Origin of the sequence: Exiguobacterium flavidum (assembly GCF_003344535.1) — a bacterium.
In the GTDB taxonomy this organism is placed as follows: Bacteria; Bacillota; Bacilli; order Exiguobacteriales; family Exiguobacteriaceae; genus Exiguobacterium_A; species Exiguobacterium_A flavidum.
Genome location: NZ_QPKS01000010.1, coordinates 57,672 through 114,804, shown reverse-complemented (window position 1 = coordinate 114,804; position 57,133 = coordinate 57,672). Strand labels below are relative to the sequence as shown.

General features: G+C 57.6%; 53 protein-coding genes, 1 pseudogene and 1 riboswitch (2 of these 55 only partly in view). Of the genes and pseudogenes, 23 read left to right on the top strand and 31 right to left on the bottom strand.

Annotated elements, in window-relative coordinates; translation table 11 throughout:
• Together DFG60_RS10755 and DFG60_RS10750 are read right to left on the bottom strand one after the other, a co-directional pair.
• Positions 1-821: the 5' portion of an ABC transporter ATP-binding protein gene (locus tag DFG60_RS10755; protein WP_198661587.1), read on the bottom strand. The gene continues 292 nt to the left of window position 1, outside the view; only the first 821 of its 1,113 coding nucleotides appear in the window; the start codon lies at positions 819-821; its stop codon lies beyond the left edge, outside the window.
• On the bottom strand, positions 818-1,360 hold the full coding sequence (locus tag DFG60_RS10750) for a helix-turn-helix domain-containing protein (RefSeq protein WP_114571774.1): 543 nt from the start codon (positions 1,358-1,360) through the stop codon (positions 818-820). The genes DFG60_RS10755 and DFG60_RS10750 overlap by 4 nt, the downstream gene beginning before the upstream one ends.
• Before the next feature lie 187 nt (positions 1,361-1,547).
• On the opposite strand from DFG60_RS10750, the gene DFG60_RS10745 reads away from it, so the two are divergent.
• Genes DFG60_RS10745 through DFG60_RS10735 form a run of 3 tightly spaced genes read left to right on the top strand, consistent with a single transcriptional unit; the run spans position 1,548 to position 3,595 of the window.
• Positions 1,548-2,399: a DegV family protein gene (locus DFG60_RS10745; RefSeq protein ID WP_114571773.1), complete on the top strand. Its 852-nt coding sequence runs from the start codon at positions 1,548-1,550 to the stop codon at positions 2,397-2,399.
• A gap of 45 nt (positions 2,400-2,444) precedes the next feature.
• A complete protein-coding gene (locus DFG60_RS10740; RefSeq protein ID WP_232818697.1) occupies positions 2,445-3,200 on the top strand; it encodes a tryptophan-rich sensory protein in 756 nt (251 codons plus the stop codon).
• Positions 3,201-3,247: 47 nt separating this feature from the next.
• On the top strand, positions 3,248-3,595 hold the full coding sequence (locus DFG60_RS10735) for an iron-sulfur cluster biosynthesis family protein (RefSeq protein WP_114571772.1): 348 nt from the start codon (positions 3,248-3,250) through the stop codon (positions 3,593-3,595).
• A gap of 109 nt (positions 3,596-3,704) precedes the next feature.
• On the opposite strand, the gene DFG60_RS10730 is transcribed toward DFG60_RS10735, so the two are convergent.
• On the bottom strand, positions 3,705-5,747 hold the full coding sequence (locus tag DFG60_RS10730) for a putative bifunctional diguanylate cyclase/phosphodiesterase (protein WP_114571771.1): 2,043 nt from the start codon (positions 5,745-5,747) through the stop codon (positions 3,705-3,707).
• 202 nt (positions 5,748-5,949) lie between these two features.
• Between DFG60_RS10730 and DFG60_RS10725 the strand changes: the two genes are divergently transcribed.
• Positions 5,950-6,213, top strand: coding sequence for a metal-sensitive transcriptional regulator (locus DFG60_RS10725; RefSeq protein WP_114571770.1), 264 nt, complete (start codon positions 5,950-5,952; stop codon positions 6,211-6,213).
• Positions 6,214-6,271: 58 nt separating this feature from the next.
• Here DFG60_RS10725 and DFG60_RS10720 read toward each other — a convergent pair whose 3' ends face one another.
• Entirely contained in the window at positions 6,272-8,449 is a 2,178-nt protein-coding gene (locus tag DFG60_RS10720; protein WP_114571769.1) for a phosphodiester glycosidase family protein, read from the bottom strand.
• Between the two features lie 139 nt (positions 8,450-8,588).
• Between DFG60_RS10720 and DFG60_RS10715 the strand changes: the two genes are divergently transcribed.
• The 3 genes from DFG60_RS10715 to DFG60_RS10705 all read left to right on the top strand — a co-directional run bounded on the left by DFG60_RS10715 (position 8,589) and on the right by DFG60_RS10705 (position 10,845).
• On the top strand, positions 8,589-9,119 hold the full coding sequence (locus DFG60_RS10715) for a YceI family protein (protein WP_114571768.1): 531 nt from the start codon (positions 8,589-8,591) through the stop codon (positions 9,117-9,119).
• Between the two features lie 44 nt (positions 9,120-9,163).
• Positions 9,164-9,973: an SMP-30/gluconolactonase/LRE family protein gene (locus DFG60_RS10710; RefSeq protein ID WP_114571767.1), complete on the top strand. Its 810-nt coding sequence runs from the start codon at positions 9,164-9,166 to the stop codon at positions 9,971-9,973.
• A gap of 143 nt (positions 9,974-10,116) precedes the next feature.
• Entirely contained in the window at positions 10,117-10,845 is a 729-nt protein-coding gene (locus tag DFG60_RS10705) for an MBL fold metallo-hydrolase (RefSeq protein WP_114571766.1), read from the top strand.
• Positions 10,846-10,888: 43 nt separating this feature from the next.
• Here DFG60_RS10705 and DFG60_RS10700 read toward each other — a convergent pair whose 3' ends face one another.
• Positions 10,889-12,475 (bottom strand): glycoside hydrolase family 13 protein, encoded by a 1,587-nt coding sequence (locus DFG60_RS10700; protein ID WP_114571765.1) that lies wholly within the window; start codon positions 12,473-12,475, stop codon positions 10,889-10,891.
• 158 nt (positions 12,476-12,633) lie between these two features.
• Between DFG60_RS10700 and DFG60_RS10695 the strand changes: the two genes are divergently transcribed.
• The 6 genes and pseudogenes from DFG60_RS10695 to DFG60_RS10675 all read left to right on the top strand — a co-directional run bounded on the left by DFG60_RS10695 (position 12,634) and on the right by DFG60_RS10675 (position 17,070).
• Complete coding sequence (locus DFG60_RS10695; RefSeq protein WP_114571764.1) at positions 12,634-13,827, top strand: aminotransferase class I/II-fold pyridoxal phosphate-dependent enzyme; 1,194 nt, start codon at positions 12,634-12,636, stop codon at positions 13,825-13,827.
• A 56-nt stretch (positions 13,828-13,883) separates the two neighbouring features.
• Positions 13,884-13,988: riboswitch (SAM riboswitch) on the top strand.
• A gap of 94 nt (positions 13,989-14,082) precedes the next feature.
• Positions 14,083-14,577: pseudogene (locus DFG60_RS13865) on the top strand (methionine ABC transporter ATP-binding protein); the annotation flags it as partial.
• A gap of 144 nt (positions 14,578-14,721) precedes the next feature.
• On the top strand, positions 14,722-15,096 hold the full coding sequence (locus DFG60_RS13860) for an NIL domain-containing protein (protein WP_408608665.1): 375 nt from the start codon (positions 14,722-14,724) through the stop codon (positions 15,094-15,096).
• Positions 15,086-15,751 (top strand): methionine ABC transporter permease, encoded by a 666-nt coding sequence (locus DFG60_RS10685; protein ID WP_114571762.1) that lies wholly within the window; start codon positions 15,086-15,088, stop codon positions 15,749-15,751. The genes DFG60_RS13860 and DFG60_RS10685 overlap by 11 nt, the downstream gene beginning before the upstream one ends.
• A 30-nt stretch (positions 15,752-15,781) precedes the next feature.
• Positions 15,782-16,591 carry a MetQ/NlpA family ABC transporter substrate-binding protein gene (locus tag DFG60_RS10680; protein ID WP_114571761.1) on the top strand — a complete coding sequence of 270 codons (810 nt, stop codon included), beginning with the start codon at positions 15,782-15,784 and terminating at the stop codon, positions 16,589-16,591.
• Between the two features lie 80 nt (positions 16,592-16,671).
• The gene (locus DFG60_RS10675; protein ID WP_157964534.1) at positions 16,672-17,070 is read left to right on the top strand and encodes a VOC family protein; all 399 of its coding nucleotides are present in this window, start codon (positions 16,672-16,674) and stop codon (positions 17,068-17,070) included.
• Positions 17,071-17,138: 68 nt separating this feature from the next.
• Here the strand turns inward: DFG60_RS10675 and DFG60_RS10670 are convergent, their stop codons facing one another.
• A complete protein-coding gene (locus DFG60_RS10670) occupies positions 17,139-18,017 on the bottom strand; it encodes a CAP domain-containing protein (RefSeq protein ID WP_114571759.1) in 879 nt (292 codons plus the stop codon).
• Between the two features lie 426 nt (positions 18,018-18,443).
• On the opposite strand from DFG60_RS10670, the gene DFG60_RS10665 reads away from it, so the two are divergent.
• Positions 18,444-18,800: a hypothetical protein gene (locus tag DFG60_RS10665; RefSeq protein ID WP_114571758.1), complete on the top strand. Its 357-nt coding sequence runs from the start codon at positions 18,444-18,446 to the stop codon at positions 18,798-18,800.
• A 33-nt stretch (positions 18,801-18,833) separates the two neighbouring features.
• Here DFG60_RS10665 and DFG60_RS10660 read toward each other — a convergent pair whose 3' ends face one another.
• The 3 genes from DFG60_RS10660 to DFG60_RS10650 form a co-directional block, all read right to left on the bottom strand.
• Complete coding sequence (locus DFG60_RS10660; protein ID WP_114571757.1) at positions 18,834-21,581, bottom strand: chitobiase/beta-hexosaminidase C-terminal domain-containing protein; 2,748 nt, start codon at positions 21,579-21,581, stop codon at positions 18,834-18,836.
• Between the two features lie 132 nt (positions 21,582-21,713).
• Entirely contained in the window at positions 21,714-21,902 is a 189-nt protein-coding gene (locus tag DFG60_RS10655; protein WP_114571756.1) for a DUF2188 domain-containing protein, read from the bottom strand.
• A 504-nt stretch (positions 21,903-22,406) separates the two neighbouring features.
• Complete coding sequence (locus DFG60_RS10650; protein ID WP_157964533.1) at positions 22,407-23,108, bottom strand: polysaccharide deacetylase family protein; 702 nt, start codon at positions 23,106-23,108, stop codon at positions 22,407-22,409.
• A gap of 138 nt (positions 23,109-23,246) precedes the next feature.
• On the opposite strand from DFG60_RS10650, the gene DFG60_RS10645 reads away from it, so the two are divergent.
• Together DFG60_RS10645 and DFG60_RS10640 are read left to right on the top strand one after the other, a co-directional pair.
• Positions 23,247-25,289, top strand: coding sequence for a thioredoxin domain-containing protein (locus DFG60_RS10645; protein WP_114571755.1), 2,043 nt, complete (start codon positions 23,247-23,249; stop codon positions 25,287-25,289).
• A gap of 196 nt (positions 25,290-25,485) precedes the next feature.
• Positions 25,486-28,392 carry an SH3 domain-containing protein gene (locus tag DFG60_RS10640; protein ID WP_114571754.1) on the top strand — a complete coding sequence of 969 codons (2,907 nt, stop codon included), beginning with the start codon at positions 25,486-25,488 and terminating at the stop codon, positions 28,390-28,392.
• Positions 28,393-28,715: 323 nt separating this feature from the next.
• Here DFG60_RS10640 and DFG60_RS10635 read toward each other — a convergent pair whose 3' ends face one another.
• The 4 genes from DFG60_RS10635 to DFG60_RS10620 form a co-directional block, all read right to left on the bottom strand.
• Positions 28,716-28,901, bottom strand: a complete 186-nt coding sequence (locus tag DFG60_RS10635; RefSeq protein WP_114571753.1) for a hypothetical protein — start codon at positions 28,899-28,901, stop codon at positions 28,716-28,718.
• A gap of 95 nt (positions 28,902-28,996) precedes the next feature.
• Positions 28,997-29,560 carry a hypothetical protein gene (locus DFG60_RS10630; RefSeq protein WP_114571752.1) on the bottom strand — a complete coding sequence of 188 codons (564 nt, stop codon included), beginning with the start codon at positions 29,558-29,560 and terminating at the stop codon, positions 28,997-28,999.
• A gap of 34 nt (positions 29,561-29,594) precedes the next feature.
• The gene (locus tag DFG60_RS10625) at positions 29,595-30,839 is read right to left on the bottom strand and encodes a hypothetical protein (protein WP_114571751.1); all 1,245 of its coding nucleotides are present in this window, start codon (positions 30,837-30,839) and stop codon (positions 29,595-29,597) included.
• The gene (locus DFG60_RS10620) at positions 30,839-31,891 is read right to left on the bottom strand and encodes a glycerate kinase family protein (RefSeq protein WP_114571750.1); all 1,053 of its coding nucleotides are present in this window, start codon (positions 31,889-31,891) and stop codon (positions 30,839-30,841) included. The genes DFG60_RS10625 and DFG60_RS10620 overlap by 1 nt, the downstream gene beginning before the upstream one ends.
• A gap of 203 nt (positions 31,892-32,094) precedes the next feature.
• Here DFG60_RS10620 and DFG60_RS10615 point away from each other — a divergent pair, with 203 nt between their 5' ends.
• Entirely contained in the window at positions 32,095-32,769 is a 675-nt protein-coding gene (locus DFG60_RS10615) for a zinc ribbon domain-containing protein (protein ID WP_114571749.1), read from the top strand.
• Positions 32,769-33,413, top strand: a complete 645-nt coding sequence (locus DFG60_RS10610) for a hypothetical protein (protein ID WP_114571748.1) — start codon at positions 32,769-32,771, stop codon at positions 33,411-33,413. Before DFG60_RS10615 ends, DFG60_RS10610 begins: the two co-directional genes overlap by 1 nt.
• 34 nt (positions 33,414-33,447) lie before the next feature.
• Here the strand turns inward: DFG60_RS10610 and DFG60_RS10605 are convergent, their stop codons facing one another.
• Positions 33,448-34,359, bottom strand: coding sequence for a Gfo/Idh/MocA family protein (locus DFG60_RS10605; protein ID WP_114571747.1), 912 nt, complete (start codon positions 34,357-34,359; stop codon positions 33,448-33,450).
• Between the two features lie 170 nt (positions 34,360-34,529).
• Here DFG60_RS10605 and DFG60_RS10600 point away from each other — a divergent pair, with 170 nt between their 5' ends.
• From DFG60_RS10600 to DFG60_RS10590, 3 genes are all read left to right on the top strand, one after another.
• The gene (locus DFG60_RS10600) at positions 34,530-35,081 is read left to right on the top strand and encodes a hypothetical protein (RefSeq protein ID WP_114571746.1); all 552 of its coding nucleotides are present in this window, start codon (positions 34,530-34,532) and stop codon (positions 35,079-35,081) included.
• Positions 35,082-35,186: 105 nt separating this feature from the next.
• Positions 35,187-36,200 (top strand): serine hydrolase, encoded by a 1,014-nt coding sequence (locus tag DFG60_RS10595; protein WP_232818696.1) that lies wholly within the window; start codon positions 35,187-35,189, stop codon positions 36,198-36,200.
• A 143-nt stretch (positions 36,201-36,343) separates the two neighbouring features.
• Positions 36,344-36,934 (top strand): AmiS/UreI family transporter, encoded by a 591-nt coding sequence (locus DFG60_RS10590; protein ID WP_114571744.1) that lies wholly within the window; start codon positions 36,344-36,346, stop codon positions 36,932-36,934.
• 37 nt (positions 36,935-36,971) lie between these two features.
• On the opposite strand, the gene DFG60_RS10585 is transcribed toward DFG60_RS10590, so the two are convergent.
• Genes DFG60_RS10585 through DFG60_RS10525 form a run of 13 tightly spaced genes read right to left on the bottom strand, consistent with a single transcriptional unit; the run spans position 36,972 to position 51,517 of the window.
• Positions 36,972-37,856 carry an LCP family glycopolymer transferase gene (locus tag DFG60_RS10585; protein ID WP_114571743.1) on the bottom strand — a complete coding sequence of 295 codons (885 nt, stop codon included), beginning with the start codon at positions 37,854-37,856 and terminating at the stop codon, positions 36,972-36,974.
• Positions 37,857-37,902: 46 nt separating this feature from the next.
• The gene (locus DFG60_RS10580) at positions 37,903-38,649 is read right to left on the bottom strand and encodes a hypothetical protein (RefSeq protein ID WP_114571742.1); all 747 of its coding nucleotides are present in this window, start codon (positions 38,647-38,649) and stop codon (positions 37,903-37,905) included.
• Positions 38,650-38,666: 17 nt separating this feature from the next.
• A complete protein-coding gene (locus DFG60_RS10575) occupies positions 38,667-39,776 on the bottom strand; it encodes an aminotransferase class I/II-fold pyridoxal phosphate-dependent enzyme (RefSeq protein ID WP_269801300.1) in 1,110 nt (369 codons plus the stop codon).
• A gap of 47 nt (positions 39,777-39,823) precedes the next feature.
• Positions 39,824-40,900: a lipid II:glycine glycyltransferase FemX gene (locus DFG60_RS10570; protein WP_114571740.1), complete on the bottom strand. Its 1,077-nt coding sequence runs from the start codon at positions 40,898-40,900 to the stop codon at positions 39,824-39,826.
• Positions 40,881-41,501: a sugar transferase gene (locus tag DFG60_RS10565; protein WP_114571739.1), complete on the bottom strand. Its 621-nt coding sequence runs from the start codon at positions 41,499-41,501 to the stop codon at positions 40,881-40,883. The genes DFG60_RS10570 and DFG60_RS10565 overlap by 20 nt, the downstream gene beginning before the upstream one ends.
• A 14-nt stretch (positions 41,502-41,515) precedes the next feature.
• Positions 41,516-42,625 (bottom strand): glycosyltransferase family 4 protein, encoded by a 1,110-nt coding sequence (locus tag DFG60_RS10560; protein ID WP_114571738.1) that lies wholly within the window; start codon positions 42,623-42,625, stop codon positions 41,516-41,518.
• On the bottom strand, positions 42,613-43,959 hold the full coding sequence (locus DFG60_RS10555; protein ID WP_114571737.1) for a nucleotide sugar dehydrogenase: 1,347 nt from the start codon (positions 43,957-43,959) through the stop codon (positions 42,613-42,615). Before DFG60_RS10555 ends, DFG60_RS10560 begins: the two co-directional genes overlap by 13 nt.
• A 13-nt stretch (positions 43,960-43,972) precedes the next feature.
• Positions 43,973-45,322, bottom strand: a complete 1,350-nt coding sequence (locus tag DFG60_RS10550; protein WP_114571736.1) for a phenylacetate--CoA ligase family protein — start codon at positions 45,320-45,322, stop codon at positions 43,973-43,975.
• The gene (locus DFG60_RS10545; protein ID WP_114571735.1) at positions 45,312-46,358 is read right to left on the bottom strand and encodes an NAD-dependent epimerase; all 1,047 of its coding nucleotides are present in this window, start codon (positions 46,356-46,358) and stop codon (positions 45,312-45,314) included. Before DFG60_RS10545 ends, DFG60_RS10550 begins: the two co-directional genes overlap by 11 nt.
• A complete protein-coding gene (locus DFG60_RS10540; protein ID WP_114571734.1) occupies positions 46,348-47,637 on the bottom strand; it encodes a hypothetical protein in 1,290 nt (429 codons plus the stop codon). Before DFG60_RS10540 ends, DFG60_RS10545 begins: the two co-directional genes overlap by 11 nt.
• Positions 47,638-47,662: 25 nt before the next feature.
• Positions 47,663-48,925, bottom strand: coding sequence for an oligosaccharide flippase family protein (locus DFG60_RS10535; RefSeq protein ID WP_114571733.1), 1,263 nt, complete (start codon positions 48,923-48,925; stop codon positions 47,663-47,665).
• Positions 48,926-48,937: 12 nt separating this feature from the next.
• Complete coding sequence (locus tag DFG60_RS10530) at positions 48,938-50,833, bottom strand: polysaccharide biosynthesis protein (protein WP_114571732.1); 1,896 nt, start codon at positions 50,831-50,833, stop codon at positions 48,938-48,940.
• Between the two features lie 18 nt (positions 50,834-50,851).
• Positions 50,852-51,517, bottom strand: a complete 666-nt coding sequence (locus DFG60_RS10525; RefSeq protein ID WP_114571731.1) for a YveK family protein — start codon at positions 51,515-51,517, stop codon at positions 50,852-50,854.
• A 399-nt stretch (positions 51,518-51,916) separates the two neighbouring features.
• Here DFG60_RS10525 and DFG60_RS10520 point away from each other — a divergent pair, with 399 nt between their 5' ends.
• Together DFG60_RS10520 and DFG60_RS10515 are read left to right on the top strand one after the other, a co-directional pair.
• The gene (locus DFG60_RS10520) at positions 51,917-53,197 is read left to right on the top strand and encodes an O-antigen ligase family protein (protein WP_157964532.1); all 1,281 of its coding nucleotides are present in this window, start codon (positions 51,917-51,919) and stop codon (positions 53,195-53,197) included.
• 1 nt (position 53,198) lies between these two features.
• The gene (locus tag DFG60_RS10515; RefSeq protein ID WP_114571729.1) at positions 53,199-53,957 is read left to right on the top strand and encodes a hypothetical protein; all 759 of its coding nucleotides are present in this window, start codon (positions 53,199-53,201) and stop codon (positions 53,955-53,957) included.
• 50 nt (positions 53,958-54,007) lie between these two features.
• Here the strand turns inward: DFG60_RS10515 and DFG60_RS10510 are convergent, their stop codons facing one another.
• The 4 genes from DFG60_RS10510 to DFG60_RS10495 form a co-directional block, all read right to left on the bottom strand.
• Positions 54,008-55,006, bottom strand: a complete 999-nt coding sequence (locus tag DFG60_RS10510) for an ATP-grasp domain-containing protein (protein ID WP_114571728.1) — start codon at positions 55,004-55,006, stop codon at positions 54,008-54,010.
• 109 nt (positions 55,007-55,115) lie between these two features.
• On the bottom strand, positions 55,116-55,613 hold the full coding sequence (locus DFG60_RS10505; RefSeq protein WP_232818695.1) for a VanZ family protein: 498 nt from the start codon (positions 55,611-55,613) through the stop codon (positions 55,116-55,118).
• 31 nt (positions 55,614-55,644) lie between these two features.
• Entirely contained in the window at positions 55,645-56,280 is a 636-nt protein-coding gene (locus tag DFG60_RS10500; protein ID WP_114571726.1) for an excalibur calcium-binding domain-containing protein, read from the bottom strand.
• Between the two features lie 104 nt (positions 56,281-56,384).
• A protein-coding gene (locus DFG60_RS10495) for an N-acetylglucosaminidase (RefSeq protein WP_157964531.1) crosses the window boundary here: on the bottom strand, positions 56,385-57,133 show its 3' portion. Its footprint extends 85 nt past the window's final position; 749 of the gene's 834 nt are visible here — the last part of the coding sequence; the start codon falls outside the window, past its right edge — the gene reads right to left on this strand; its stop codon occupies positions 56,385-56,387.

Genomic DNA, 57,133 nt, shown 5'->3' with positions numbered 1-57,133 from the left:
TCGAGTCCCTTGTCGACGCACTCGAACTCCTTGCCGGCGAACGCGACGCGGTAGTCGGCGGCCATCCGTCCGGGGACGATGTTCGACTCCCCGATGAAATCGGCGACGAACCGGTTGATCGGCTCGTCATAGATGTCGGTCGGCGTGCCGGACTGTTCGATCTTCCCGTGGTTCATGACGAAGATCTCGTCCGACATCGCGAGCGCCTCCTCCTGGTCATGCGTGACGAAGATGAACGTGATGCCGAGCCGGCGTTGCAGGTCGCGCAGCTCGTACTGCATCTCGGTCCGCAGCTTCAGATCGAGTGCCGAGAGCGGCTCGTCGAGCAGGATGACTTCAGGCTCGTTGACGATCGCGCGGGCGATCGCGACGCGCTGGCGCTGACCGCCTGACATCTCCGTGATCTCACGCGACTCGTAACCTGTCAGGTTGACGAAATTCAAGGCGTCGGCGACGCGCTGCTTGATGTCCGCCTCCTTCATCTTCTTGATCCGTAGGCCGAAGGCGATGTTCTCGAAGACGTTCAGATGAGGGAACAGCGCATAGTCCTGGAAGACCGTGTTGACCTGACGCTTGTTCGCAGGCACGTCGTTGATCCGCTTTCCGTGGAAGAGGATGTCCCCTTCCGTCGCCTCGGCGAAACCTGCGATCAGGCGGAGTACCGTCGTCTTCCCGCAGCCTGAAGGCCCGAGCAACGTATAGAATTTCCCCCGTTCGATTTCGAAGCTGACCCGGTCGAGTACTGTCATGTCGTCGTAACGTTTCGTCACGCCGTTGAATTGGATGATTGGCTGGTCTGTCAAAAGTGTTTCCTCCTTCATAGATAGGAATCGGTCGCGATCACGAGCATCCGCACCGGCCGTTCCGTCAAGTTTTTCAATTGATGCGGTTCCGTCGCGAGATAGTAGAGGGCTTCCCCTGTCTTCGCCTCGAACGTATGCGCACCGAACATGAGGGTGACAGTCCCCTCGAGCACGTAGACGAACGTCTCGGCTGCAGAAGGCTCATACTGCTTGAACGCCCCGTTCGGCTCAAGCATGAGCAGGACCGGCTCCATCTTTTTCTCGTTCGATTCCGGGATCAGCCAGGAGACGTGGTAGCCCCGCTCCATGTCGACGGACACCGTCGCTTCCTCTTGCGTGTAAACGATTTTCTGAGGCACCCCTTCCGCGAAGAACTCATGCGGCGAGATGCCGAGCACCTCGAGCAGGTCGAACAGCGTCTCGATCGATGGCGAGCTGAGGTCACGCTCGAGTTGCGAGATATAGCCCTTGCTGAGATCGGTACGTTCTCCGAGTTCCTCCTGCGTCAGTCCTTTTTGAAGCCTAAGATTTTTGATCTTCTGTCCGATTTTACGCATCGCGTCCCTCCTGTTCCGATTCGGTCGAGTTTAGTGAGACATTACTTTGAGTTTAGTATTATGAACCCGATTATAGCGCATCCAGCTGATTCTGCAACCGTTTGCGAAAAAATAGGGAAGTGGTTTGACACTCCAGCGTATTCCACCTACAATTAATACTAGGTACTAATATATAGGAGGATTTCTCATGAAAATCGCGTGGATCACTGACAGTACGACCATCTTGCCAGACACTATCGCCAACCACCCTGACCTGACCGTCGTGCCGCTCCAGGTGCTGCGCGACGGAGAGTCTTTCATCGACGGCGTCGACGTCCAGGCGGAAACGGTCTATCAATGGATCGAAGATGGACATAAGGTCACGACAAGCCAGCCGTCAATCGGTTCATTCGCGGAAGCTTATGAACGACTGAAGGAAGAATATGACCTCGGGATCGCCGTCCATCTGTCGAGCGAGCTGAGCGGCACGTACAATGCCTCCGTCCAGGGCGCGGACATCGCCGGCTTCCGGCTGATCGCCGTCGACTCACGGTGTGGCATCTATCCGGCAGGCCAACTGCTCGCGGAAGCAGTCGAGATGGGTGAAGCGGGCAAAACGCCGGAAGAGATTGAGGCGCACCTCCTTGCGCGACGGCTTGATCATCACATCGAGTTCACGGTCGGCAACCTCGACCAGCTCCAGGCGGGCGGGCGAATCTCCTCGACGAAGGCGTTCGTCGGCAACATGCTCCAACTTCGCCCGCTCTTCCACTTCGAGGACGGCAAGATCGTCCCGTATCAGACGGTCCGGACGACGAAGAAGGCACAGCGGACGATCCTCGACCACCTGATCGCGATCCTAGAGAAGGGCGAGGTGACGGATGTCTCGCTCTTCCATGCCGGCGCATATGAGCTCGCGCTCGAGTGGAAGAAGGAGCTTGAAGGCCGCTTCGATGCGACTATCCGCATCGATGACCTGACACCGGTGCTCGGCTCCCATACCGGAAACCACTCGATCGGGATGTCTTTCCTCGATCCGACGAAGCTTCGAGACGCATGACGACCGCTTCGAGCGGGTAAACCTCCTACAAAGGGGGTTTTCTTTTTGACATCCATTACCGCGAAAAAAGAACGATCGGTAAGCAAGTCCTGGGTCTGGCTGAACTGGGCGGGCTTCGTCATCATGGTGACGGCGAACATTCTCGATGGCGGACGGACGGGACGCATCTCGGACACGATCGATACGCTGTTCAAGCCGGCCGGTTACGTCTTCTCGATTTGGGGACTCATCTACGCGCTGCTCCTCGTCTGGCTCATCCTGCAGACGATCCCGAAGTTCAAGGAGAACGAAATCAGCAGAAAAATCGGTCCCTGGTTCTTCGTCAGCTGTCTCGCGAACGGCGCCTGGCTCGCCATGTTCTCGATGAAATGGTTTCCGGCCTCGCTCATCGTCATGTTCGTCCTCTTGCTGTCGCTCGTCGTCATCTACTGGAAGATCGACAGCACGACGAAGAACCTGCGCTTCAAGGCCCCGTTCTCGATCTACATCGGCTGGGTCAGCGTCGCGACGATCGCGAACGTCTTCCTGCTGATGGAGACGTCCGGCAACGACGTCCTTCTCGGATTCGGCGATGCTGAGTGGACGATGATCATGCTCGGCGTCGGCGTCGCGCTCGCCCTGCTGTTCATGCTCGGCAACAATGACCCGATCTATCCGCTCGTCTTCGTCTGGGCCTATATCGGCATCAATGCCGCGTCAGACAACGGTCTCGTCAGCACCGTCGCGCTCGTCTCCGTCATCGTCCTGATCGCCGGATACCTGCTCCTGCTGCTCCGCCTGCGCAAGAAGCAGACCGCTTGAAGTGACGGCTCATAAGGCGTACGCTAAAAGAAAAAGGGGTGTTCCTGATGGAATTGACATTCACACCATCAGCCATCGAGCGGATCGATGCGTTGAAGCAGGATACGGAAGGCAAGCTTCATCTCTTCTACGACACGGAAGGATGCGGATGCGGCAATTCAGGCATCTTCAGCATCCGCTTCGTCAAGGAGGCGACGCCTGAGGACATCACGATCGAGTCGAACCTCGGTCCTGTCCTCGTCAAACGCTGGTCAAGCCACTTCCTCGACGAGAAGATGACGCTCGACTACAACGCCGAAAAACTGTCGCTCGTCCTCAAGAGCGACGGCCAATATTTCAACAACAACGTGCTCGTCACCGACCATACCGGTTGCCAGTTGACGGCTCGCTCATAAGTAAAGACAGAGGGACCACCTGCCACGGGTGGTCCCTCTGTCTCGTTTAGGAAACGAAAAAAGCAGCCGCCCTATTGAATGGCGGCTGCTTTCAAACATCCGGACGATTTCACTCCCCGGACGCCTGTCGTTCGATATAGTGTTGGTTCAAGTCGTGCGCATTGACGGGACGGCTGTAGAAGTAGCCTTGCCCGTAATCACAGCCGAGCTTCTTCAGGAAGTCATGCTGCTCCTGTGTCTCGACCCCCTCTGCGACGACCTCGATCCCGAGGTTCTTCGCAAGCTGGATGATCAATTCGGTGATCGCACTTCCCTGCTGGTCATGCGGCACCTCGTCGATGAACGATTTGTCGATCTTGAGCGTGTCGATCGGCAGATGCTTCAGATGGGTCAGAGAGGACAGCCCTGTCCCGAAGTCGTCGAGCGCGATGCTGAAGCTGAGCTGTTTCAGCTCGCCAAGCATCAAGAGCGCCCGGTCGAGATTCTCCATGACGGACGTCTCCGTGATCTCGAGCTGGAAGTGGAGCGACTCCTCCTCGCCTTGATAGCGCTCGATGACGTTCCGGATCATCAGGTTGTGCGATTCCGAACGGAAGTGGGTCGCCGACAGGTTGACCGCGACGTTCCGGATGAAGTGGCTCTCCTTCCGCCAGGCGATGAGCTGCTCTGCTGTCTGTTCGAGCACCCATTCGGTCAAGCGGTGGATCAAGCCGTACTTCTCCGCGAGCGGGATGAACTCGGCAGGCGAGATGAACCCGAGCTTCGGATGATTCCAGCGAATCAGCACCTCAGCCTGTTCGACCTTCCCTGTCGCAAGCGCCACCTTCGGCTGGTAGAGAAGACGGAACTCCGCGAAGTCACGCATCGCACGCCGGAGCGACCCGACGATCTGCTGCTCGCGCTGTTCCGAATGCTTCGCTTCTTCGTAGATGACGTAGCGGTCACGTCCTTCGAGCTTTCCTGCGCGGAGGGCGCTCTCGAGTCGGCTGATCCGTGTCTCGAGCGCTTCTTTTTTTGAAGCGGTGATGACACCGATCGTCGCCGTCAGGTAGATTTCCTGTCCGGCAAGAGAGATCGGCTTGCGGATGACGTCGAGGAGGGACTTCAGGATTTCTTCACGTTTTGCGTCCTGTTCGATACGTTTGATCAGGAAGAACTGTGTCCCGTTGTATCGGATGCAAGCCTCATGAAGGCCGAGCGTTCCGTTCAGACGATTCGCCATCTCCTGGACGACGATGTCTCCCTGATCGAATCCGAACGCGTCGTTCACCCATTTGTATCCATCGAGGTCGACGAGATACATGTCGAGCTGATGGCCGCTCCGGGCGTATGTACTGTCGTATCGTTCCATGTTGTGATCGAGCCATCTCCGGTTGTGCAGACCTGTCAAATGATCGGTGAACGCCATGATCTGCAGCGCCCGGCGTTCGAACCGCACGTAGAGCACGGTGATGACGAGAAACGTCAAGAAGGCAGGGACCGCGACGTTCCCGAGGATGTTCGAGACGACCGGACCGTCGCCGATCCGGGCCGCCGCTTCGTCAGGAATGCAGAAGAAGGAGCCGTACATCCCCGTATAGTGCATCAGGGAGATCGACAGGCCCATCAGGCCGGCGACCGGCATGAGGACGACCTTTCGCCGGACGTTCCGCAGAATATGGAACAGCATGAGCGCGACATAGGAGACGCTTACGGCGATCAGGACCGACAGCGCAAAGTATGTCCTGTCGTAACGGATCTCGCCCCCGAAATCCATCGCGCTCATCCCCATGTAATGCATGAGCGCGATCCCGCTTCCCATCAGCGTCCCGGCAAATGCGATCTTCAGGCGGTTCCGTTCCGAATGGTGCAGGACGTAGAAGGCGATCCATGCCGCGACGATGGCCGGCAGGAGCGACAGCAGCATCAGCGTCCAGTCATAATGGATCATGACCGGCAGGCGGAATGCGCCCATTCCGAGGAAATGCATACCCCAGATCGCGATTCCCATGGTCAGTGACGAGACGAGCAGGGCGCGCTTACGCATACCGACCGTCTGTGCCAGCCTGCGGTTCAATTCGAGCGAGGCGTAGGATCCGATGATGGCGACGATAATGGACAAGAGCACGAGTTTCGGCTCATAATATTTTGTTAGGACGATCCAGTGTTCCATATGATTGCCTCATTTCAGATTCAAGGAATTCATTCATCTATCGGCCATTATCGCCTTTTTTTCAGTATTTCGATAAAAAAACATCACATTGCCACAATTCGTTCCCCTTTTTCCGGCCGAGTCGGCAGGATTGACATCATACCCAAGTGGGCATAGCATAAGTATAAAGATATTGTCGCTCTCGAACGAACGGAGGAACATCATGGATTATGATCAGAAAATGAAGAACCGCGTCAGCCGCATCGAAGGGCAGTTGCGGGGAATTTTACGTATGATGGAAGAAGGACAGGATTGCCGCGACGTCATCACCCAGCTGTCGGCTGCCCGGTCCGCGATCGACCGTACGATCGGTGTCGTCGTCAGCTCGAACCTCATCTCATGCGTGCGTGAATCCGAGGAGAACGGGGACAACCAGACGGAAGAGATGGTGAAGGAAGCCGTCAACCTGCTCGTCAAGAGTCGCTGAACGATATACGAAGAGGGGATGTGCCGCGGCACATCCCCTTTTGGCGTCATTCTGCTTTTCAGTACTGTACGCTCAAGCGGTCGAGATAGACACGGCTCTCGCCCGACTTCCCGCGTTTTTTGGCGTCCGTCTCGACGAAGTAGACCGACTCGACGCGAAGCGGCGCCTTCCATGCCGGATCGAGCTTTCCGCTGACCGTCCGCCAGCCGCTCCAATCGACGCGGCGCGCGAGGTCTACGGTGTGCGCCTTCCCTGCCGCGTCGCGGACGACCGTACGCAACCAAGGCGCCTTCTTGTCGCCGTACACATCGAGCGAGATGGAACGGGCCGGGTACTTGATGACCCAGCCGGGCGACTTGATATACATCGCTCCGTTGGCCGACTTCCACCCTGAATAGGAGTAGATGAAGGCCATGCTCTTCATGCCGCTCTTCTTGACCTTGTCCGACAATTCGACGCGATAACTTGAGACGTAAGGTGAGACTGCGCTGTACTTCCCTTTCTCGAAGCTGTCGATCACCTCATTCGTCTTTCCGATCAGGACCGGCAACTCGGCCGTCTTGCCGCCTGCGCTGACCGTCACCTTCGACGTCCCGCTCGACTTCACTGCGGTCACGAGTCCGTCCTTCACCGTCAGCCCGCTTCCGGCCGTCCAGCTGACCGCACTGCCCGGGACGGTGACCGTCCGCGTCCCGACCTTCGCAGACAATGTCAGTTTTCGCTTTTCTCCCCGCTTCAACAGGAGGGTTTGTCCGGCATTGACCGAAAGAGACGTTAAACGGTCCGTCACCGGGATCGTCACTGTCTTTCTCGCGCTGTCGACCGCAAGCGTCCCGCGCCACGTCCCGGGCTTGAGCGGAGCCGCAAGCGTCAGCCCTGACGCAGTCCCTGAGTTGCTCAGCCGGAACGTCTTCGTTCTCGGGTCGATCGGCTCACCTGCCGTATCAACGAGTTTGACCCCGAGCGTCCGTTTCTCACCGATATACATCGTCTCCGTCCCGCTCACTTGTATGCGTTCGGCGATTCCCGTCGGGCGGGCGGTCGACGTCAGGAGCAGACCGTTCGTGACGGAACGGCTGCGCCCGTCTGCCGGATAGTTGACGGTCGCGAGACCGAGCACGCCTTCCCGGCGCACCATCAGTTCCGTCGATCCCCCTCCGTCCAGAGCGATGGCGTCTACTACTCCTTCATCTCGAATACGATTAGCGAGTTCCATCATCGTCATCCCTCTAGAAAAGCTCTTCCCCTGGTCGACGGATAGGATTTTGACCGTCCCGTCCGCCTTCAGTCCGATTGCCGTCCGAGCTTTAAGAGCGGTCATGACATACTTGTCATGCTGTTCCGAAAGTTGCGCGAGCGTCTGCGCCTGTCCCTCCCTGACGAGCCAGTTATAGGAAGAGATCGCCTCTTTCACATCGTTTCGGAGGGCGAGCGTCGTCATGTCGCGCAAGTCGAAGCGGAACGACACCTCCTCCCCTTCGAGCGCAGCAAACAGAAGCCGCTCCCGCACCGTCCCGAAAGCTGCGAGGACGACGCCGTTCTGCGGTATCTCGATCCCACTTTCATAGGACGGATAGACGGCCTTGACCTTCGCCTCGACCGTTCCGCCGAGCGGCAGCTCGACGGGCGCATCCGCTTCGAGCACGACCAGTGCCCCGTTATCGATGAACGACTTCTCCGGATCGAGGATCGCCAATCGTCCCGACGCGTTATGAGCGCGCGTGAACAGAGCGATCCGGTTGTTCAGGCTCTCGTTCCGGTTGAGCGAATGGATCATCAGCGGATTGCCGTCCCCTGAGAACGTCCCGATCATCGCATAGCTCCCGATTTCCGGCCGCCCGCTTCCCCCAACCGTGAAGGAGGGGAACTTGAGTGCCGATTCCTTGACGGTATGACTGACGAGAGCCCGGTTTTCCTGGATCTGCAGGCCGATCGGCAACCCGGTTGCGACACGGTACATGTCCCCGTTGATCGCAGCGACGACACGGTGCCCCTTGTCGACGTAGCGCTTCGCCTGCGATGGGATCGTCTCCGTCGCGAGCACCTTATCCCGTGCCTTCGTCGTGACCCAGCGCCCTGTTCCCGCCGAGACGGTCACGGACTGGACACGTTTTGGTCCTGTCACGTCCTCGACTTCATATGTGACGCCTCGTGCCGGTTGTTCCGCAGAAACGGTCGGGCTGACCGCGAGTGCCATCACGGCGAACGGTACCACCCATTTGTTTTTCTTTACCATTTTCCATCACCTCCCTCTAATTATCATTTTCTGACAAACTTTTTACAATGTATTTTATTTTTAATATGTTTTGAATTCAAGATATTACGGGTAGAAGGAGTGAGAAACCTATCTTTGACACTCCAAGGAGGAACCGATGATGCCGAACTATCAAATCGACCAGGACCACAGCTCGATCCACTTTTCTGTCAAACATATGATGATCGCCAAGGTGCGCGGCGAGTTCCGCGAGTTCCGTTTCGATTTGAACGGGGACCCGGATGCGCTCGAGCAGGCGTCCGTCACTGTCCACATCCCTGTCGCCTCGATCGACACGCGAAGTGCCGACCGCGATGCCCACTTGAAATCAGCCGACTTCTTCGACGCCGAGAAGTATCCGGAGATCACGTTCAAGACGAAGTCCTTCCGCAAGCTGTCAGACGACGAATATGAGGTGACGGGCGATTTGACGATCCGTGACGTGACACGCGAGGAGACGTTCAAGGTCGAGTACGAGGGCAGCGGATCCGATCCTTGGGGAAACACGCGCTCCGGTTTTGAGGTTGAAGGGAAGATTAAACGGGAAGACTATAACTTGACGTGGAACGTGGCGCTCGAGACAGGCGGAGTTCTTGTCGGCAGCGACATCAAAATCCAGCTGCATCTCGAGGTCGTCCACGGTAAAGAGTGAAATCCGGCCGTCCTCCGGGCGGACCGGCCAAGGAGGAAATGATCATGGTAGAACGTTTTATCGCGACAGCCTGCAAGACAGGTGAGTCGCCTGTGTACGATGAGAAGACGGAGCGTTTCTATTTCGTCGATATCCCGAACAAGATTTTGTTCGTATATGATCTGGAAAAAGAGATGCTGAAGCCGCATCAGCTGCCGAGCGCCGTCACGTCGATCGCGCTGACAGGCTCTCCTGACGCCCTGCGCGTCACGTCGGCCCACGGATTCGGTACGTTCGACGTCCAGACTGGACAATTGTCGCTCGAGAAGCAGCTCGATCTACCGGCCACTGACCGGATGAATGACGGGAAGCTCGATCCGTCCGGTCAGTATGTCGCCGGCAGCATCAACGAGGCGGATGGCGGACGTCAGGAGACGGCATCTCTCTTCCGCTTGCGCAATGACGGCACGGTCGACGTGCTGCTCGAGGGTTTGACGAACTCGAACGGACTCGTCTGGTCAGCGGACGGCAAGACGCTTTACCATATCGACACGCCGACGAAGCGCATCATGGCGTATCCGTACGACCCGTCCGGCCCGCTCGGCGAAGGACGGATCGCGGTCGACCTCGAAGGTGAGGACGGTTTTCCGGACGGGATGACGCAGGACAAGGACGGCAATGCATGGGTCGCCCACTACGCCGGCTCGCGCTTGACGCACTGGAACCTCGACACAGGCGAGAAACTCGGTCAGGTTGATTTTCCGGTCGAGAATCCGACCTGCCCAATCCCTTACAAGGACGGGTTGCTCGTCACGACCGCCGCGAACGGGGACGACTCGAAGGATGCCGGTGCGGTCTTCCTCGTTACACCTTGATATCGCTCATCTTGAGATGAGAATACCGTGCCTGAATCATCAAGCGCGGTATTCTCTTTTTCTGCTTCCCCTCATTTCTCCAGCTGGACGAGCCTTTCGAAAAAGGCGATACTCAAAGTAATATGTTCGAGAGGAGCCTAAACATGCGGATCACGACTTCCGGGCGCCTGCGCCAGCTACGCACGACGCCTTCGTTCTTCCCCGTCAACTGCTATCTGTTCGAGGAAGCAGACAGCCTGACCCTGATCGATACCGGCTTATCCTTCAATGCGAAGAGTCTCCACCGGTATATCAAGCAGCAGGAGAAACCGCTCAAGGCGATCATCCTGACACATGCCCATCTCGACCATGTCGGCTCGCTCGATAAATTGATGCGCCTGTTCCCGCTCGCTGAGCTTTCGATCAGCTCGCGAGACGCCTTGATCCTCGCAGGAGACCAGACGCTCCAGCCGGGTGAGACAAGGCCCCTCGCCGGCAGCCTGCCTAAAGGAATCAAGTCGCGCCCCGACCGCCTGCTCGAGAACGGTCAACAGGTCGGAAGCCTGAGCGTGATCGCCTCTCCTGGCCACACACCGGGATCGATCTCACTTTGGCATGAAGGGAGCCGGACGCTGATCGCGGGGGATGCCTTCCAGACGCAAGGCGGCCTCGCCGTGTCCGGTGACACCCGCCTCACCTTCCCGTTCCCTGCGATGGCGACGTGGGACAAGGAAGTGGCGCTCGCGAGCGCCCACCAGCTCGCGGAACTCGGTCCCGAGTTGCTCGCGACGGGACATGGTCCGATGATCGAGCAACCGACGCACGAGATGCAGGAAGCCGTCGAACGCTTCGAACAGCTCCTCCACCCGCGATCGGAGACGAAACATACATGACGAAAAGGAGACGGATTCCAACTTGGAACCCGTCTCCTTTTCGTCAAAGCATGTACAGCCGCGCCTCATAAGGCTGCAGGATGGTCGCACAGCTATCCGGATAATTCGAGATCATGCACTCACCGTCCGGGCAGTGGACGGATTCCGTCTCCTCGTCCCGGATATTGAGGACGATGCGCCACGTCGTATCGTCGAGCGTCCGCTCGTACACGTACAGATAGGGATCATTCGGGGCAAGGTCCCGGTAAGTACCGTACACCATGACGGGATGTTCCTTGCGCATCGCCGTCAGCTTGCGATAGAAATGCAGGACCGAGTCCGCGTCGTCCTCCGCCGCCTCGACGTTGATCTCCTCATAGTTCGGATTGACGGGAATCCACGGTTGTCCAGCCGAAAATCCAGCGTTCCGCGAGGCATCCCACTGGACCGGCGTGCGCGAGTTGTCGCGCGCGAGCAGCTGCATCGAGGAGAGGACCATCTCGGGAGCCTCCCCGTTCTCGATTCGCTCCTTGTAACGGTTGCGGAAGGCGACATCCGGATAATCCTCTGCCCGGTCGAACCGCATCCCGGTCATCCCGATCTCCTCCCCCTGATAGATATAAGGGATCCCGGGAAGCGTGTGGAGCATCAAGCCGAGCAGCTTCGCGCTCTCGACGCGGAACTTCTCGCTTCCGAACCGCGTCACTTGCCGTGTATGGTCATGATTGTTCAGGAACTGGGAAGCGACGCCCTTCGGATAGAGCGCATCGAACCAGCGCTGCTGGATTTGTTTGAAGCGCGGCAGATCCATCGTCGTCATGTCGTCAGCGACCTCGAAGTGGAACAGCGTATGAAGCTCCCCCCGGTCCTCGCCGACATAGAGCAACCCGTCCTCCGGCCCGACGAACGGAATCTCCCCGACCGTGAACAACCGATCGAGCCCGACTTCCCGGTTCATTTCCTGCAGGAAATCATGGATGCCCGGCTGATTCGCGAGATACGACATCTCGAACGGGTCAGCGACATCGGTGAACTCCCGCTTCTTGATCAGGTTGATGACGTCCATCCGGAAGCCGTCGATCCCCTTGTCGACCCAGAAACGCATCATCGCGTAGATGGCTTCACGGACCTGGGGGTTCTCCCAGTTCAGATCCGGTTGTTCCTTCGCGAACGAATGGAAGTAGTACTGCTTTCGTTCCTCGCACCACGTCCATGTGCTCGGGGCGAAGTAGGAGCGCCAGTTCGTCGGTGGTCCCCCTTCTTTCCCGTCCCGCCAGATGTACCAGTCGCGCTTCGCGCCGTTCGCTTTCGAATCCGCAAACCAGGCGTGCCGGTCACTCGTATGATTGACGACGAGGTCCATGATGACCTTCAGGCCTCTCGCCTGCGCCTCGCGGAACAGCTGCTCGAGATCCTCCATCGTCCCCGCCTTCGGCATGACTGCCCGGTAGTCCGAGATGTCATAGCCGTTGTCGACGTCAGGTGAGGCATAGCACGGGTTCAGCCAGATGACATCGACACCGAGAGACGCGATATAATCGAGCTTTTGCGTCACCCCCCGGAGGTCTCCATACCCATCTCCGTCCGTATCGAAAAAACTCCGCCAGTACACTTGATAGACGACCGCTTCCTTCCACCATGCCACTTCCATCGACACACCTCCTGATCCGTTTCCTTAAGTCTACCAAATGTTGGCTTCCCCCTCCGTTACAACTTCCCGTTTTCGTGATATTTTTCAGAAAATTCTTTTCTTTGTTTTTGAAATCAGCTATTCTTTTCCCTAAACAGAAAAAACAGGGGGAATCGACCATGAAACAGTTCACACCATCGCGCGCCATCGCGCGCCTGCCCGACCAAGTCTTCGCAACGCAGGCGAACCGGATCGCCGCTGTCCGGAGCGAAGGACACGATGTCATCCTGCTCGGACAGGGGACACCTGACCAGCCGACTCCGCCTCATATCCTCGATGCGCTCAAGGAGGCGATCAGCGTCTCCTCGAACCTGCAGTACCCGCCGTTTCGCGGTCATGACTTCCTGAAGGAGGCCGTCGCCGCCTTCTACCTGCGCGAGTTCGGCGTCGAGATCGACGCGTCAACGGAAGTCGCGATCCTGCTCGGGAGCAAGGCCGGGATCGTCGCCCTCCCGCAGACGATCGTCAATCCGGGCGAGTCGGTCATCGTACCGGACCCGGGTTATCCGGACTACCTGTCAGGCGCGGCTCTCGCCGGAGCCAAGGCGGTCCCGCTGCCGCTCCTCGAAGAGAATGCCTTCCTGCCGGACTACTCGCTGCTCGACCCGCATGACGTCGCGAACAGCCGGATGCTCTTCCTCAACTACCCGAGCAATCCGATCGGCGCGACGGCGACAGCAGAGGCGTTCGAAGCGACCGTCGCCTTCGCTGACGCGAACGACATTTGCGTCGTGCATGACCTCGCTTACGGCGGCATCACGTTCGACGGGCCGACCCGGAGCTTCCTCGAGACACCGGGCGCGAAGGAGACCGGGATCGAACTGTTCTCCCTCTCGAAGCGCTTCAACATGTCCGGCTTCCGCATCGCGTTCGCCGTCGGCAACGCGTCCGTCATCTCGGCGATCGAGACGTATCAGGACCATCTCTATGTCAGTGCCTTCACACCGGTCCAACTCGCAGCGGAGGCCGCGCTCCTCTCGTCCCAGGACTGCGTGACGAACTTGAGCGACCTCTATCAGGCACGGCGCGACGTGCTGTTCGCGAAGCTCGAGGAGATCGGCTGGGATGCCCCGCTCTCCGGCGGATCGTTCTTCGTCTGGCTGCCTGTCGCGCCCGGCTACACGTCGCAGCAGTTCGCAGACAAATTGCTCCACGAGGCGCACGTCGCGGTCACACCGGGACATTTCTTCGGAGAATACGGGGAAGGATACGTCCGTCTCAGCCTGATCGCGGACGCATCGCGTCTCGCCGAGGCGATCAACCGGATCAAGGTGCTCGGCCTGTTCACGCCGGCAGATGTCATTAAATTCTGAAAAAAGGTTTGACAACAGGAAATGATTTCCGTAAAGTAATTTTCAACAGCATACACCACTTATCGAGAGAGACCGAGGGAATAGGCCCTAAGACGTCCGGCAACCCCCATTTTGGGAAGGTGCCACATCCTACAGAACGCCTGCGTTCTGAGAGATAAGTTACGAAGATGTCCTTTCGTCGCTTTTTTCTGGTTGCTCTCGATCAGAAGGAAGCGGCTTTTTTTGTTTATTTTTTGTAGAGGGGGTCGAACAAGCGTGATCACATTCAAGAACATCACGAAGCAATACACGAAAGGCACACATTCCGTCGATGCCCTGAAAGACATCGATTTGACGATTCATCAGGGCGAGATCTTCGGCATCATCGGGGCATCCGGGGCTGGGAAGAGTACGCTGCTCCGCCTGATCAACGGGCTCGAACGTCCGACGGCAGGCAGCGTCGCCGTCGGGAACCTTGCCCTCGACGGTCTGTCGAAGCAGGAGCTCCGCCATCTGCGGCTTGACATCGGGATGATCTTCCAGCACTTCCAGCTGATCCAGTCCCGGACCGTCGCGGAGAACATCGCCTTCGCCCTGAAGGCGGCCGGCGTCAAAAAGACGAAGTTCGCCGCCCGAATCAATGAGCTGATCGATCTCGTCGGCTTGATCGGACACGCGGACAGCTATCCGAGCCAGCTGAGCGGCGGACAGAAGCAGCGCGTCGGGATCGCCCGGGCGCTCGCGAACGACCCGCGCGTCCTCCTTTGCGACGAGGCGACGTCCGCTCTCGATCCCGTGACGACGCAGCAGATCCTCTCGCTGCTGAAGGACTTGAACAAGCGGCTCGGATTGACGATCGTCCTGATCACGCACGAGATCGAGGTCGTCAAGCAGATCTGTGACCGTGTCGCCGTGATGGACGCTGGGCGGATCGTCGAGACCGGACCGACCTTCTCGCTCTTCTCGGAGCCGAGGCATCCCGTGTCGCGCCGCTACGTCGACATGGCGCTCCAGATCGAACTGCCGGACGAAATCCTCAAACGGGTGCCAGGAAAAGTCATCCGTCTTCAGTTCACCGGCGACAAGACAGGTGAGAGCACGCTCTCGTCCGCGATCAAGCAGTTCGACATCAACGTCAGCATCCTGCACGGCAAGGTCGACTACATCCAGGACCAGGCGTTCGGCGTCCTGATCGTCAGCCTGACCGGGACGGCGCTCAAGGTCGATGCAGCGATCGAATGGCTCGATCAGCAATTGCACGCGCTGGAGGTGATCGACTATGTGGCTTGATCGCATCATCGATATCCTGCCTGAACTCGCAAAGGCGCTCGGCGAGACCGGCCTGATGGTCGGCATCTCGCTCTCGCTCGCCATCCTGTTCGGCATCCCGCTCGGCGTACTGCTGTTCGTCACGGACAAGGGACTGTTCTTCGAGAACCGGACGCTCCGCTCCGTGCTCGACTTCGTCGTCAACATCGTCCGCTCGCTTCCGTTCATCATTCTGCTCGTCGCGCTCATCCCGTTGACGAACCTGCTCGTCCGGACGACGATCGGTCCAGGCGCCGCTGCCGTCAGCCTGACGGTCGCAGCCATCCCGTTCCTCGCACGGCTCGTCGAGACGTCGCTCCGTGAAGTACCGCCCGGTCTGATCGAGGCGGCCGAGGCATGCGGCGCTCGTCCGCTGCGCATCATCGTAAGCGTACTTCTTCCGGAGGCGCTTCCTGGTATCATCCAAGGCGTCACACTGACACTGATCAGCCTGATCGGCTTCTCGGCGATGGCCGGGATCGTCGGAGGCGGAGGCGTCGGTGACCTCGCCATCCGCTTCGGTTACTACCGGTACGACAATGTCATCATGTTGACGACGATCGTCGTCCTGATCGTCATCGTCCAGCTCATCCAGGCGACGGGGAACCGCTTCGCCCGCATTGCAGACAAACGCTAAAAAAACATAGAGAAAAAGGGAGAGATCACTTTGAAAAAACGATACGCACTTCTAGCTACTGGACTACTTGGAGCCGCTCTTGCCGGCTGCGGCGACTCGGGTGCTGAAAAGAACGATAAGGCAATCAAGATCGGAGCGACGAGCGGACCTTACAGCGACATGGTGAAGAAGGCCATCCAGCCGCAGCTCGAGAAGAAGGGGTATGAAGTCGAAATCGTCGAGTTCAGCGACTACATCCAGCCGAACATCGCGCTCGCGAACGGCGACATCGATGCCAACCTGTTCCAGCATTCGATCTATCTGAAGACGTTCGCTGACGAGAAGAAGCTCGACTTGACCGGCCTCGTCACGGTCCCAACCGCTCCGATGGGTCTCTACAGTTCCAAGTACAAGACGCTCGACGACGTACCGAAGGGCGCCGAGGTCGCGACACCGAACGATCCGACGAACCAGGCGCGCGCGCTGCACATCCTCGAGGATGCCGGATGGATCGATTTGAAAGACGATGCCGATCCGCTGACCGTGTCAGAGAAGGACATCGTCGAAAATCCGAAAGGCATCGTCATCAAACCGCTCGAAGCCGCACAGCTTCCGCGCGCGGTCGACAGCGTCGACGTTTCCGCCGTACCGGGCAACTTCGCGCTCGCGGCAAAGTTCGATCTGCTAGACGCGCTCGTGCTCGAGAAGATGGACGAGCAGTACCGTAACCTCGTCGCGATCAAGACGGCGGATGCGGACAAGGCTCTCGCGAAGGATTTGAAGGCGGCCGTCGAATCGGACCAGTTCGACAAGGTGATCGACGCATCGTTCGAAGGATTCAGCAAACCGGAACGAAACTGACATTCAAAGTTATGCCTGTCGCAATCAGTATGGTAGACTAGTCTCATCCGTCCACTATGGACCACAAAATAGGAGACAATATGAAAACATTCATCCCGTTTTTGATGTATAAGGGAAACGCATCTGAAGCGCTCTCGCTCTATCAGAGCCTGTTCCCTAACTGCCGCTTGATCGAACGCCAGACCTATGCCGACGGAAAGGTCCCGGGCAACCCCTCGCATATCTTGCGGGCGAGCCTCGAGATCGACGGTCAGCTGATCTACCTATCGGATTCGCTTCAAGTGAAACGGGACGATGCTTTCGTACCCGTCCTCGTGACGATGCAATGCGAGGCGAAAGAGGAAGTCGAACGCCTCTTCCACGCCCTCAGCGAAGGCGGTCAAATCGTCATGCCGCTCCAGGACCAGTTCTGGAACGCGACACATGCGACCGTCATCGATCGCTTCGGCATCACGTGGCAGCTCTTCTATCCGCACTGAACAAAAAAGCATCGACGTTTCCACCCATCACCAGGGTCGACGTCGATGCTTTTTTCATGCCGTTCTCGTCACGGTGTCCGGAAATTGACCGTGTAGTACGGCGTGTCGCCGCGGAAGGCGACGCCAGTGTCAGCCTGCGTGAAGGCACCGTTCAGGATGTTCACCCGGTGTCCTTTCGAGTTCATCAGGCCCCAGTGTGCGGAGAAGACGTTGACATACCCCATCGAGAGGTTCTCGCCGGCTCTCGAGAAGGTGATTCCAGCCGCCTTCATCCGATCGAACGGGTCCTGCCCCTTCAGGTTCGTGTGGCTGAAGTAGTTGTTCTTCGCCATGTCCGCGCTGTGCGCACGCGTGACCGGATTCAGCTTCGTATAGCTTCCGAGCTTCCCCTTCTTATAATCGGCCCGCTCCCAGTTCATCAGACGGAGCATCAGCTTTTCGTCTGCATAACGGAGCCCGCTTGACGCCTTTCCATAATACCCGCTCTTCGCCGCCTCGACCGTCTTCGGAATCGCGAGCGTCGCCTTGACCTTGTCGCCGTCATGCTGGTCGAAGAAGTACGTCACGTAGTTCGATCCCTTCTCATAGACGGCAGCATTGTCGAGATTCAAGCGGTAATAGACGTTTCCCTTCTTATAAGAAGTGACCTTCTTCCAGCCCTTGTTCGCAAGCGTCGTTTCCGTATCCTTGTTGAGGACGGCTCCCTGCGTCGTGATGCCATTTTTCGAACGGTACTTGCCGTAGCTGATTCCGTCCTTCGAGAGCGAAACATACTCCTCCGTCCCCGATTTGCGCACATGCCACCGATAGCCCGGATATTCGCTCGCGTAGCTTACGATGAGCGAACCGCTCTCCTTCGGGTAGCTCGCCTCCACCTTTTCTGCCGGCGTATATTCAAGAGTGAAGACTGCAGCTGCAGCCATTCCTCCGATCAACCATTTCTTCATGTCGTTTCCTCCTTTTGCCTACCCGTCTTTCGGGTCTTCCTCAATTTTATACAAAAGGGGAATGGACTGGAATAGTGTGACGTCATTCGTCTTGATATTGAAATATTCACAGCTTGATTTCACATTTACGTCACATTTTCGACACTTTTCAGAAAATAGGTCTGACCTTAAGCGCAGAGCCACTTCTCCACCGACACTGTTCAGTTAATGAACCATTCATTCACCAAACGTTAAAATGCGTGAACATTCTTTTATTTCCCATTCTCGAATTTCGGGTTGAACTTGCCCGAACACCCCGCTAATATTAGAACTCGGGTGCAGGCACATCATGATTTCCTCCTAGAAGCCTCGCTCCTCATTTTTGCTTTCCTCTTACATTCAGGGCACACTTCCGTGCAATCTACACTTTTCGAAAAGGAGAAAAACATGCCATTACTGTACTTCATGTATGAATCGATCTCGGTCCCTTCGATCCAGCAGTACCTGTTTTCCGGTTGGATGCTGCTCGTCCTCCTGACCGTCTCATTCAGCCTCGCTCACGCCCATCCGAACACAAGGGTGACGCAACGCTTCGGACTCGAACTGCTCGTCCCCGGCAGCGGTAATCTGATGAATCGTTCTTTTCTGCCAGGGTTCACCACGATCGTGAGCCTGATCATCGTCCGCTTCATCTATATGTTCGAAATGCTCTCCCTGCAGTCCACCCTCATGGCGACGTTCGTCGTCAGCGTCATCTCCCTGGCCTATTCGCTCTTCAAAAAACACGAAAAAGCGGAGCAGTGAGCTCCGCTTTATCTATTAAAAGCCTATTCCAAATCAGAACTTGTCCGTCTCGCCGAGCTTCTTGCCGCCAATCGGCGTCAGCCAGAGCGTACCTTCCTTCTTCGTCTTCACTTCGATATACGGCGTATCCTTCATGACGCGAAGTTCCAGGAGTTCACCTTGCTGCAAGCCGTGCGTCTCACCGACCTTGATCCATGTCGAACCGACCTTGTGCTCGATCACGTTATGGACGCCTTTTTGCGTGACGCGCCAGTCGCCGATCACAGCTTTTCCGTCGACCGCCACTTGACGCTCGACGCCTTCGATCGAGATGATCGCCGGGTCGTGATCGCTCGCGCTTCCGTCCGCTTCCATATAATCCGAGTTGATGTTGACGATATCCGACTCCGTCAGCGCCTTCAGGCGGTCAGAGATGAGGATATGGTCGAGTACTTGTGCGTTCCCGTTGTAGATGTACGAGTAGCGCTCGTTCTCCGGCAGGTCGTCGACCGTGTTGTAGAGGACGTCACCTTTAAGGATGTCGAGCGTCTTCGAGAACTGGAAGTCGTTCAAGTCGCCAAGTACGACGACGTTCGGCTCGTCGATCTCTTTTTCAAGCGATTCGACGAAATCGTTGACGATGTTCGCGATCGCGTGGCGCTGTACTTCGCTCTTACGGACGACCGGCTGGTTCTTGCCGAAGTCAGCCCCGTCGCCGCCCTTCGAGTTGAAGTGGTTGACGATGACGTGGTACGACTCGCCCTTGAAGACGAACTCGCCGACGAGCGGTTTACGCGAGCTCTCGAAGTTCGGGTCGTTCGGCTCGATCCGGCCCGGGTTGTGCGAGAGTTTGCCATCCTCGACCTTGACCGCCTCTGTCGCTGATCCCTTCTCCCCTGCTGCGAGCTGGACGCGTGCCGGGTTATAGAGGAATCCGACGCGGATGTTTCCGCCCGGCTGCCCGCCATCTTCTTTATCAACTGGCGCGATGTCCGTGTACGCATAACGGACACCAGTCTTTGCTTCGATCGCAGCGATCAATGTCTCGAATGATTTCGACGCATCGACCGTGCCGCTGTCCGTCGCACCGTCGTTATCCTGCATCTCCGTCAGACCGACGATGTCCGGCGTCTTCAGGAACTTCGCGATTCCTTCCGAGACGCGATCCACCTTGCCAGCGTCCGCCGTCGAAGCGAAGTTCTCGACGTTGTACGAAGCGATCGTCAGACGCGAGTCGTCAGTCGCGATCGTCGTCGGTTTACGGTCGACTTCACTTGTGATGAGTGTCGGCAGATTAGCCGCCTTCGTCAACACTTTATAGGCCGAGTAGTTGTAGCTCATGACGCCTTCGATCGTTCCTTCGAAGCGATCGCCCGCTTTCGCGCGGTAAGACGAGCTGCCCATCTCGACGAATAGTCGCTCCGGGTTCGCGTTATCGGCTTGCAGGATCGGCGTCCCGCGCTTCGTGTAGAGCTTGTCAGTCGTCTGTGTCCGGACCGGGATCGTCCGGTTCGCCTGTGGTCCCGTGACGATCGCGTTCGGAAGTGCGACGCGCATTCCTTCCAGGCTCTCATACAGGTCGATTGCATCCTCTTCCGGGTCGAACTGCGCGAACGCGTCGTTATCGATGACCTTCGTCGGAATGAGGACGCCGTCGCCGCCAAGGACGATGCTCGCAGGCAAGCCTTCGTTGAGTGCCCCTTTGACGAGGTTGACGCTGTTGATTTCAGTCACGGCGAGGTCCGTGTCGAACTTGTCGCTGTAGCCGCCAAGAATCCATTCCTTGACGAAACCTGTCGTCGAGACGGCCTGTCCGACTGTGACGCCGTGGTTCGGCGCATAGACGAGGATTCCCTCAGACGTCTTGCTGTCACTGTCCGCGTTCGGGTCCTGCATGTAGAAGTTGCTTCCGTCAGCGACATATGTGACGATACCACTCGTCCGGACTTTCTCGCCCTCAAGCGGTGAGCGCTGCGAAGCTCCTTGGATCGTGCTGATCTTCGTGATCGGTGGAGCGATGTAATATTTGAATGAAGATACGGCAGACGACTTCCCGTCCTTGATCGCGATCGCCTTGACCGTGATCTCGTCGTTGATCGTGATCGCTTCCGAGTAGACCGGGCTGCTGGCCGTCGGTGTCGAACCGTCAAGCGTATAGTGGATCACGCCTTCAGCAGAAAGCGTCACCTTCGTTCCGCGCTCGACTTCGCCAGTCGGCGTCGCTGTCGGTGCGACGACGATGTCGCTGTCGCCGGATGCGGTATGTGTGCCAAGCCCAGCAATCGTATCGACCGGGAGTTTCGACCATTGCGTCGCGTCATATGCCGTGACGCCGTTTACGACCGCTTCGCTGCGGACGAGCGTCGTATCCTTCGCGAAATCGCTCGAAGACCCGATCGGTCCGATGATGTCAACGATCGCGTCCCCTTTCTTCAACGCGACCGGATCGTTCCCATTGAAATTGAGTGAGCCTGTCGTCTGCTGTGCCTTCGCCTTAATGTCAGCGTTTGCACTCGAGTTCGCGATGACGAACGTCTTGCCCGGTTCGATCGTGCCCGACAATGTGATCTTCGCCTCGGTCGGTCCGCCGTTCGTGTATTGAATCAATGCATAATCGGACAGGTTGATGATCTGGCCTGATCCGTTAAAGATTTCGATTGCCTTGTTGTTGCTCGATCCTTCGATGTACTCTGACAAGATGACGCCTTCGCCTTCTGCCAATACCGCACCAGCCGGCGGTAAAACGCCTGTTGCCAGTACTCCCACTAATGCCCATTTCCCAATCGTGCTGCCGTATTTCATGAATGAACCTCCCAGACAGAAATTGTTAGTGCTCTCTTATATTATCAGATATTTCTTTATCTGGTGTATTTTTTTCGTAAAAAAAGATGTCATCCTTCGTAAATCGAAGATATGACATCGCTTACATTGTTTTCATCGTTCGTTTTTTCCATTCTTATGGGACTCGTACCATTTCTCGGCCTGCGACGTCGCGATTGGAATCGCCCGCCCTTCATCGTATCCGTCACGGAGCAATGCGTTCGCGATTTCGATTGCCTTCTCGCGCAGTTCCGGATCGAAGTTCTTGAATGAGTCCGGATAGTTCTTCTCATTCCATGGCATGTGTAAGCACCTCCTTTTTCAGAGGATTCCCTAAAAAAGGCACAAAAAAAACGCCCTATGGCGTGAGTTCTTTTTGGTTGTCATCGAATCGGGGATTACAGGTGATCAAAACACCTGAAACGACGAAAGCCCTACCTCTCTTTCGTTGTTGCGGCTCCTAGGCCGCGCCAGCTGAATCAAGCGTTTTAGCGAGAATCAAGATGCGCATCAATGGCGCTACTGGGATTTTTAGAAAATGACTCGGACGAGTCGCGAAGTATCGTGGGAAAGGTTTATCTTGCTAGGTTCCCCGTGCTCGCGCACAGGACAAAATAAAAGCGATGACTTATGTCTGACATGGTGGTCAGTAAGGTCTAAAAATCCAGACCTGATATGTGGTTGTTTTGGGTTAAGGATTCTCACATGAGTGATCATCCCCGATACATGACTTCCTGTAATATAACATAGGGTATTTCATAAAGTCAATGTTTTTTAGGAAACAGGATGGCTGACGCCACCCCGTACTCATTTCTTCGCCGGCCACTTCGCGAAGAAGCTGTAGGACGTCTTCGCCTGCTGCACAGTCCGGAAGGCGGCCTTCTTCTTCTCGGATACGATCCACTTCTCGAGGATGACGGGGTCCGTCGCGTGATCGTGCATCAGGACGACGGCAGCCGTTCTTCTTTCTGCCGTTCGCTCCAAACCGAGCGCGACGCGTTCGAACGTCACTTTAGGACGTTTCGCATATCGCCAGTCCTCGCTGTCGACGTTCCAGTCCCAGATCCGAAAGCCTGCCGCCTCCATCTTCTTGATGTGCTCGGACGTCATCTTCGGGACGCTGCCGTACGGGACGCGTACATCGTACACATTCTTGCCGGTCAAGCGTGCGACGATCACCTGCGTCTCCTTCATCTCCGCGACTGCGGAGGCAGGTGTCTTATAGAACAGTTTCGCGTCATGCGTCATGCTGTGAAGGCCGATCGCGTGCCCCTCCTTGGCGATTCGCTTCAGCAAGGTCGGATAGCGCTTCGCGTTCCGTCCGGTCACGAAGAACGTCGCCTTCACCTTCTGCTTCTTCAGCACGTCAAGAATCGCGGGCGTCCGATCATCCGGTCCGTCATCGAACGTCAGGTAGACGTAGCTCGCTGAATGATAATCCGTTTTCGCCTCTGCCGGCATCCCCATGCCAAGCACCAGCACCACGATCAATATGATCCCCTTTTTCATACCTTCCCCCCTCTTTCCTTCATTGTAAGTCATAAGACCCATACACCCCTGTTTTTGAATCATTTGTCCCAGTCGAGTTGTACGCGTCCTTTGAAATGGGTATCGTGAAAGAGAACTGACACTGAAGGAGGCATCATCATGCAAACACGCCATTCCGAACGATATAATTGGCTGATTCATTCGAAATCGCCTTATCTGCTTCAACATGCCGAGAATCCGGTCGACTGGTACGAATGGGGAGAAGAGGCGTTCGAGCGGGCACGGACGGAAGGCAAGCCGATCTTCCTGTCAATCGGCTATTCGACCTGTCACTGGTGCCACGTCCTCGCCCACGAGAGCTTCGAGGACGCGGAGACAGCGAGTGTCCTGAACGAGCGCTTCGTCTCGATCAAGGTCGACCGGGAGGAGCGGCCTGACATCGACCAGATCTACATGACGGCAGCCCAGCTGATGAACGGCCAGGGCGGTTGGCCGCTCAGCGTCTTCATGACGCCGGACCAGACCCCGTTCTTCATCGGGACCTATTTCCCGAAGAAACCCCACTTCAATCAACCGAGTTTCACGCAGGTCATCGTCCAGCTCGCGCACCATTATTCGGACGACCCGGCGAAGGTCTCGCGAATCGGACAAGAGGTCAAGGAGGCTCTCATGCACGTCTCAAGGAGCGACGGCCGTCCGCTCGACGAAGACGTCCTCCACGATGCGTTCGACCAGCTGATGCGCGAATTCGACACGAAAAACGGCGGTTTCGGCGGCGCACCGAAATTCCCGTCACTCCCCTTGCTGTCCTTCCTCCTCGAATATCATCGCTACGCCGAGGATGAGACGGCGCTCCAGATGGTGATGCGGACGCTGACCGCGATACGGGAGGGCGGCATCTACGACCAGGTCGGCTTCGGTGTCGCCCGGTACGCCGTCGACGCGGCGTGGGAGATTCCCCACTTCGAGAAGATGCTGTATGACAACGCCCTGTTCGCGTTCTTGTGCGCCGAGACGTTCCAGCTGACCGGCCGGCCGCGCTTCCGCGTCTACGCCGAGGAAGTGTTCCTCTATATCGAGAGCGTCATGACGTCGCCTGAAGGGGCGTTCTATTCGGCTGAGGATGCCGACTCGGAAGGACGCGAAGGTACCTTCTACGTCTGGCAAAAGAGCGAAATCGATGAGCTGCTCGGTCCCGATTCCCTGTTCGCGAAAGCCTACGGCGTGACCGCTGAAGGGAACTTCGAAGGGGCGAACGTCCTGCGCCGGACGGGACAGGACTTCAATCAGCTCGCTGAGCAGGCGGGGCTCGATCCGCGCGCGCTGATGGCGCAGCTCGCGTCCGAGCGCCGCACGTTGCTTGCCGTCCGCAACACACGCACCCGGCCAGGCCTTGACGACAAGGTATTGACGTCACAAAATGCATTGATGATCGCCGCGTACGCCCGCGCCTCCCGCGCTTTCGACGAACCGGTCTATCTTGAGAGAGCACGGCGCGCTGCCCGCTTCATCGAGGAACATCTCGTCGTCGACGGACGCCTGATGGTCCGCTGGCGTGACGGAGAAGTCAAAGGGTTCGGCCTGCTTGACGACTATGCCTATCTTGCCTCCTCCTATCTCGAACTGTATGACGCGACGCTCGACGTACGCGACCTGCTTCGGGCACGGGAGCTCGTCGATGATGCGGTCCGGCTGTTCTACGATGACGCTGCGGGCAGCTTCTTCTTCACCGGCACCGACCAGGAGGAGCTGATGATCCGCTCGAAGGAGCATTACGACGGCGTCCTCCCGTCCGGAAACAGCGTGATGGCGAGGCTGTTGCTGCGCCTGAGCCAACTGACCGGTGAGACGGACTATGAGGAGAAGGCATTCCGCCTGTTCAGCTCGACCGACGTCCGGTCCCAGCCGACAGGCCATGCGGCGCTCCTTGAAGCCTACTGCCTGACAGAGCACGTTCGGCGTGAACTGATCGTGCTGACGGCCGACGACGAGGACGCCACTGCGTTCCTCTCGCGTCTAAGAAGGAAGCATCTTCCGGAACTGGCCATCCTGACCGCCCGTTCCGGCCACGATCTCGCATGCGTCGCGCCGTTCGTGGCAGATTACCGGCGCGAAGGACCGACGACCGCTTACTTGTGCGAGAACTTCGTGTGCAATCTGCCGACGTCTGATCTTCCTTCGATCGAACGCCATATTCACTGAACCTTTGACACCCATCCCGAGGATGGGTGTTTTTTCAATTACTGATTTACTCTTTTTTATAAAATTTCAAGTTTTCATTAAAACCTCCTTACATTTAGTCGATAGTAGAGATGAGAATCATCCATCACCTTAGAATCCATCACATCTCAGAGACGACAGCAACCTATGCCTGACAAGACCTAGGAGGTTTAAGAGATTGAAGAACTTTTTCCCCATCACGGTGCGGCGACTGATCGCGCTCTTGCTCGTCATCGGTCTGTTCAGCACTGTGACGCAGACTGCCAATGCGGCGACTACGCCGTGGACGAGCTATAAAACGAACACAGCTACAGTTCTCTATAATGGAACCGGCTCGACGAAGAAGGTGCTCGCAACGGTCCCGAAAGGAACGCTGCTCAAGTCGAACTATCTGTCGATCAGCGGTACTTACCGCAAGACCGTCTATGCGGGCAAGACAGGTTACATACCTTTGAAGTCATTGAGCGAGTACAGCACGATGACCAAGATCGCAAAGACACGTTTCCTCCTGTCAGCTGACGTCGCGATAAAAATGTCGGCGAAGTCGACAGCGCAGACGTTGAAGACGTTCAAGAAACGCGACGTCTACTACACATCGACTGTCATCAAGAACCCGTACGGCGAATCGTGGCACCGCGTCGCGATCGACGGCAAACTCGGATTCATTCCAGCCGGAAAAGGAACGGTCGTCCCTTATGTCACGCTCCCTGCTGACGCGCTTGTCACGAACGTCAGCACATCCCTTCGTTCTTACGCAGGTGTGGCGTACGGCGCTCTCTCAAGCGTTCCTAAGGGTGCTTCGCTTTCAGCGAGCGGCAAGTTAGGCGACTGGTATCGCGTAAGCTACAACGGCAAGATCGGCTACGTTCTGATGGCACATACCCTGGCTGCGAGCGTAAAACAATCCACGCCGGTGAACTACCTGCTCAGCCAGAGCACGGCGGTCAAGTCTGCGGCGCGCTCAAGCGCTTCGACGGTCAAGACGCTCACTTCGGGGAATGTCTATGTCACCTCTTCTTCCGTCAAGGATGCAAGCGGGAAGGTATGGCACCGGGTTTCGATCGATTCGAAGACAGGCTATATTCCGGCCGGTTCAGGAAAAATCATCGCTTCGACTTCTTTGAGCGGGAAATCCTATAAGACGACGGCGTCGACGCTGCTCCGTTCATATGTCGGAAGCTCCTACGCTGCCGTCAAGACGGTCCCAAAAGGCACGCTCGTCAAGCCGACGGTGAAGATCGGCAGCTGGTACCGCATCAGCTATGGCGGGAAGACGGGGTACGCCTATGGTTCTACCCTCTCACCGGTGACCATGAGCTCGGTGACGATTCCCGGGACACGTTTCATCACTGAAAGACCGACGGCTTTCATGTCGAAGATCGACGGAACGGGACGGACTCTCCTTACGCTCGGTACAGGCAACACGGTCTATACGACGAAACGCGCGACGAGCATCTCGGGGAGAGACTATATTTTAGCTAAGGTGAATGGAATGAGCGGTTATCTTCTGCTCAGCAACTTAAAAGAAACGACCTACAGCATGATGCCGAAGACGATGTACCAGCCGGTCTCGACTGCATCGGTCCGCTCGTACGCTGGACCTGCCCATTCCGTCATCGCGACGGCGGACGGCAATGACCGCCTCATCGCGACCGGACGGATCGGCGACTGGATTCTCGTCACCCTCGACGGGAAGAAGGGATACGTCGCGAGCTCGGAACTGGAGGCGGCAGAAGTGCTCTATCAAAAAGAATCGGCCATCTATTTGACGGCTTCGACCGTCAACCTGACGAGCGCGCCGGGATCCGGCAATCTCGTCGCGACCGTCCCGGTAAACAACCACGTCCTCAGCCAGCAGACGGCATGGACGCCGGACGACAAGCATTACGTGAAGGTGAGCATCAACGGCGCGACAGGATGGATCGAAAAGCCATTCCTCGTCCCGGCGATCCGTGAGACGCTCAGCAAGGAACTGCTGACGAGAACCGAGGCATCCCTCTATGCTTATGCAGGCACGGCGCACACGAAGAAAGCGGACGTCGAGAAGTCGGTCCGTCTCAAGGCGACTGCGAAAATCGGAAACTTCTACTACGTCTCTCACGAAGGCACGTACGGCTATGTCCCGAGCAGCCAGGTCGTCACGGCGCTCGCGAAGATGAGCGTCTATGAAGCGTCGAACGTGCCATACACGTACGATCAGTTCGTCGCGACACAGATGACACGGACGCCGCAGACGGATAAGTACCGGACGAAGGTCCTCTATGTCTCAAAAGGCTACATCAAGCTCGGTGGCGCCATCTCATCTTACGGCGGACCGGGTTACGCGATCAGCGGCGTCAACCTCCGCCTGACACCGGACGAGACGCTCTCGCCATCGAGCCTGTTCAGCTCGCTTTTGAAGAACGCGACTGTCAAAGTCTACGCGGAAGAAGGTAGCTTCTACAAGATCACGGCGACATGGATGCACGCGCTTAAAGGCGACGTCTACGCAGCGGCCGACCCGGTGCGGGTCGACAAGACATCGAAGGAATACTTCCAGTTCCTCGACCTGTCTAAGAGCGTCGGCGTCCCGGCCTCGACACTCAACAAGCTCCTCGTAGGAAAAGGCATCTTCGAGAAGTGCACGTACGGCGCATGCGGACAGGCGTTCATCGACGGCGGCAAGCTGTACGGCGTCAACGAAGCCTATCTGATCTCGCACGCATTGCTCGAGACGGGCAACGGTACGTCGACACTCGCGAACGGCGTCATATATAACGGACGGAAAGTCTACAACATGTTCGGTATCGGCGCGGTAGACAGCGATCCGCTCGGTGGCGGCTCGAAGCGCGCTTACGAAGAAGGCTGGTTCACACCGGAGGCGGCCATCATCGGCGGTGCGAAGTTCATCGGTGAAGGCTACATCCACAACAGCTATCCGCAAAACACGCTCTACAAGATGCGCTGGAATCCGGTAGCTCCTGGCGTCCATCAGTACGCGACGGACATCGGCTGGGCTTCGAAGCAGACGACGCGCATCTATGACATGTATCAATCACTCGGAACGTACACGGCGATCTTCGACGTGCCTGTGTTCGTGAAGTGATCACCTTTTAAGAGGATGACTCAAAAGTCGATCAGTAAACGAAAACCGGGAGTGGACTTCTAATCCACTCCCGGTTTCTCGTTCAGCCGACATCACTCGTTCCACTCGACTCCTGCAGGAAAAAGCGCGATAGTTCGCGCTGTCAGAGACAGACAAGACCCGGATTCCCTTTCCGCTTCGGAAAGGAATCCGCGGCTTGTGTCTCGCCTGAGGAAAGCGAGTGAAGGACGAGTGATGACTTTTGAGTCACCCTCTTTTTTTTCGTGCAACGACGAAAAAGCGCCAGCCTTCATGAGGCTGACGCGGTCGAGATAAGACCGAATTCAAGTATTCGGCGTATATACCGTCAAAGGAGCAAGCATCGCTACCCAGAGGGCGACGACTCCAGAGACGAGGATGACGACGTCGCGTTCCATCCCGACACCGCCGAGGACGGCGAGGCTCGCGAGGAGCACGAGTGCGAGCGTGGCGAACATGACACGGCGCGACAATCTCAGCTTCTTTCTCATGGCGCATTTCTCCTTTCGTTCACAGTTCTCTCTCAGCATAACAAAAACAGCCCGCAAGAAACGGGCTGTCACGTGAATGAACAAAGACTGTAATATTACTTTTCTTGAATATGGCGCGCGATCAATTCCTCCGCGAGCGCTGTCACGTCCTCGACGTTCCGCATGTCGACGAGCGGATGCGCGAACACATCCATCGACTCGACCTCCTCGATCGGCTTTGTCGAAAAGCGTTCACCGTTCGGCTTGAAGTCCTTTGCGACCGGCGACTCGAACGCCGCGTATTTGACGAGCCACGGTTTGCTCTCGAGCACCTTCCGCGCGTTGACCTTCGGCTTCAGGCGAATGTCTGCCCCGAGGACGACCGGGTCGAACGCGTCATGGAGCGGATGCGTGAACTGGACGCTGACGATCAGGGCATGGTCATGGGTCTTCTCGTTCTTCCGGATATAAGGACGGCTGAGGAAGTGCGGGACGAGCGTCTCTGCGCTGTCCTTCGTCTGATGGATATTCAGGCCGTGCTCTGTCTGGACCTGATCCCCGAGCACGGGTTCGTAGCCCCGATTCGCGAGTTGCTGGTCCATCTCCTTGAACAGTAGCAGCGAATGTTCGACGAGACCGCGGACTTGGCGGAAGGAGAGTTGAATCGATTGGTTGATCATGGCGTGGCCTACTTTCTGAGAATGTTCTAATTCCTTAGTACCCGTCCCGCTCCCCGTTCACTCCGTCACTTCCCACATTTTCAAAATCCTCTTCGATCCATTCACAGGAGACGACCTGCCCGTCCCTCGTCTCGACAAGGATCTCGATCGTCTCCTCGAACGGGTCGCCTGAGGGCGGAAGCAGCGCCGTCGGCATCTCGCGGATCCCGGCGTGGTGAGCGGCCAGCCGTTCCCGCTGCGCCTCAAGGTACGCTTCCCGCCTATAGCGGATCCATACCTCCGGTGCCTGTTGCTCGAGATGGGCGAGGACGTCGCGCACGATTCCTTCGAACGTGTTCGCGTATGTCTCGCTCCTCGCTGCGAGCGCCTGGCGTTCCTGCTTCGTCGCAGTCAGCCTGTAATAGGGCAGGACGATCTGGTTCAGCACGTTCAGATGATGGATGTAGACCGGGACGAGCTGTTCGAACAATGCCGTCTCCCGGTCATACTCGGCGAACACCTTCTCGGCCGAATAGGCGCTTTTCGCGAAACGGAAGCGCAACAGGTTCTTGCGTTCGTCCTCGAGCTTCAGACCGAGCGATTGGAGCGAGCGTGTCAACTGTCCGTACTGGTTCTCGATCTCGTGCTCGATTCCGCTTGGCATCTCCCCGTTCGACATGGCCGGGATGACGCGGTCCACGAAGTAGGCCTGGACCGTCCGCGACACTCCGAGGTGATCGCGCAACTCCCAGTCGATCAGCTTCCGCGTCGTCCGGTCGAGCTGCCGCAGCGAGGCATTGATCTCCGCCAGATGCTTCTGGGCGACGATCGCCGTCGCGAGGCCGAAGGCGAATTGCGACAACATCGCCGGATGGTGGAGCGGGACTGACAGATCCGGAAACGTACCTTGGATCGATCCGTCTCCTCTCTTCCCCGGGAGCAGCCGTGCTGACTTCTGGAGCTCACGCAAGGCGTCCGGGTGAAACAGCATCTTCATCCGCCCGTCCTGCGCGACGTTCGGTGCGTATTCGCTCGCAAGCGAGATAAGCGTCTCCGTCACCTTCTCCCCTGTCGGAAGCGGACGCGTCTTCACTTCGACTCCTTCCGGCAGCGGGATGATCGGAATTTCAAACGTCACCTCCCGGCTGACCTCAGGCATCTTTTCTCCCGTTGATTCCTCTGGCTCCGTCAATGCCGGCTCGGGCTCGTCCGGATTCGCACGCTTTCTGCCGGTGAGGAACAGCGTGATCCCCGTCGCAACGATCACGGCAAGTCCGATCAGTTCCGTCATCCACTCCATCAGTCCACCTCCATTCCCCGGACGATGCGCTCCGCTGTCCGTTCGATCCGTTCCTTCGCATAGGCCGGATCCATCATCTGCTGAAGCGGCAAGTCCCGCTCGTGAATCGAATAGGCCTCGAGGACCGCTTCGTCCGTGACCTCTCCCGCCAGCGCGATCGCCCGGCGCGCGCAGGACGCGACGACAGCAGGCAGCTTTCCGTGTGCCGTCTGCGTATCGATCCTGCCCTCTCCCGTCCAGACGATATCGGCTTCCCGGATTGCTTCGAGCGCCCCGCTTTCTTCGAGGACGAATCGTGCGCCGGAACGCCTTTGCGCTCCAAGCGCGAGGAGCGCACCCCCGAGTCCTCCTGCTGCACCGGCCCCCGGCTCGTCTTCGACGCCAAGCAGCCGGCCGACGCGATGCAGTGCCTCGTCGAACCGTTCGATATCAGCAGGAGACATCCCTTTTTGCGGACCGAAGACGCGGGCTGCACCACGCGGTCCCGCATACGGGTTGTCGACGTCAGCGAGCAGGACGAGTTCGACGTCGAGTTGCGGCAGGCTGATCCATTCCGTCTGCAGAAGCGGATTACCCTCAGTCACGGCATTTCCGAATGAATCACGGCACGCTGCACCGACCTCACGCAGCATGCCGAGTCCTCCATCCGTCGTCACGCTCCCTCCTAGAGCGACGTAGACCACCTTGCAGCCGCGCGAGATCGCCGACTTGATCAGACGCCCGACTCCTCCTGTGTGCATCAGCTCGCAAGCCCTCTCCTCTGTGCGAACGAGGGCTAGACCGCATGCTTCGCCCGATTCGATCATCGCTTCGTCACCGCGGACGGCGTATCGCGCCGTGATCGATCGTCCGAGCGGATCGATCGTCTCACATTCGACAAGACGGAATGACGGAGGAAGCGCCTCAAGCGTCCCCTCCCCGCCGTCTGCAGCCGGATAGACGGCGACCTCCGCTGACGGGTCGGCGCGCAAGATGCCCCGTGCCGCTGCTTCTCCCGCCTCCTTCGATGACAGACAACCTTTGAAGCTGTCGATGACGATGACATGTCTCATCCGCCTCCCCCTTTCGCTTTTCACTTCTCATTTCATTTTTCCCGCTTCGAGCCGGTTTTACGCCATACAGGAACGGGGTATCTTTAAAGGTGGGCTTTGATTTCACTTTCATATTAATGGTATCATCTACATAATTTCAATTTTATACGATATTAATCAAAACTTCGTTTCACAATCATACGTGCAGGAAGGAGACCGCTCAGATGCGACATTGCAAGCTTTGTGGCACGCCGCTCGGACCTGACGCGAAAGCCTGTCCGCACTGCGCCCATCCGGTGATCAAGAAGGGTCGTCCGCGCGAACCTCGCTCACGGCGGCGTCTTACGTCCCGGGAAGTCGTAGCCTCGATCATCCTCTTCCTCGCGTCGCTTCTCGGCGGGTGGTGGTGGTGGCAGACGACGATCGCAGGCACGCCGCAAGAGGAAATACGTGTGTCTGCCCTCAGCCGCTCCGCCTGGTCGGATGAGGAGCCGCTGATCGAAGCGACCTTCTCCCCTGCGCGACCGCCGACCTCTTATCAGTTGCTTCAGTTCGTCCGCCAGTACGCGACTGCTCTTCCCGACACGGCATCATTCCGCGAACAGGACATGCTTTCCGCCTATGAAGGAATCCAGTACGCTACGATCGACGTCTTTTTACAGGACGTCGAGAACACGAAGGCGCTGTTGCCGAAGAAAGGGAATCCGCGTCCCTGCTTCGAATCGATCGATTTCGAGCCCCTCCGCTGGGACGGCAAGGCATGGACGGTGAGGACGCGGGAAGTCTATCGCCTGAAGAGTTCGTCGGACGCACTCGTACGGTACGACGCCGTTTATAAGATCATCTTGAAGGTCGACCATCTCCAAATCGATGAACTGAAACGCAAGGAGGTGAGGTGATGCGCCGTCTTGTTTTATTGCTGCCTTTCCTTTTGCTCGCGGCATGTGACGAGCATGACGAACGGACGCTTTCCGACATGCAGGCAGGCAGCTATGCGCAGGCCTCCTCCCGCGTGACCGGGAACGACCCGACAGCTGCCGACAAACAATTGAAGGCCCAGGCCGAGGCGATGCTCAGACTCGAGCAGGCACTCGCTGCCTACCATTTCGATGAGGCGATCCTGCTCGCTGAAGAAGTCATGTCGTTCTCAGAGGCCGACTTACAGACGACACGAAAGGCCCACGCCATCCGGATCAGCGTCGAGGAGATGCTCGCCGAACTGGATCAGGCTGAAGGGACATACGTCGTCGATCATGCATTCGAGCGGATCGGCACGGAGACGCGGCCGATCAAGGCTGAAGGAGAGGTCGATGTCACTTTTTCCGACCAACTCATCGCGACGCTCGCCTTCAACGATTACGGCGTCAGTTCATCGAAACAACCGCTTCAGGACGCGAGGCACATTATTCGCTTCACACCTGAACTGCAAGCGACCGAGCCGCTCGTCCAAGGTGTGATCACCTACACGTTCAAACTCGGGAAGCTCGAGATCGTCTACGAGGGACCTTCCGGGAAGCGAATCTTCCAACTGAGGAAGAACTAAAAAAGGAGCCGATTCGGCTCCTTTTCTCATGTCCTCATGGATAGGTCTTCAGGCGGGCAAGGACGTCCGCGCATAGTTCGTGCGTCGCGAGGCTGTCCCGTGCCGTCACGGAATCCGACGGTTCACCGCGCACCGTCTTCAGGAAGGCGTCGATCATCTCGACGAAACCGCGCCTGACGAGCGTCGGCTCCCAGTTGTCGAGCGGAAGCTTGAGCGTCCCTTCCTTCGTCAGACGGGTGACGGTCGTGACATGCTCAGCGATCCGCTTCTCGTTCGGCCCCATCACTTCGACGACTTCTTCCGTCACCCCGTTGTCCCTGTTCATGATGCCGATCGCCTGGATTCCTCCTGAGCGGAACTGGATGATGATGTGGCGGAGCAGACCGTCGACTTCCCGGCCGCGCACGAACAGGTCCTCGATTTCGCCTCGTCCGGTCAGAAAACGAAGCGTGTCCGCGACATGGACGAAATCCTCGAAGATGAAGTCGCGCGCGATCTCCTCATAAAGTGTCCGGTTCTTCTGCATGACGACCATGTTCGGGTCCTCGACCGCGAGCAGCGCCTTATGCGCCTTCGCGAAACGACGGTTGAATCCGGTCACGAGATGGCATCCCTTCTCCTCGGAGCGGACGGTCAGGCGCCGCACATCCTCGATTTTCATCGACACCGGCTTGTCGACGTACACATGGATCTCAAGGTCGAGCAATGCTTCGACCTGCCTCGCATGGGCATGTGTCGTCGAATGGACGAACGCCGCCTCGACGCCGAGTCCAGGAAGTTCCTCGATCGAAGCGACAGCTCCCGCGAAACGGTATTTACGGACGAGCCGTTCCGCCTTCGCGACGTTCTCTGAGACGAGGAAGACGTCCAAGTCCTCACGTTCCGCGTACACCGGCAGATAACCTTTTTGTGCGATATCTCCGAGTCCAATAACTGCTACTTTCATCACATTCACTCCTCCAGCAAATTTTCGATATTTCCCCTTCTGTTCCCTATCTAATCCTAAATCATCCCTAAACGGACGTACAATTTTTTCCACTATCAGGCATATCTAGATTGTTTTTCGGGAAAACAATTATCACAGAAGAACGTGTCTTTTAGAACGGAGGATTTGATATGAAGAAGAAAAAAATCATCGTCCCGCTCGCCGCTTTGCTCGCCGTCCCGACGCTCGCTGGTGCAGCGGCACCGATCACACCGGCAGAGTTCGGCATGTTCGTAATCGGGGACAGCATCAGCACGGTCAAAGCGAAGGCCCACATCGCACGCATCGCGACATACGGGGAGGTCGTCGCGAAATCCCGTGACCAGATCACCTACTCCTTCCGTTCATCGGGGGCGACTTCCTATGAACTTTCCTTCCATGACCGGACAACCGGGGGACGTTTGACGTCGAAGATGATGACGTCCTGTCCGAAAGTCGACCGGAGTGCACCGGGTACCGTATTGAACAGGCTCGAGCGCGGGATGTCGCTCAAGCAGGTCGACGGCGTCATCGCGGGAGACGGGCTCGGCAGCTGTCAGGTCGCACGGGGATACATGCTCGAGGACGGGAAGGCTCGATACGAGAAGCACTACACGATGAGAGGCAGTGACGGAAACGTCGTCCTCAGCTTCATCAAGCAAGGGAACGTCTACCGCTACAGCGGCAGTCTCGTCTCCGAATGAAGAACGGCCCGATGCGGCCGTTCTTTTTTCAAAAGGAAGATAATTCCTTATTCCGTGTCCTATACTGAAGACAGTATTTCGGAATCACGGAAAGGAGATTTTCAATTGAAACGTTTAGCAATTTTTATTTTGTCACTCTGCCTGATCCTTCCGGCCCTTACGGCCGAAGCGGCTGCCTCTTATCAGGTCGTCGTCAAAAGTAAGGCGGGCGCGCACGTCCGGACCGCCCCGAGCACCGCGTCGAAGAAGACGATCTACAAGACCCTTCCTTACAAAACCCGTTTGACGGCCGTCTCCTACTCGAAAGGGTGGTACAAGGTGAAGCTGTCGGACCGTTACTATTACATGTCGAACCAGGTCGTAAAAAAGTATGCGCCTCCTTCGCCTTATCCGGTCAAATCGATGCGTTACTTCAAGATCGGCTCTGACACGTCCTTCATCAAATCGAAGGCGAGCCTCGTCCGCCGCTATCCGGCGAGCACGACGAAACTGATGACGTCGATTCTCGCCTATGACGTCGCACGTCAAAACGGAACACTTGATAAGCCGTTTACGATCACGAAGTCGATGATCGCCGTACCATGGGATTCGAGTAAAGCCGGCCTGCGTGTCGGTGACCGCGTGACGATCCGCCAGCTGATCAACGGGACGATGCTTCCGTCCGGCAACGACGCGGCCCTCGCGCTTGCCGTCAAGACGGCAGGTTCGCACTGGAAGTTCGTATCGATGATGAACGCAAAGGCGAAGGCGCTCGGCATGAGCGGCACGAGTTACCGCAATGCGCATGGCTACTACGACAAGAGCCACTACACGACGGCCGCCGACATGCAACGTCTCGCGAATGCTTACGCCTCGAACTCCTACCTGCTCACCGTAAGCAGCAGGAAGTCATACACGTTCCGGATGCAGGGGGATCCGCGCACCGTGACATGGCGCCACACGGAGAAGCTCTGGCCGAAGACGCACACGCTCCTTGCGAGCAAGACGGGTTATACGCCTGAATCCCGTAACACGCGCGTCTTCTTCCTCAAAAAGAACGGCGTCCTCTACGGACTCGTCACACTCGACGGGTCACCTGCCCAGACGGAGACGACGCTCCGCAATATCTCGAAGCTTTGATTCCCATGATGCCCGTCGCCCGTTTCCGGGTGACCGGGCATCTTTTTTTGCCGTTCTTTGAATTGTCACTTGCAGAGCCGCCGGTTTCCCCCTAATGTAGAGGTATCACCAAGACGTCAGACGTCTAATCGGAGGAATCGTACGTGGGAAACATCAGTTTACTATTCGGAGGCCTTGCCCTCTTCGTCAATAGCATGGTCCTGTTCGGCAAGGTCGACGTCCGCAGCGCGGGCGTGCTCAGCCTGTTCGTCGGCCTGCTTCAAAGCTTCATCGCGACGTGGCTCGTCATCACGGAGCCGGCGATGACATTCGCTTACGCGAGCATCTACCTGTTCGCCTTCACCTATCTCTACGTCGGCGTGACGTTCATCGCAGGAATCGACGGCAGCGGCGTCGGTTGGTTCTCGCTGTTCGTCGCTGTGACGGCACTCTTCTATGCCTTCGCCGGCTTCCAGTCGGGGGACTGGATCGGCGGCGTGACGTGGTTGTTCTGGGCGTTTCTCTGGGGGCTGTTCTTCGCCGGCATGGGGCTCGGTCTGTCGATCGACGGTTATACGGCCCGCGTCGCCCTCGTCCAATCATGGATGACGCTGATCGTCCCGGCGCTGATCGGCCTGAGCGGAATCGGCACATCCGTCTATCCGTACCTGTTCAGCGCAGCGAGCGTCCTTGCGATCCTCTATTTCATCAAGGCAGCGCCATCGAAAGGATCGACCGAACTGAACCCGAACTAAACAGAGACACCGTACCCTCATGGGCACGGTGTCTTTTTCATTCGAGGCTGTTTTTCAACGTCTGTTGCAGTTCCTTCAAGGCCATCGGGTCCGGATGCCAGTAATAGACGCCGTCCGCCTCGACCCCGCCCTTCCCTTCGAACCGGAGCGTCTCGAGTGAGCGGGCCGCCTCATTGTAGTTCATGGCGAGCTTGCGCATCGCGCTGAACGAGACGTTCGTCCGGACGTTCTTGCCGAGGACGCCGAGCACCTTGTTGAAGCGTTCGACCGAGACGTTTTTCGTCAACTTCTCGGCGACGGCCATCATCACCTGTCGCTGCCGGATCTGTCGGCCGAAGTCGCCGCGCGGGTCGTCGTAGCGCATGCGCGCGTACGTCAGCGCCTTTCGTCCATCGAGCTTGATCTTCCCTTCAGGAAACTGCATCTCGTAATAGGAGAAGGCGAACGCATTGTCGACGGTGACGCCGCCGACCGCGTCGACGAGTGCCATGAAGCCGGCCATGTTGATTTCGATGTAGTAGTTGATCGGGATGTCGAGCAGGTTCTCGACCGTCTCGATCGCCATGTTCGGTCCGCCGAACGCGAACGCGTGATTGACCTTGTCCTCCGTCCCCATCCCGACGATTTCCGTCTTCAGGTCGCGCGGGATGCTGAGCATCTTGCTCTCGTTCGTCTTTGGGTCGACCGTGACGACGATCATCGTGTCGCTCCGCCCCGCTTCATTCGCGCGCTGATCCACCCCGAGCAGGAGGAAGGAGACCGGTTTTTCCTGATCGACCTCCTCGTCGCCCGTCGCCTTGACTGGGACTTGGATTTCCTCGATCGTACTGGTCGTCTTTTCATACACATAACCGCCTGAGCCGAAGAGCACGATGAGAAACGTTGCTGCGATGACGAGTAGGATCCATTTCCACTTTTTCATGATTGTTCTCTCCCCGACTCATGATGTTTTATGATGAGACGCCAGCCTAAGCTTCCTTCCTGAACTGGTCGAGCGTCGCGAGCGCTGTCCGCCATCCCCCGAACAAGGCGTTGATCGTGCCGACGCTCGGTACTTCCCGTCCTTCTGCCCATGCCTGATACTTGACGATGCTGAGCGGTCCGACCTCCGCTTCCGCCTCGACGAGCACGAAGAGCACATCCTCCTCCCCCCACCGCTTGCGCGGCGGTTCGATCCCGATGATCTCAAGTGCATTCGTCCATGAGCCGTATCTGCGGGCAATCGTCGCAACGGTCGGACGGTTGTGTCTGATCGCCCATTTCGTGTAGGTCTGACTCGTCAGGAGCGGAAGGGTCGAGTGGGCTTCGAGCAGCGATTGGATGATCTTATGTTCCATCTGCTGCGTCCGTTCCTTCAGGATGTCTGCCTCGAACAGCGCTTGCTGCCAGGAGTTGAAATGATGGACGATATCGGTCAGCGATGGGGCTTCATGCTCTCTCGCCCAGTCGCGATAGGTGACGCTCGTGAAGGGATCGAGTTCCTCCTTGGCAGCCCGAAGCGCCTCGATGACCTCGACTTTCGAATAGGCGATGCGCTGTCCGCCGACTCCGGCACGTTCGAGCGCAATCTGCCAGGACCCGAACAATTCCAGTATTTCTGCGACTGTTGGATGACTGGAGTGCCGTTGCCAACGAAAGTAGGCGTTCGCGGTCAACTCGTTCATCTCAGCAGCTGCGAGTCGGAGGGCCGCGACGGCTTCATCCATGTCACGCATGACAGTGCCTCCTCTCGTCAGATTTGAACGTTCCGCCGCACGTTTGCCGATAAGGTTTGTCTGACCGCTTGGATGACGGTCGCCTGTTGTCCGAAGCTCATCTGAGATCCCGATGGTAAACAAATCCCTTCTTCAAAAAACGTCCGGCTGACGTCCTCCCCTTCCTCGGTCACGAACGTGACATCCCGGTAGACCGGTTGCAAGTGCATCGGTTTCCAGACAGGGCGTGCTTCGATTCCCCGACTGCCCAGTTCAGTGAGCAATCGATCCCGCTCCCCTTTTCCCCCTTCTGGTAGCGTAAGCGCTGTCAACCAGCGATTGGCTCGGCTGCCTTCGATTTCTTGTTGGTAGTTGATCGCCTGAAGCCCGTTGAATGCCCTTGCATAACGCTTGAAAATCTTGCGCCGCGCCTCGACCCGGTCCTCGATCACGAGGAGCTGTCCCCGCCCGACGCCTGCTGAGACATTGCTGAGACGGTAGTTGAATCCGACATCGGTATGCTCATAGTGGAGCACCGGCTGACGGGCCTGCGTCGCGAAGTAGAGCGCGCGTTCGATCAACTCCGGCTTATCCGACACGAGCATTCCTCCGCCCGAGGATGTGATGATCTTGTTGCCATTGAACGAATAGATGCCGAACGTGCCGAACGTGCCTGTCATCTTGCCGTCGACGGTCGTCCCGAGCGACTCGGCCGCGTCCTCGATCAGCGGAACACCGTATTCCTCGCAGATCCTCGCGATTTCCCCGATATCAGCCGCGACGCCGTAGAGATGGACGACGATGACGGCCTTCGGAAGCTTTCCGCGTGTCGCCGCCTGTAGCAGGGCCCGCCGGAGTGCGACCGGCGACATGTTCCATGTCTTCTTCTCCGAATCGATCAAGACAGGGGTCGCACCGACGTATCGGATCGGATTCGTCGAGGCGATGAACGTCAGTGACTGGCAGAAGACGGTGTCTCCCGCCTCGACGCCGAGCGCGACGAGCGCCAGATGGATCGCGGCCGTACCGCTGCTCGTCGCAAGTGCCGCTCCTGCACCCGTATAGTTGCGCATTCCTTCCTCGAACGCCTCGACGTTCGGTCCGAGCGGAGCGACCCAGTTCGAATCGAGCGCTTCCTGGACGTACATCGCTTCGTGACCGCTGAGATGCGGGATCGACAATGGGATTTTGGCATTCACAGCGATTCCTCCTCTTTACGTGACAGACGACTGATCGGTGTGCGATAGAGCGGAAACCAGGTCGAGGCTTCAGTGCCTGAATAGCGATGGGCGAACTCGAGACAGATCTGCTCGTATCCGGCCGGATCGATGATCGACTCACCGAGATAGAACGTGCTTTCCTGGTTACCCGTGAAGGATTTCTTGAAGAGGAGCAGGCTGTCTTCAGGACTCGCCGTCGCCCCGCCACCGTAATGCAGAAAATCCTTGCCGCGGCGGTGCGCCTCGAGAATCATCTCACGGAAGAGGAGGTGGTTCGGCCGATAAGCGAGGTTCGCCCGGGACGATGCCCCGAGATGGTAATGCGCATACTTCGGGCTGTAAAGGACGAAGCATGCCCCGATGACCTCTCCTTCGCGTTCGGCGAAGAGGAACTCCGCATCGATCCGGTCGCTCAGGAAGAACGGGGTGAAGTAGGAACGGTCGAAGTAGTAGCGTTCCTCGGCATGGCGCTTGTCCATCGTCTCCCAGTAGAGAGCGATGAACGTGTCGAGCTCCTCGAAACCGGCTTTTCGGATCGTCACGCCGTCGCGTTCCGCCTTCTTGATGTTGCGTTTCGTCATCTTGCCGATCTCAGCCAGTATGTGGTCGAGCGGCCGGCGCAGGTTGACGGCCGTCGTCGGCTGGACCGGGCGGCAGACGTCGACCCAGGCCGATGCCTGTTCCGCGTTCTCGAGCAGCGGATGGAAACGGATCGTCTCCGTGATGATGTTCGCCTCCTTGCAGGCGGCGACGAAGAGATCACGCACCTCAAGCACCTCCTCTTGCGACCAGAGACCGAGGAAGACAGGTCCGCCATATCCGTAAGGGGTGGCGATATCGAAGTAGTCGCTGTCCGGGATCGAACGTTTCAAGTAGGGGTAGAGCAGCATCCCGGGGCCGGTCGAGTAGACGAACATCTCGACCGTGTCTTCCGGTCCGCACTCGATTTGCATGTAGTCGTATTCGTAATAGACATCGAGACCATACAGGGCGATGTAGGCGTCCCACGTCTCGCGATCATGGATGAAGGACTCAGTGCTTAGCGATTTCATGCGTATTCCCTCCGTCCAGTCCCCGGAACTCCCCCATCTCCGTCTGCGCCTGAGTCGAGTTGCCTTCAGACTTCAGGACGATCCGGATGGTCTTCCAGATGATATAGAGATCGAGCCGGAACGACTGGTTCTCGGCGTACCATTGATCGCGTCCGAGACGTTCGCTCCACGTCGTGTCGTTCCGCCCGTGTATCTGCGCCCAGCCGGTCAAACCGGGCAGGACGTCGTGCCGTTTCATCTGTTCTTTCGAATAATAAGGAAGGTAACTCTCGAGGAGCGGACGGGGACCGACGAAGCTCATCTGTCCGCGCAGAATGTTGAAAAATTGCGGAATCTCATCGAGGCTGAGGCGCCGTATGAATTCGAACGGCGGAGTCAGCCGCTCGAGGTCCGGCAGCAGCTCGCCATTCGCGTCGGTCTCGTTCGACATCGTACGGAACTTGTAGATTTTGAACAGTTCGCCCTTGTAGCCGGGGCGGACCTGATCGTAGAAGATCGGACGGCCGAGCTTCAAGTATATGAGGGCCGCGATGATCACATAGACCGGTCCGAGCAGGACGATCAGCACAAGGCTGAGTGAGAAGTCAAAAGCGCGTTTCACGACGTTCGCCTCCTTCAGAGTGTGGAGAATAGATCGAGTTGACGCCGGATGACGTCGGCTTCGTTGAAATGCTTCATGGCCCGGTCGAACCCGGCTCTGCCCATCTTTCGGGCCTGTTCCGGATCGCGGACGAGGAGTTCCATCCGTTCACGTAATGCTTCAGCGTCCTGTACCTCGAACAAGTATCCGGTCTCGCCGTCGACGACCTCTTCCCGGCAGCCGCGGATGTTCGTCGCAAGCACCGGCTTCGCCGTCGCCATCGCCTCGATGATCGAACGCGGGACGCCTTCCCGGTATGATGGGAGGACGAATGCATCGACACGGTGGAAAAGTTGCGGCATATCGGCGACGAAGCCGAGATACTCGACGTTCGGAATCGTTTCGATCCGCTCGAGGAAGATGTCCTTCGTCGTCTGGTCCCGTTCGCTCTCCATCATCTCGCCCGCGATCAGCAGGCGCGTTTCAGGATGCGCCTTGACGAGCCGCGAGAACGCCTCGAGCAGTTCGAGGATCCCTTTCTCAGCGACGATTCGGCCGACGAACAGGAAGGTGAACGGTTCGCCTTCCTGTCGCGCCTTCGGATAGAAGCGCGTCAGGTCGATCCCGTTGCCGAGATGCATCAGATTCTTCTTCGACTTGAAATGCTTGCGTGCCGCGAGTTCATAGTCTTCTGCGCTCTGCAGGAGCAGCCAGTCGGTCGCGAAGCGGGCGAGCCACTTCTCGATCGAATAGGTCAGCTGGTATGTCATCCGCCCCATCCGCTCATGGAAATAGAATCCATGCGCCGTATAGAGGACGTGCTTCGTACCGGCCCGCTTCGCCGCGATTCGTCCGAGCGCCGCCGCTACCGGCGTGTGGACGTGGACGGCGTCGTAGTTGCCGTCTCTCAGGATGTCGACGATCGCGCGAACCGTCCGCCAGTTGCTCGTCCAGTCGATCCGTCGTTCGATCGGGATGTCGTACATCGTGAAGCCTTGCGCGCCGAGCGTCGCGAGCGCTCCCGTGTCCGCACAGGCGACACCCACCTCATGCCCCGCGTCGCGCAAGGCGCACAGGAGCGGATGGAGCATCGTCTCCGCCGTCGTGTCGAGCGCACAGACCTGGAGGATTTTCAAAGGCGCCATAGGTGGACCCCCTTCGGCTTTTGCTCCGGATCGAGCATGCCCTTGATATCGATGACGACGCCGCGTCCGACCTTCAGGAGGTGCTCAGCGAGCGCCCATCCGCCCTCGACGTACTCCTCGTGCGAGACGGCGAAGATGACGACGTCCGCCGGTTTCAGCTCGTTCGGGTCGACCAGCTCGATGCCGTACTCCGCACATGCCTCCTCCTTGCTGACGAGACGGTCCGTCACCTGGACCTCGAGTCCAAACTCCTCGATCTCACGGACGAGTGAGGCGACCTTCGAATTGCGGATGTCCGAGACGTTCTCTTTGAACGACAGACCGAGCACCGTCACGCGCGATCCGAGGACCGGCATGTTCTGCTTGATCAGCGTCTTGACGAGAGATGTCGCGATGAAGCGCCCCATCGTGTCGTTGATCCTGCGTCCGGCGAGGATCACCTCCGGATGATAACCGAGAGCTTCAGCCTTCATCGTCAAATAGAATGGGTCGACGCCGATGCAGTGGCCGCCGACGAGACCCGGACGGAACGGAAGAAAGTTCCATTTCGTCCCTGCCGCCTCGAGCACCTCGAGCGTGTCGATGTCCATCCGGTCGAAGATGATCGCCAGTTCGTTCATCAAGGCGATGTTCAAGTCGCGCTGGGTGTTCTCGATGATTTTCGCCGCCTCCGCGACTTTGATCGACGAGGCGCGATGGACGCCTGCCGTCACGACCGCCTCGTAAACCTCGGCGACGATGTCGAGTGTCTTCTCGTCCTGGGCCGAGACGATTTTCTTGATCGTCTTGAACGTGTGCTCCTGATCCCCCGGATTGATCCGTTCCGGCGAGTAGCCGACGAAGAAGTCCTCGCCTGCCTTCAGACCGGACGCCGCTTCGAGGACCGGGATGCAATCCTCCTCTGTCGCGCCAGGGTAGACGGTCGATTCATAGACGACGATCGCTCCTTTTTGGAGCTGCGATCCGACGAGCTGCGACGCCCGGAGGAGCGGTGTCAGGTCCGGTTGATTCTGTGCATTGATCGGCGTCGGGACGGCGATGATGATGAAGTCGCTGTCACGCAGCGCTGACGCTTCCGACGAGTACGTGACGTCCGCTCCTTTGAGCGTGAACGGACTGAGTTCGAGTGTCGCGTCGATGCCATTACGGAGTTCCTCGATCCGCTGTTCCTTGATGTCGAAGCCGACGACGTTCACCTTCTCGCCGAATGCGACGGCGACTGGCAGGCCGACGTATCCGAGACCGACGACCGCGATCGAGCGGTTGGCAATGGATAGAGTTCCTGGTGTGGATGCAGTTACGGATTCAGCGATTTGTTTGACTGCCTTATTCATGATGAATCTCCTCCTATACTGTCATCGATTGTTTGACAACTAAGATTTTTCCGTTCGGCTCCTTCGGGATTCGACTGACCGGCTCGAGCGTCACTTTCATCTCGGGTCCGAACAGGTGATGCATCTCGCGGAGCAGGATTTTCTCGTGATTCGGGAGGAAGCGCTGTTCGTCCGGGACGTACCTCAGCGTCACCTCGTCCTTCGCGAACTGCTCGACCTGAAGGCGCCGGATCGAGTTCGGCAGTTCGCGCGCGATCGTCGTCAAGTCCCCTTCGAACACCTTTCCGCGTGCCTCGCTGACGATGTAGCCGGTCCCCCGTCCATCGATCGATCCGATGACCGGTCCGTTCAATCCGCATGAGCAGGTCTCGTCCGTCAGCGTCATCCGGTCACCGATCCGGTAGCGGATGAGCGGTGTTCCCCTCGTCGTGAAGCACGTGACGAGCACCTCCCCTTCCTCTCCGTACGGCTCGACGATGCCCGTCTCGTGGTGAAGATGAAGTTTATGATTGCGGCATTCCGAGATGAGCGGCGCTCCTTCCGAAGAGGCGTACTGGTCGAACAGCTCTGCTCCGAACGCGCGCTCGATCAGCTCTCGCATCTCCGGCGTCACCGTCTCGGAAGTCGGAAAGATCGCGAGCGGCCGGAAGGTGAAACGGATATCATGGTCGACCATGTACTGGGCGAGCTCCGCCATTCCGGACGGGGCCCCGTCGATCGCAGTCGGCTGGAACGCATTCAACTTCTCGATGTAGGCCGGGAAGTTGTCATCGGTCAGGTGGAAGATCGACAGCAGCAGCTGATTGAGCGGGCGGTTCGTCCGCCAGAAGATCGGTTTTTTCTGATTCATCGCCGTCAACGTCCGCCCGGTGAAGCTCGCCCGTCGCATCCCCTTCCTGAAGCCGTGCTGTTCCTTGAAAAAATCGAGGTGCGCCATCCGCTCCTGCATGTCCTCGATCGTGAAGGCGACCTGGAGCGACTTCCCGCTCGTCCCGCCCGTCCGCCCATGAAGCGGGGCGTCGATCCGAGAGAGGAACGACTCGTTCAACGTCCGGAGCGTCTCCTTCTCGAGTACCGGGATTTCCTTCAGCTCGTCGAGCGACTGGAGCGGCAGGCGGATATCGTATTTGATGAAAAGGTCGCGGTAGTATTCGTTATGGAGCTGGCAGAACATGAGGAACGTGTTGAGACGTTCGAGCTGCTCTTCGCGGTAGTCGACCTTCCCCTTCGTCCGCAGTTCCCCGATGATCCGTTCATACGTCTCACCGTACCGTTCACGCATCAATTTCTTCCCGTAGACCGACGTCAGGATGTTCTGTACGAAGATGGGTGACCTGAAGTAGATGTCCTCCTTAAGTCCCATCGATGATCTCCTCCTTCACTTCGCTCCGGGCCGTATAGGCCTCGTACCAGTCGATGAAGGCGTTGACCCCGTCCTCGACCTGCGTCTGTGGCCGGTAACCGATCGTCTCGAAGAGTGACGCGACGTCGGCGAAGCTCTCCGGCACGTCCCCTGCCTGGATCGGCATCAGATTTTTCAGCGCCGGCTTGCCGAGCCGCTTCTCGATCAGCTCGACGAACTCGTTCAGGCGGATCGGGCTGTGGCTGCCGATGTTGAAGACACGGTACGGGACGAAGCTCCGGTCTGGGACTGGGTGTTCAGGATCAAATGAAGAATCGGCTTCCGGCTCCGTCTGGAACAGGCGATAGATGCTTTCGATGATGTCATCGATGTAGGTGAAATCCCGTCCCATCTCGCCGTAGTTGTACAGGTCGATCGGCTTCCCTTTGCTGATCGCCTCCGTGAACAGGTAGAGCGCCATGTCCGGTCGCCCCCAGGGACCGTAGACGCTGAAGAAGCGGAGTCCGGTCGTCTTGATGCCATAGAGGCTCGAATACGTGTGGGCCATCAACTCGTTCGCCTTCTTCGAGGCTGCGTACAGGCTGAGCGGATGATCGACGCCGTCTTCCGTGCTGAACGGCATCTTCCGGTTCGCACCATAGACCGAACTCGACGAAGCATAGACGAGCTGTTCGACCGGATGGTGCCGGCATGCCTCGAGAATCGAGAGGAAGCCGTTGATGTTCGAGCTGATGTAGACGTCCGGACGCTCAAGGCTATAACGGACGCCCGCTTGTGCCGCGAGATGGAGCACGAGGTCGATTTGTTCGTCCCGGACGATTCGTTTCACCTCTTCCGCCTCTTCGAGCGAGACGCGGTAGAATGTGTAGTTGTCGTACCCGAGCTCAAGGAGTCTCGCCTCCTTCAAGGAAGGATCATAGTAAGCGTTGACTTCGTCGAGTCCGACGACACGGTATCCTTCCTTGATGAAGCGGCGGGCTGCGTGGAATCCGATGAATCCGGCGATGCCGGTGATCAAGATCGTCTTATTCGGCACGTTGTTCGACCTCCTTGAAAGTGAGCGCATGATAGCGGATGTAATAGATCGACGTATAGACGATGAGGAGAAGCGGGAAGATCTTGTAGCGGTGCCTGATCGCCGTCCCGACGTTGCCGGTGCCAAGTCCGAAGATGGCGGCATTGACGATGAAGAGGACGAGTATCCACAGCAACACGCTTGCATAGGGATGTTCCTTCAAGCTCCGGAACTGGAAGAGGATCAAGGCGCTGAGCGCGAGATACGGGAGCGCGTCGACGGCGAAGATGCCGATGTTGATGACGCTCGTCCATTGCCACGGGAACGGCGAGAACAGGAAGTAGACCATCCGAAGCGGCGAGTAGAGGATCATGTCGAGCGGACCCGCGACGGTCAGACCGTTCAGATAGGCTGATCCGCCCCGATCGTAGCTCATCCCGCTGAACAGGAGCTCGTTCTCCGTGACGTGGGTGAACTTCGCGAGCAGGACGTCCTGGAAGCTGAAGACGACGAAGCCGATGACGAGGAACTGGACTATCATCCGCTGCACCTTGTACGGATCGAAGTGCATCTTTGCGCGTTCATGGCTGTAGAAGGAAAAGAAGAGGATCAAGACGCCGATGCCGACTGCGAGACCGGAGTGGAAGACGGTGCTGACCATGTAGGAAAGGTAGGCATAGATGAGTGAGGAGAAGCTTCTGACATTGACCCAGCGGATCATATAGTAGACCGTGTATGTCATGCCGAGGACGACCAGCTGATCCCGAAGCAGGATCGGTGAGAGCAACAGGCCTTGGACGAAGAAGGCGAAGATGACGGTCGACTGGAACGCGACCTTTTCCGACGTCCCGAGTTGGATCAGCGTCTTCGAGAAGATGACGATCGAGACGACGCCGAGGATGACGTTCAGGAACTGGGCGAGCATCCGCTCAGGCCCGAACAGCAGATAGAAGATGCCGAGGAACTTCGAGTAGACGCCGCGGAGGGCCTCGCTGAAGTAGGTCGGATCCATATAGATGTTGAGCGCCTCCGTATGGAACGCCTCCGTGTCGTCCCCGCTGTGCGGCAACAGGCGCGCCACTTCGAGGTCGATGACCATCAGGACGAGCCGGAACAGGAAGGCGAGGACGAAGACGAGAAACAGTTGCGATGTATCCGCCCGGCGTGCCAGATAGAGCAGGAAGAGGCCGGAGTTCAGCACGATCAGGAAGCCGACATAGACCTCGCCGCTTGGGAACATGTCACGAAACACGAAACTGAACAGCGCCTCGAGGATGATGACGACTAGTATGGGAGCCATACTCCAAACCTCCTTTCTCGGAAGATCAACTGCTCTGTTCGATGGCGACGACGCGTTTGCGCGGGTAGAGCGACTGCCAGAGCGCCGGTGCCATCATCACGATCTGCGAGAGCGCGCATGTCGCGTAGGCGATCGTCGCCCCGTACAGACCGTACGCCGGTATCAGGAAGCTGCAGGCGACGACGTTGATGATGACGCTGACGAACAGGGCGATCGATTGGATCCTGAACTGTTGAAAACCGGTGAGCAGCGCCTGGATGACGGTCGAGTTATAGAAGAAGAGGGCCGCGACCATCATCAGGACGAAGATCGTGTTGTATTCTGCGAACGAGGCATTGTAGAGGATCGTCAGCCCCCATTCACCGAACAGGTAGGAGAAGAAGATGAGCAGGATGCCGATCACGTTCGTCACCCCGAACATCGAGCGCGTCAGCTTCCGCAGCGCCGGCAACGCCTGACGTTCCCCGTCCTCAGACGAGAAGTTCGGCAGGAGGACGGCGATCAGCGAATGGATGAACAGGCTGCCGAGGACGAGCAGATAGGCGATACTCGCATAGTAGCCGAGCTCCGCCGTACCGAGCTTCTGTCCGACGAACAGACGCGGGATGTTCGCGTTGAGCGAGACGAGCAACGCGACGAAACCGAGCGGTAATGCTCTGAGGAAGAGCGACTTCGGTGACTGGTAGCGTGTGTCGAGTTGCTGACTGACGAAACCTTTTCCGATCCGCTTGACCGTCGGCAGATCGTAGATCAAGAGCATGATCAGATTCGAGACGATCATCGCCGTGACGAACCAGACGACGGAGTGGCCGAGGAACAGCGCAGTCGCCGCACCGATGACGTTGATCGTGCTGCGCATGATCTTCGAGATCGCCACTTCACGGAACGCCATGTGCCCCTGCAGAAAGCCGTAGGCAAGGTCGGCGAACGATTCCACGTATTTGTTGAGGTAGACGAGGAGCGTCACGAGGAACACTCCTTCCTTGCCGAAGAACTGATAGATGATGACGAGGAGAAGCGCCCCGACGGTCAAAAGCGAGAAGCGCGTCCGGATGAAGAGGCGGAAGTTCGCGAGCCCCGCCCGTTCAGCCGTCAGGATCGTGCTCGCGTTCAGCCAGCAGAACATGACGATCGGTGCCGTGAGCGCGAGCGCATAGTTGAACTGTCCGAGGTTGAGCGGGGTGCTCCACTTGATGAGGAGCGTCAGAATGACCCACTGGTGCAACGAGTAGACCGTGTCGGCGATGAAGATGAGATTGAATCGGGAAATCTGGCTCCGCTTCTTCAACTGGATTCACCCCTATTCCTGTGCGAGTCGTGTGATTGGTGTCACCGTCGCAGTCCGCTTTTGCGGCTGGACCTCGCTTGCGTTCGTGATGTGGAGCAGGAACGCGCTGAGCGCTTCCGCGTCGAGCAGCATCCCTTCGATTTGGGAGAGGATCGGATCGACCGTCCCGAACGGGCGCGTCTGTCCGACGAGGATCTTGTCGAAGACGCGTTCCGGGTGGACCTCCCCTTCAGCGAGCAGCTCCTCGTAGAGCTTCTCACCCTTGCGGATGCCTTGGTAGACGATCGGGATTTGTTCTTCCGTAAACCCGCTCAAGTGGATCAGGTTCCGTGCGAGCGATGTGATATTGACCGGTTCCCCCATGTCGAGGACGAACACCTCTCCGCCATCCGCGAGTACGCTCGCTTGGATGACGAGCCGGCTCGCCTCTGGAATCGTCATGAAGAAGCGGGTCATCTCGGGATGCGTCACCGTGACCGGACCCCCTTTTGCGATCTGTGCCTTAAATAGCGGGATGACCGATCCGCGGCTGCCTAGGACGTTGCCGAAACGGACGACGGCGAACTTCGTCTTGCTCGTCCGGGCGAGCTGCTGGATCACCATCTCAGCGATCCGTTTCGTCGCTCCCATGACGCTCGTCGGATTGACCGCCTTATCGGTCGAAATCATGACGAAGCGCTTGACGCCGGCCTGTTCAGCCGCCCGGGCGACGTTGCGTGTTCCGTGGATGTTGTTCTTGACCGCCTCGGACGGGTTGTCCTCCATCAGCGGCACGTGCTTGTGGGCAGCCGCATGGTAGACGAGGTCCGGCTTCCAAGTCTCCATGACGTCACGCATCCGCTCAGCGTCCTGGATGTCGGCGATGACCGAATGGAGGGCGACGCCTCCTCCGAGCGATTCCATCTCCTGACGGATGCTGTAGATGCTGTTCTCGCCGTGACCGAGCAATAGCAGATGGGCCGGTTGGAACTTGACGAGCTGACGGCAGATTTCGGAACCGATCGAGCCGCCGGCGCCCGTGACGAGCACCGTCGCTCCCTTGACTTCCTTCTCGATTCCGGTGATGTCGAGTTCGACCGGCTCGCGACCGAGCAGATCCTCGATCGACACTTCCCGGATCTCATTGACCGAGACGCGTCCAGACGCCAGTTCGACGAGCATCGGAAGCGTGTGCGCCTCGACGTTCGTCTGCTTGATCCGGTTCAGGATTTCAATCCTTCTCGCGTGTGAGAGCGACGGGATCGCGAGGACGACCGCCTCGATATGGCAATCGGCGACGACCTGTTCGAGCTGATCGATCGTACCGACGACCGGGACGCCGTGGATGATCATCCCTTTCAGCTCCGTCTGGTCGTCGAGAAGTGCGACGGCATTCAGGATGTGCGACTTCTTCTGGCGTAATTCACGCGTGATCATCTGGCCGGAGGCGCCGGCACCGATGATGAGCGTCCGCTTCCCGGTGCCGTTTCGCCGCTTCGCCTTGACTTGCTGGAGGTGCCGTCCGCGAATCAGCAGGCGGATGAGACCGACGCCGTTCAGGACGAGCACGGCTTGGAGGAAGACGGCACGTTCGATCGCGAAATCGAACAGCGCATACTCGAGACCGACGAGGACGAGGCTGCTGCCTCCGACGACCGTCGTCAGGATGAAGACCTCACGGAGCGAGGCATATCGCCAGACGATCTGGTAGAAACGCATCCAATAAGCGAGCGCCATGAAGGCGAGCGTATGGACGAGTGCGACTTCGAGGATGACGACCCAGCCGACCCTCTCCCCGATCAGGCTGACCGGGTTGAAGAACAGGAAGGTGACGATCGTCGCTCCCAGGATGATGAGGGAATCTGTCACGCGAAGTGCCGTGACCTTGATGTGCCGCCGGTAGCGGTCTAGATGATTGAGCGACTGCATAGTGCAAACTCCTTCCCATCAGGATCGATTGACGACGGATTGAATGTTTCGTTCCATAGAAGATTCCGTGCTTACGACTGGAGCGTTCGTCGTTTTCTTCGCGAGTGAACGCGAGTAGGCGATTAGGACGCCAAGCAGGAGGCCGAGGACTGTGCCGAGCAGGGTGTTCAAGAGGATGTTCGGAGAGATAGGTTCAGTCGGGATCCGGGCTGTCGAGAACGTCTGGATGTTGCTCGTCTTGATCAGGCTCGGAAGGTAATCCTGGAAGACTTCCGTCATCATGTTCGCCTGGATCGCTGCCTGGCTTGCCGAGCGGTCCTTGACGGACAAGGCGATGACTTGGGAGTCGAGATTGCTCGAGACCATCAGGCGGTCCGTCAGGTCGAAGAGCCGCTTGTCGGTCACCCCCATCTTCTGAGCGACCTGGTCGATGACTTCGGGACTTCGCAAAATGTCTTGATAGGTGCTGACGAGAGCCGTCGAGTTCGTCGTGGTGTTCCCTTCTTGTGTCGGCGGCGCGACCAGGATGTAGGCCGTCGCCTGATAGGTCGGCGGGATCACGTATTTGCTGACGGCGAACGCGACACCTCCCCAGATGAGGCTGGATAATACGAGGATCCACCAGCCTTTCCGAAGAATCGCTAAATGGTCTTGCAGCGACTTCTTCTGATTCGTCGGACTCATACCGATTCACCTCATTTCCTGAAAAAATGACAGAACAATCTGGATATGACTTGGTTATGACTAAACCTTATTTCCAAACGACTTCCAAAACAATTAGAGCTTCGAGGGAATGATTATTTTTTTTATGACAGATGGTTCACTATCGTATGATGAGTTCACACATGTATATCGTTTCATCAAAATGAGATAATTCACGAAAAGAAATCAAGATAATTCATGAAATTGTGACGATTTTTCTTTTCAACAGCTAACTTTCTTGGGTAAAAACAAATTTAACGATTAAAATATTGTGAATTCGGCAATAAGTCCTATAAGAAGGGTGGATGAAGACTAGTAATGATGTTAAAAACCGTCAATATACGTGAGTCCTTTGTCTTATTCATCCTTTCCATCTGGATGATGGCCGACTTATGGACCCGCCCGCTCCGTTTCACCGACGAGGTGATCCCGGATACATTGAACCGGCTGCTGCTCATCATCTTTCCACTTCTGTTCTTGATGTTCTATCTGTCACGACGTCCGCTCTATTTCCCGAACCGTACGCGTTCAACCTATCTGGTCGCGGCGTTGCTCGGTTATCTGACGGTCCACACGCTGTTTTTCCTCAAGCGCGCAGATTCCGACGCGGCACTCGCACTCTTTCTACTCGCTTCGAGCATGGGGCTCGTCCTCATGCTTGCGACGCTCAGCCTCTCCGAATTCAAACGTTGGCATCGTTTCTTCGCACATGCCCTACTCTTACAAGCATTCTTGCTTTCCATCTACGGCCTTGCCGTCCATCAAAGTTCCTATTATGTACCGATCGACAATCTTCAAATCCTGACACTCGGTCCACTCGTCCTGAAACAGCTCTACATCGGCGAACTTGACTACTTCGTCCGCATCGCGAGCCTGACGAACAATCCGAATACGCTCGCTGCCTGGCTGACGCCCGGCGGTTCGTTCGCTTTCATTCAGTTCCATCACTATTTGTCGAAGAGAAGCTATGGCGTTGCCCTCCTGTACGGCGGAGTGCTCCTCGTCATCGCGTTCGCGATGCTCCTGACATATTCTCAGACCGGCATTTACTCACTCGGCATCCTGTTGCTTCTCGCTTCCGTTCTGATGATCCGAAACGACAAGGTCCGCAAGACCGTGACGATCCTTTACGGAACCGGTCTCGCTCTCGTCCTCGCCTCGTTGCTCGTCCGCGATTCGGGACTCATCGTCCGTGTCCTCGACTTGAACGGCCGCGGTTCGCTTTGGCGGGCCGGGCTCGAAGGCGCTCAGGACATGCTCGTGTTCGGGCATGGCATCGGTTCCTCGGAAGCGGCACTCGATCAGCTCGTCCCGAACATCGGCCAGCTCTATACGTTCCACAGCTCCTGGATCGTCTGGCTCTATGAACTCGGTCTCGTCGGCCTGCTTCTCTACACGGCAGCCTTCGCCCTTATCGTTTGGAAATCGTATCGCCTCTATCAGCTATCGCCCGACCGCTACACGGTCTTCTTGCTCATCATGGCCACATGGCTCGTCCTCCTCCAGTTTTCGGAGAGTGTACTCGCCCGCCCCGGTGGCTTCTTGTCAATCTGGCTCAGCCTGATTGTGTTCGCGACGCTCCCAATCCGTCGGAAGACATCAACCGTCCGGAAGTATCCCACACACCATGAAGAACTACGACGACATGAAAGGGGTATCTAGCATGAAGAAATGGTCTGAACAACAAGTCATCGATAGTCTCGTGCAAGCGAGCGCCGACCATCCAGCGCTCGACGCGAAGACATACTCCAAATGGTCGCTCGGACGCGAGGTGCCTTCGATCACGACGATCATCAACGTATTCGGCTCTTGGCGTGAAGCGTTGAACGCGGCAGGTCTCTCCGCGATCCGTCCCTATTTTTCAGACGACGACATCCTTCGCTTCTTGAAGGATGCCTCCCTCAAGCTCGAACCTTTCCATAGCAACAGCTACCGTGAATGGGCGAAGAACCATCATGGCCCTTCGCTGACGCTGATCAATCTCCGTTTCGGTTCCTGGTCACGCGCGCTCGAGGAAGCCCAGATCGAGATGAATCGCTCGATCTGCATGACCGAGGAGCGGATCATCAACGCGCTGCTCGAGGCTTCAGAGGCGTTGCCGAAACTGACGACCCAGACGTACTCCGTCTGGGCGCAGGAGAACGGTCATCCGACGGTAGCGACGATCGCCCGGAAGTACGGCTCGTGGATCGATGCCTTGACGTGTCTCGACATCGCGCCTCCCCGCCGCAAATGGGCGGAAGAGGACGTCCTCGAAGCGCTCCGCGCCGCGCAAGCCGAGCTTCCTGCCTTGAACATCATCCACTATCGCAAGTGGGCGGAGAATAAATCCGTCCCGTCGACTTCGACGATCAACGCCCTGTTCGGCAGCTGGACGTCAGCCGTCCACTGCCTCAGACGGAACATGTCCGTCCGTTCGTGAACATGAAAAAAGGAGCTCTCGCTACCAATGCGAGGGCTCCTTTGCTGTGTTCAGCGAATCTTCTTTTTCGGGATAAGTGCAGCTTCCGGGATGATGGTGATCGAATCGTGCTTGACCATATACATGTTCTCCGCATAATCTCCAATCGATGGTTCGTTGACCTTCCCGCTCAGGTTGCGCATGATCTGCCGCGGGAAGTTGACGCCGCACGCGTAGGCATGCGGATATCCGCCGCCGAAGCGGGGATTGATCTCAGACAGATAGAGCACACCGTCGACATCGAACAGATCGAAGTCGAGCGGGCCGCTCAAATCCGCCATCTTGATGACCCGTCTGATCAGGTCGAACAGTTCGTCGCTCTTGACCGACTTCGCCTTGTCCGTCTCGCCCGCCCGCATCGCAAGCTTCTCCTTCGCGAAGATCGATGTCACCTCGCCTGTCAGGAGATCGACGTAGGCATCGACGCCAATCTCCCGCCCATCCATGAATTGCTGGATGATCATCTGGTCGTGCGCAGAAAACAGCAGCCTCGCCTCTTCGAGCGTCTCAGCCCGGTTGACGTGGAGACTCGCGCTGCCGGTCCGCGGTTTGATGAAGACCGGGAAGTCGATCTCGCCATGCGCACATGCCTCTTCGAACGAGATGAGGTCGGTGTAGGTCCTGGCATGAGGGATGCCGTTCTCGAGACACTTCTCATACAGACTGTACTTGTCGAAGGCAAGGTCACACGCTTCCTTCGACGGGGCGAGCACGGTCACGCCGAGCTCCTCGAACGCGTGGCGATGCCCGGCGAGAAACGCCAGTTCCGGATCGATCAAGGAAAGGATTGCGGTGACGTTCTCGGCACGGCAAATCGCAAGCAGGGCGTCGAGGTACTTCTCGTCGTCGATCCTCGGGACGAGGTGATGGCCGTCCGCGAAATAGAGCGCAGGGGCAAGGGCGTTGCAATCTGTCGCGATCACCTTTCCTCCGTCCATCACTTCATCCCTGAAATATTCGACGAGCTTCGAGCGCCGACCGACACTCGTGATCATGATGGTCGTCTCCATAACGGTTCCTTCCTTCTCGGTTCGAATGTGTTGAAGCACCATGGAAAGCGGTCAAACATTTTTGATTAGGTATTTGTACCCGATTCTGCTCGAAAACTAACAAGCTGAATCAAACTCGGATTTTCAGCTTGTCGGTTCTCCGTCTACGGAAGAAGAGGCTGTACGCCAGGATGCCGGCAAGCGCACCGAGGCCATCGAGCAGCGCGTCCTCGATCATTCCCGTCCGCCCGCCAGTCAGAATCTGATGGAACTCGTCGAAGACGGCGAACGTGACGGCGAGCGAGTAGGCGAAGAGGACGGCGACGCCGAAGCTCGGTACGGCTCGCCTCGTCAAATCGATCAGCGAGAAGCCGAGGACGAAGAACGTCGACAGGTGGGCGAGCTTCCGGATCAGGAACTCGATGAATCCGGCGCGTCCGAGCGCGTCGACGCTCACCTCGGTCTCATAGGTGAAACGGATCCACTCCAGATGACGGACCCAGTCAAGCGGTATGTACTGTTCGATGCCCGGCTTGATCGTCTGATTCTCATAGGTCATCGAACTCGAGATCCATAAGACGACGAGCACGAGCAGCGTCGTGTATCCGGACCATGGTATTCTTCTCAAGGATGGATTCCCCCTTTTTTCTTCCATACTATCACTCGCAGGCGTAGCCGTCATCGTCCCGGTCGAGATGCGGTGCGTACGCGGGATGCGTCATGTCGACACCGTCCGGATGATCGAACTTCAAATCGCCGCATGTCTCATAGTACGCCCCTTCTTCATGAATGTCGCCCTCTGACTCCTCGAAGACCTCATCGTCCGTGCCCTCTTGCGGGACGATCTCCTCCTCGGCGTCCGCGTACCCGGACGAATAGGCAGCGAGCAGCGCCAACTCGTCCTTCAGCTCGTCGAGTTCCTGCTCGCGCTTCGCGAGCCGTTCAATCAAGACGTCGCTCTGTTCGCGCTCGCGGGCAAGGTCCGTCTCGAGGTCGATGACGTCCTGTTCCAGCCGTTGCACGTCCACCGTTTTGCTCTCGACCTTGTTCTCCGCCCGAATCATCTCCGCTGTCAGCTCTCTGTTCTTCTCCTTCAGCCGGTCTACCCGTCCCGCAAGCTCTTCCCGTCTCTCCTCGGCCACTTCGAGCTGCTCCCTTGTCGGCCGATCGATCAAATCCCGATAGGTCGGCGCGCCGCTGAACACCAACCAGCCGAGCGTCACGACGAGGACGATCATCGCATTGTCGTATATCCTTTTCGCCGCACTCCTGCTTCCCGTTCGGCTCCGTTCCATCTTGTCCCCTCCCCTTCCGTCAGTTCTTGCTGTTCCTTTCCCGCAAAGATCATCGCGACCCCTCAAGATTTTTTCACCATACAAAAAAAGACGCCTCAGCGTCTTCAACGGAATTTCGGCACCTCGAAGCGGACGGTCTCGACGTCGAGCTTTGCATAGAGCTCACCAATCCTGCGCGCCTGTTTGACTGCCCAGCCGATGTCGGTCGCGTATTGATGAGGGAACTCTCCCCTCTCTTCCGGATCCCACCGCATCTCATAGAGCGTGTTCTGCCGATGGACCGGATGATGGATATAGGCGCGTCCGACATATTTCGCTCCGCCGATGATCGCAGCTTCCGGCGTGAACCATTTCTCCTTGTATGCCCGCTCCGCCCCGAGCCGGTACGGATCATGGTCGAGCGCCCCGATTCCGAACATGTTGTAGACGACGCGCGGCGGGACGTACTTCCCGCCCACGCGCGAGACACGGATGCCTTTCGCAAGCTTCGAACGTCCGTATCCGGTCTCAAGCAGCGCATGCGAGACGAGATAGACCTCGTTGATCTTCTCCTTCTCCGCCGCCTTCTTGAAGGCCGCACCGGACTTGTTACCCTTTCGTGCGAACACGCCATGTCCTTTCAGGAGGGACGAGAGGGCTTTAACGTCGACTCCGGCCGGCCTCGCAAGGTCGAGAAACTGATAGTATTCATTCGATCCCTTCTTGAAAGAGGAGGGGTTCATGTACTTGACGTACTCGGCACGGCTCGCGCTTCTCCACCGCGTCTCGACCGTTCCGAACGTCACAGGTGTCTGAGGAAGGGGCCGCATCTTCCCTTGCGTTGCGACGAGCGCACCGAACGACTGGGCCGGTT

Excerpts from the sequence above, each read along its gene's own strand:
- DFG60_RS10750 (WP_114571774.1), bottom strand. The coding sequence starts at position 1,360 with ATGCGTAAAATCGGACAGAAGATCAAAAATCTTAGGCTTCAAAAAGGA.
- DFG60_RS10745 (WP_114571773.1), top strand. The coding sequence starts at position 1,548 with ATGAAAATCGCGTGGATCACTGACAGTACGACCATCTTGCCAGACACT.
- DFG60_RS10735 (WP_114571772.1), top strand. The coding sequence starts at position 3,248 with ATGGAATTGACATTCACACCATCAGCCATCGAGCGGATCGATGCGTTG.
- DFG60_RS10730 (WP_114571771.1), bottom strand. The coding sequence starts at position 5,747 with ATGGAACACTGGATCGTCCTAACAAAATATTATGAGCCGAAACTCGTG.
- DFG60_RS10725 (WP_114571770.1), top strand. The coding sequence starts at position 5,950 with ATGGATTATGATCAGAAAATGAAGAACCGCGTCAGCCGCATCGAAGGG.
- DFG60_RS10720 (WP_114571769.1), bottom strand. The coding sequence starts at position 8,449 with ATGGTAAAGAAAAACAAATGGGTGGTACCGTTCGCCGTGATGGCACTC.
- DFG60_RS10715 (WP_114571768.1), top strand. The coding sequence starts at position 8,589 with ATGCCGAACTATCAAATCGACCAGGACCACAGCTCGATCCACTTTTCT.
- DFG60_RS10710 (WP_114571767.1), top strand. The coding sequence starts at position 9,164 with ATGGTAGAACGTTTTATCGCGACAGCCTGCAAGACAGGTGAGTCGCCT.
- DFG60_RS10705 (WP_114571766.1), top strand. The coding sequence starts at position 10,117 with ATGCGGATCACGACTTCCGGGCGCCTGCGCCAGCTACGCACGACGCCT.
- DFG60_RS10700 (WP_114571765.1), bottom strand. The coding sequence starts at position 12,475 with ATGGAAGTGGCATGGTGGAAGGAAGCGGTCGTCTATCAAGTGTACTGG.
- DFG60_RS10695 (WP_114571764.1), top strand. The coding sequence starts at position 12,634 with ATGAAACAGTTCACACCATCGCGCGCCATCGCGCGCCTGCCCGACCAA.
- DFG60_RS13860 (WP_408608665.1), top strand. The coding sequence starts at position 14,722 with ATGGACGCTGGGCGGATCGTCGAGACCGGACCGACCTTCTCGCTCTTC.
- DFG60_RS10685 (WP_114571762.1), top strand. The coding sequence starts at position 15,086 with ATGTGGCTTGATCGCATCATCGATATCCTGCCTGAACTCGCAAAGGCG.
- DFG60_RS10675 (WP_157964534.1), top strand. The coding sequence starts at position 16,672 with ATGAAAACATTCATCCCGTTTTTGATGTATAAGGGAAACGCATCTGAA.
- DFG60_RS10670 (WP_114571759.1), bottom strand. The coding sequence starts at position 18,017 with ATGAAGAAATGGTTGATCGGAGGAATGGCTGCAGCTGCAGTCTTCACT.
- DFG60_RS10665 (WP_114571758.1), top strand. The coding sequence starts at position 18,444 with ATGCCATTACTGTACTTCATGTATGAATCGATCTCGGTCCCTTCGATC.
- DFG60_RS10660 (WP_114571757.1), bottom strand. The coding sequence starts at position 21,581 with ATGAAATACGGCAGCACGATTGGGAAATGGGCATTAGTGGGAGTACTG.
- DFG60_RS10655 (WP_114571756.1), bottom strand. The coding sequence starts at position 21,902 with ATGCCATGGAATGAGAAGAACTATCCGGACTCATTCAAGAACTTCGAT.
- DFG60_RS10650 (WP_157964533.1), bottom strand. The coding sequence starts at position 23,108 with ATGAAAAAGGGGATCATATTGATCGTGGTGCTGGTGCTTGGCATGGGG.
- DFG60_RS10645 (WP_114571755.1), top strand. The coding sequence starts at position 23,247 with ATGCAAACACGCCATTCCGAACGATATAATTGGCTGATTCATTCGAAA.
- DFG60_RS10635 (WP_114571753.1), bottom strand. The coding sequence starts at position 28,901 with ATGAGAAAGAAGCTGAGATTGTCGCGCCGTGTCATGTTCGCCACGCTC.
- DFG60_RS10630 (WP_114571752.1), bottom strand. The coding sequence starts at position 29,560 with ATGATCAACCAATCGATTCAACTCTCCTTCCGCCAAGTCCGCGGTCTC.
- DFG60_RS10625 (WP_114571751.1), bottom strand. The coding sequence starts at position 30,839 with ATGGAGTGGATGACGGAACTGATCGGACTTGCCGTGATCGTTGCGACG.
- DFG60_RS10620 (WP_114571750.1), bottom strand. The coding sequence starts at position 31,891 with ATGAGACATGTCATCGTCATCGACAGCTTCAAAGGTTGTCTGTCATCG.
- DFG60_RS10615 (WP_114571749.1), top strand. The coding sequence starts at position 32,095 with ATGCGACATTGCAAGCTTTGTGGCACGCCGCTCGGACCTGACGCGAAA.
- DFG60_RS10610 (WP_114571748.1), top strand. The coding sequence starts at position 32,769 with ATGCGCCGTCTTGTTTTATTGCTGCCTTTCCTTTTGCTCGCGGCATGT.
- DFG60_RS10605 (WP_114571747.1), bottom strand. The coding sequence starts at position 34,359 with ATGAAAGTAGCAGTTATTGGACTCGGAGATATCGCACAAAAAGGTTAT.
- DFG60_RS10600 (WP_114571746.1), top strand. The coding sequence starts at position 34,530 with ATGAAGAAGAAAAAAATCATCGTCCCGCTCGCCGCTTTGCTCGCCGTC.
- DFG60_RS10585 (WP_114571743.1), bottom strand. The coding sequence starts at position 37,856 with ATGAAAAAGTGGAAATGGATCCTACTCGTCATCGCAGCAACGTTTCTC.
- DFG60_RS10580 (WP_114571742.1), bottom strand. The coding sequence starts at position 38,649 with ATGCGTGACATGGATGAAGCCGTCGCGGCCCTCCGACTCGCAGCTGCT.
- DFG60_RS10575 (WP_269801300.1), bottom strand. The coding sequence starts at position 39,776 with ATGTACGTCCAGGAAGCGCTCGATTCGAACTGGGTCGCTCCGCTCGGA.
- DFG60_RS10570 (WP_114571740.1), bottom strand. The coding sequence starts at position 40,900 with ATGAAATCGCTAAGCACTGAGTCCTTCATCCATGATCGCGAGACGTGG.
- DFG60_RS10560 (WP_114571738.1), bottom strand. The coding sequence starts at position 42,625 with ATGGCGCCTTTGAAAATCCTCCAGGTCTGTGCGCTCGACACGACGGCG.
- DFG60_RS10555 (WP_114571737.1), bottom strand. The coding sequence starts at position 43,959 with ATGAATAAGGCAGTCAAACAAATCGCTGAATCCGTAACTGCATCCACA.
- DFG60_RS10550 (WP_114571736.1), bottom strand. The coding sequence starts at position 45,322 with ATGGGACTTAAGGAGGACATCTACTTCAGGTCACCCATCTTCGTACAG.
- DFG60_RS10540 (WP_114571734.1), bottom strand. The coding sequence starts at position 47,637 with ATGGCTCCCATACTAGTCGTCATCATCCTCGAGGCGCTGTTCAGTTTC.
- DFG60_RS10530 (WP_114571732.1), bottom strand. The coding sequence starts at position 50,833 with ATGCAGTCGCTCAATCATCTAGACCGCTACCGGCGGCACATCAAGGTC.
- DFG60_RS10525 (WP_114571731.1), bottom strand. The coding sequence starts at position 51,517 with ATGAGTCCGACGAATCAGAAGAAGTCGCTGCAAGACCATTTAGCGATT.
- DFG60_RS10520 (WP_157964532.1), top strand. The coding sequence starts at position 51,917 with ATGGCCGACTTATGGACCCGCCCGCTCCGTTTCACCGACGAGGTGATC.
- DFG60_RS10515 (WP_114571729.1), top strand. The coding sequence starts at position 53,199 with ATGAAGAAATGGTCTGAACAACAAGTCATCGATAGTCTCGTGCAAGCG.
- DFG60_RS10510 (WP_114571728.1), bottom strand. The coding sequence starts at position 55,006 with ATGGAGACGACCATCATGATCACGAGTGTCGGTCGGCGCTCGAAGCTC.
- DFG60_RS10500 (WP_114571726.1), bottom strand. The coding sequence starts at position 56,280 with ATGGAACGGAGCCGAACGGGAAGCAGGAGTGCGGCGAAAAGGATATAC.